Origin of the sequence: Nonomuraea harbinensis (genome assembly GCF_019396385.1) — a bacterium.
GTDB lineage: Bacteria > Actinomycetota > Actinomycetes > Streptosporangiales > Streptosporangiaceae > Nonomuraea > Nonomuraea ferruginea.
The window spans coordinates 1-55,991 of record NZ_JAHKRN010000036.1 but is presented as its reverse complement, the minus strand read 5'-3'; the positions used below and the strand labels follow the sequence as shown (position 1 = coordinate 55,991).

Sequence of the window (55,991 nt, the reverse complement as noted above, 5' to 3'; positions counted from 1 at the left end):
ATACGGCGTGCCGGGCGCCGCGGCGGCGGAGGCCGGCGCCGAGACGATGGAGGCCGTGAGAGCGAGTAGTCCGGCGACCGCGGCCACGAGTACGGGCCTTCTTCGCGCTTGATGGGTACTGTCGTGTGCCATGGAGTCGATCTTGCGGTTCCGGATCGGCGCCGGCATCGGCCGCGAGTCCATCGCCCTCGGCCGAAAGGTCGATCTCCAGAGCTCATCGCCCCCGGGTGAAGGCGAGCGGCACTCCATGGGCGTCGTCAGCGGTGACGTAGAAGCCGCCGGGGGTGGTGTGGGTGGGGATCAGGTTGCCTTCGATGAGCGTTCGGGCGGAGGTCAGGTCGCGGACCGCGACGGTATGGGCGGCCAGCAGAGGCAGGGCGGGCACGGCGTGTCCGGGAAGGAAGTCGTCGAGCGAGGACTGCGGGATGATCTCCACTCGTCCGTGCCGCATGGGGAGCACACGCTTGGGGCCGTCGATCCACACGTCGGCGTCCAGCATGCGGGCGTAGCGCTCTTCGTGGCCGTCCATCTCGTCGTCGGGCACGACGAGCAGCACGCTGTGCAGTCCGATCGCGCCGTTGGGGTGATCGAGGTAGCGCGGCTGGTGGACGTACTGCGGGGTGAGATGCCGGGTGGCCTGAAGCGCCCCTTCGGGGGTGTGGGCGGCATCGATGCGGACGCTGTCGGCGCGGACGGTCCGCGGGCCGTCGGGGGTGGAGACCTCCCGTTCCAGTGCGCGGATTCCGGTGGAGACCAGGCCCGCGGCGCGCAGCCGTTCTTCGGTGGCGGCCACGTCCCGCGAGCCGAGGGTCATCAGCAGACCGCGGTACGTCCGGCGTAGCTGATGGACGCCCCAGGGGTCGGGAGCGGCGGGATCGACGATGCCGAGCAGTTCGATGAACGACTGCCCGAAGTAGGCGCACCGGTTGGCTGTACAGGTGGGCAGGAGCGGACCCCCGGGCCGTTCGGCGAGTCGGTGGGGCGAGACGGGGCTGAGGGTGAAGCCGAGGGCCTCATAGCGGGCGCAGGTCGCGGCGAGGTCGGTGGTGATGAGCACCGTGTGGTCGATGTAGTCGATGTCGGCGGTGTGTTCGGTCGGCATGCGTTGTCCTTGCTCGGTTCCTGATGATGTCGCGAGGGGTGTCACGCGGCCGCTGCGACGGCGGCGGCGATGAAGAGCACTTGAAGGGCTGTGCGGGCCGGCAGCGGGGTCACGGGTTTCCCGGCCAGGGTGAGGCCGCGGCGGGCCGCCGAGACGTTGGCGGGAAACATGGCGATCATCAGCAGCGCCAGCCCGATCGCCGCGTACGGCGCGACCGGCGCGAACAGCAACCCCACGGCGCCGGCCAGCTCCAGCACACCGGTGAGAGTGACCAGCAGGGCCGGGCGCGGGAACGACGGCGGGATCATCGCGACGAAGTCGCGGCGCCATGAGGGCAGGAAGTGGGGCACGCCGGTGAAGACGAACATCAGGGCCAGAGCGCCTCGCAGGGCCGGTTGCCAGGTGTCCAGCGCGTCGATGCCGGCCAGGCCGATGAGCCGCAGGACGACGAAGCCGCCGGTGAGGGCGATGAACGGAACCATCCCGTCCTCCAATCTTGTCACCGGATAGATTGGAGGAGGTTCGCCATCTTGTCAATGTCAAGCTAGGGTGTGGCCGTCACGTCGATCACCGGAACGCGGAGGTGGGGAACATCAGCCAGCCGTCCTACCACCACGGCAACCTGCGGCGCGTCATCATCGACGCCGCGCTCCAGGCCATCGGCGAATCCGGCCCGGCCGGATGGAGTCTGCGCGAGCTGGCCCGCCGCGCCGGCGTCTCTCACGCCGCTCCCGCCTACCACTTCGGTGACAAGCAAGGCCTGCTGACGGCCGTGGCCGCCGAGGGCTTCGCCATGTTCGCCGACGCTCTCGAGAGCGCGGCCGCCGACGTGTGGGAGGTCGGCGTCGCCTACCTCCGCTTCGCCCTCGACCACCGGCCCTACTTCGAGGTGATGTTCCGGCCCGAGCTCTACCGCGTCGACGATCCCAGCGTCCAGTCCGCGCACCAGCGCGCCGCGGACGTGCTCATCACCAGCGCCCACTCGCTGTCGCCGGGCCCGGAACACGACCGGACCACCACGGTCGCCGCCTGGTCGCTGGCCCACGGCTTCACCACCCTGTGGCTGAGCGGCGCCTTGCCGGAAAGCACGGACGGAGACCCGGAGGCCCTGGCCCGCTCGATGATCCGCCTCGTCTTCGGCGCCCTGGCGGGAGGATCGGCGCCCGGAGAGGACCGGACCGGATCGCGGCGCTAGGACCTGTGCCCGGCGGGCCGTCCGGATCGGCGTGAACCGTCGCCGCGCGAAGCCAGGGCAGGTTCGGATCCCGCAGCGCGCGGGTGTGGGGCCCTATTCAGCAGGACGACCTACCGTGGTCACTCCCCGTGCTCGGCGTCGAACGCCTCGCGGGCGCGCTCGACCTCCGGCATGGTGACCGTCGCCCAGCCCAGCAGCGCGTCGACGAGGTCCTGGAGGGTCTTTCCCAACGCGGAGATGCGATATTCGACGGCGACCGGGCGGGTGGCGATCACCACGCGGTCCACCATGCCGTTGCGCTCCAGCCTGCGCAGCGCGGCTGTCAGGGACTTCTGCGAGACCGTGGGGATCACCCGCCGCAGCTCGTTGAAGCGCCGGGGGCTTTCACAGAGCCTGTCGAGCACCAGCAGCGACCATTTGTCGAGCACCTGATCCAGCAGCTCCCGATGTTCGCGGGCGATCGGTGGGTGTCCGGCCTGGGCCGCGGTGGTTTCGTTCATGACACCTGGTCTCGTTGAGGTGGCCTTTCTGTACTAGGTATACATGAGATACCTGATTTCGCACAGAGAAGGACATCTCATGACCGTTGAGCTTTTCACCCCAGAAGGCATGTTCCAGCCGGTTCCCTACCACCATGTCTCGGTCTCCACAGGCACGCGACACGTCCACGTCGCCGGCCAGGTCGCGCGAGACGAGCAGGGGAACAAGGTCGCCACGGGCGACTTGGCGGGGCAGATCGCGCACGCTCTGCGCAGTACGGCCCGTGGTCTGGCGGGCGCGGGAGCGAGCTTCTCCGACGTCGTACGCCTCCGGTTCTTCGTCACCGGCTGGCAGCCGGAGAAGTACACCGAGTTCATGGCGGGCATCGAGAGCGTGGTGGACGAACTGGGGATCCCCCAGCCGTTGCCGCCGCTCTCGGCGATCGGCGTGGACTACCTCTTCGAGCCCGACGTGCTGGTGGAGGTGGAGGCGGAAGCAGTCCTCGACTGAAGGGGCCCCCGAGGAAGCCGCGGGGGCGGAGCCTTCGGTCCGCGCAGGGCGACGTAGACGAACAGCGCGCCCATGACGGCGACGCCCGCCCACATGGCCTGCTGCCAGCCGTCGACGAAGGACTGCCGGGCGGCGTGGACCAGGTCCTGCGCGTGCGGGCCCGCGCTGCCGGCCGCCTCGACGGCGTTGGCGACACCTGCGCGCGGTGTCCGCGAGACCCTGGGGAATGCCCCGCAGGCGGTCGTCCACGGCGCCGCGGTAGCCGGCGGACAGCAGCGCTCCCAGCAGGGCGACGCCGAGGGCGGTGCCGAACTCGCGGGTGACGTCGTTGAGCGCGGACGCGACACCCTGCTTCTCGCGCGGCAGGGAACTGGTGATGGCCTCGGTGGAGGGGGCCATCGACAGGCCCATGCCGATGCCCATGGCGAGCATGCCGGGCAGGATGGTCAGGTAGCCGCCGTCGGCGGAGACGAACAGGGCCATGAGGGCCAGCGCGATGCCCGCAGCCATGGTCGAGCGGGAGCTGCTGGGGCACCGGCGCTTCCGTCTTGAGACCAACCAGGCCGCCGAGTTCCCCACCATGCTGCCGCACGCCATCGGCGCCGAAGGCGGACCGTGTGAGATTCTGGGCATCTTCGACCGCGACGCCCGCCGCGGACACCAGCGCGACAACGGCGGCGGCTGCGACACGCCCGGCACCCGCGCATGACGTCGACGACATGCCCGCCTCGTACGGCCGGCCGCGCCGGCGCTTCTCATCCCTCGGCGCGGACCTCGGCGATCACGTCCCGCAGCACGTCGTCCAGAGAGTGCGTCGACCGCCATCCCGTCAGGGTCCGCAGGCGCCCGGTGTCCGGCACCCGTTGCAGCGGCTCCTCCGAGTGCGGTCCGTACACCTCCTCGTGCGGGACGAAGACGATTTCCGAGTCCGAGCCCGCGAGCTCGATGACGCGTCTGCCGAGATCCAGGATGCTCGTCTCCTCCGACGACCCGAGGTTGAACGTGCCGCCGATCGACCGCTCGTTCTCCAGCAGCAGGAGCATCGCGGTCACCGCGTCGTTGACATGCAGGAAGCACCGGGTCTGGCTGCCGTCGCCGTAGATGGTGACCGGCTCGTTCGCCACGGCCTGGCGGACCAGCCGGGGCACCACCATGCCGTAGGCCGGGCTCTGCCGGGGGCCCACGGTGTTGAAGAAGCGCACGATGATCGTGTCCAGCCCGCGCTCCCGGTGATAGGCGTTGACCAGGCACTCGTCCACGGCCTTCGCCAGGCTGTAGGACCAGCGGGCGACCTCGGGCCGGCCCAGCACGTGGTTCGCGTCCTCCCGCAACGGCATCTCCCGGCTCTGGCCGTAGACCTCGCTCGTGCTGGCCAGCAGGACCTTCTTGCGAAAGGCGTCGGCCGCCTGCATGACCACCTGCGTGCCGCGCACGTTGGTGATCAGCGAACCGAGCGTCCGGCTCACGATCAGCCGGACGCCGACCGCCGCCGCCAGGTGCACGACCACGTCGCAGCCCTCGACCAGCTCCGCCACCAGCCCTTCGTCCAGCACCGAGCCCTTGACGAAGGTGAAGCACCCGCCGGCCGTGTGCGCGGCGAGGTTGTGGCCCGTGGACAGGTCGTCCAGGACGACCACGGAATGGCCTTGTGCGAGGACCGCTTCACCGAGATGGGATCCGATGAAGCCGGCCCCTCCAGTGATCAGGTATCTCACGGTTGTTCCTGGCAGAAATGGATGGGCAGCCGTGACGCATACGATTCATAGAGCATAATCGAAATGCTCTGCCGTGGCCTGTGCGCGCCGACCGGAAACTCCCCGGACATTCGGCGGATTACTCAGCGGCCGAAAAGCAGGAGGCGGATTGAGGAGACTGCTGGTGGTCGTCGCGCACGGCGATGACGAGACCCTGGGCGCCGGCGCCACACTCGCGCGGCTGAGCGAGGCGGGCGTGCGCATCCGGCTGTGCGTCCTGACCCGCGACGACGGCTCCCGCGACCCCACCGGGGGCGGCGCGACCGACCGCGCCGGGGCGATCGAGAAGGCCGCCGGCATCCTCGGCATCGAGGAGGTCAGCGTCCACGGCTATGGCGACAACCGGCTCGACCAGGTGGGTCAGCTCGAACTCAACCGTACGATCGAGGCGGAGATCCGGCTCTTCGGCCCGGACACCGTGTTCACCACCAGCCTCAGCGATCTCAACCAGGACCACCGCCTGGTGAGCTCCGCGGTGCGGGTGGCGGCCCGTCCGGGGCGCACCGGCGTCACCGAGATCCGGTGCGTCGAGGTGCGGTCGGCGACCGACTGGGGCGAGGCGTCCGGCCTGCGGCCGGCGTTCTCCCCCAACTGCTGGCAGGTCGTCTCCGAGAAGCATCTCGAACGCAAACTGGCGGCGCTGCGCGCGTACGGCGGGGAGGTGGAGGAATGGCCGCTCCCGCGAAGTGAGAATGGCGTGCGGGTATTGGCCGCATATCGCGGCAGTCAGGTGGCCGCCCCCTTGGCCGAGGCCTTCGAGATAGCACGCGTCATCCACGATTAGCCGGACCGGCCGTTATTCGATCTTGATCGGTTCCCTCGGCGGGGTAATCTTCTGTCGTGAGCTCCATGCCTTCGGAAGCGATGGCAGCGATTCGTGCTCGACAGCAGGAGCAGTTCCGGCATCTCGCCAAGAGTGGCTGCGAGAAATCCGTCCTGGACGATTTCGAAGCGTTCTTGGCCGCACCGGGAACGCTGTCCCGCCCGTCATTGATCGTGCGCTGCCGGATCAGCGCTCAGGAGCTCGATGTGCGCGTGGTCGTGGACAAACCCATATCGCGGCACAGGCTGACGGATTCCCTCCTGCCCGCCCTGCGGCGCACGCTTCCCCGGATACGTCACCGCGCGGACTTCTTCGTGCTGCTGAGCGACAGCGTGTACGTGTCCCCTGCCGGCCGGGCCGAGTTCGTCCAGTTCCTCAGGAGGGCGCCGCTGCTGAGATGTGACCGGCGTGACGGCGACGACATCAGCGCGCACTCCATCCTCATCCCCGACTTCGCCATTCTCGGGCCCCGGTACGCCGGCGAGCTCGCCGCCATCGCGAAGGCGTCCGCGGCGATCCCGTTCGAGCGGCGCCTCGGCCTGATCAAATGGCGGGGCACGCTGTCGGGTCCCGGATACCCGAACTTCGGCAACCGGCGCGACTTCGCCCGCTACGCGCTGCTGATGGCCTCGCGCAAGCACCCCGAGGTGCTGGACGCGCGCCTCATCACGTACGACAACCTGACCGACAGCGAGTCCGCGCTCGCGCTGCGACGCCACCTGCGGGAGCTGTTCGGCGACCCCGCGGAAGAAGTGCCCGCCGAGGGCTTCGTACGCTACAAGTACCTGATCTCGCTGGACGGCGCGGTGGCGGCGTGGAAACGCGTGCCCACGATCCTGGCTTCGAGATCTGTCCTGCTGCTGCAAGCTCAGTGGAGCCAGTTCTTCTACGCGGGGCTGAAACCGTGGGTCCACTACGCACCCGTCCGGCATGACCTGTCGGATCTGCTGAAAGTCCATGAACGGCTGGCCGAGCATCCGGAGGAGGCGGAGGCGATCGCCGACAACGGGCAGCGCTTCGCTGGGGAGATACTGCACCCGGCCGCGCTGGACACCTTCTTCGTCCACGTCGTCAACAGGTGCGGCGAGCTGTGCGGCTGACACGCCTCACACGCGGACGACGGCCGACCCGTTCTTCCTGATCTCGCCGATGCTGCGGCAGCCGGCGATCCGCATCGCGATGCGCAGCTCCTCGACCAGGAGGCCGACCGCGTCGACGACCCCTCGCTCCCCACCGGCCGCCAGCGCCCACATCACCGGCCTGCCGAGCAGGACGCCGTCGGCTCCCAGGGCGATCGCCTTGAGGACGTCGGTGCCCCGCCGGAATCCGCTGTCGATCAGCAGACCGGTGCGTTTCCCGACGGCCGCGGCGATCTCGGGAAGCATCCTGATCGTCGACTCCGTCGTGTCCAGTTGCCTGCCCCCGTGATTGGACAGGATGAGCGCGGCCACCTCCAGGTCCAGGGCCGGCGGGACGTCGAGCGGGTTCATGATGCCCTTGAGCACCACGGGCAGCGCGGTCTGTCCGCGCAACCACTCGACGTCGCTCCACGTCAGCGCGGGATCGAGGTCCGCGCCGACCGAGTGGATGGGGTTGTCGTGCACGACCACGTTCCGCCGCGCGAAATTGGCGGCGACCACGTCCGCCGGGAGGGCGAACCGGTTGCGGACGTTCCTGTAGCGCCTTCCGGTGACCGGACATCCGACGGTCAGGACGATCGCCTTGTATCCCGAGCCTTCGGCCCGCTGAATCAGCTCCTTCGTGAGCGCCCTGTCCTTGAAGATGTACGTCTGGAACCAGAGGTGCTCGTTGCCGGAATCCCTCGCGACGTCCTCCATCGCGACACTGGACATCGAGCTCACGATCATCGGGATGTCCAGGGCCTTCGCAACTCTCGCGGCCGAGACCTCTCCGCTCTCGTGGACGAGCCGGTGAAAGGCCGTCGGGCTGAACCCGACGGGAAAGCCGAACGAATGCCCCAGCAGGCTGGTCCGCAGGTCGAGGTCGGCGACGTCACGCAGGCACAGGGGCAGCAGCCGGATCCCGTCCAGGTCGCGGCGGTTGGCCCGGCTGGTGATCTCGTCGCAGGCGCCGCCGTCGATGTAGTCGAAGACGCCGGCCGGCAACCGCTCCCTTGCCAGGGTCCTGAAATCGTCGAGGCTGGGCGGTGTCATGGCGGGGGCGGGCCCTCGTCGACGGGGGCCCAGTCGCCGTGCCGGTGCACGATCTTCCACGTGCCGTCCTCACGCCGGTAGACGTGGGTGACCCGGATCGTCATCGGCTCGGCGGGCCGCCCGTCCACGGACGCGGTGAAGCGTTCGCACCCCACGGTGTAGGCGAGGTCGCCGACGATGTCGACGACCTCCACGTCGAAGCTGAGGTCACCGCACCGGGAGAACCTCGACCCCACCCAGTGGTAGACCCGGTTGAGCTCGGCGGATCCCGTGGTGCACGACCCCCAGGCGCCGAACAGGCTCAGCGGGTCCCGCGTCGACCACATGCTCATGAACGGCGCCTGGTCTCCCGAGAACAGCGCTCTCATCGCCTCGGTCTGGCGGGCGAGGGTGTCCGCGCGAAAGTCGTCGAGCTCACCCATGGGGCCTCCCGAGGCGGGACTTTCCTACAGCCGGAAAGTTATACCGGCGGGTGACCCGTGTAAACGGGTCACCGGCCGGGGAAGTCCCGACGCTTATCATGTCCTCGGTATAACCGAGCTTCCGCAACAGCCTGTCCCTTACTCCGGGCCATTCACACCGGATAATGCTGTACAGCACGGAATCCCTGACCCGGCCGTCGTCGTAGATCATGTGCTGACGGATCACGCCTTCCTGCACGGCGCCCAGAATCTTCATGGCGGCCCTCGAACTCAGGTTGTACGGGTCGGTGATCAGCTCCACCCGGTTGACCGACAACCGTTCGAAGGCGTACGTCAACGTCAGCAGCCTGACCTCCGAATTGACGAGGGTCCCCCGGGCGTTGCTCGTGTACCACGTCGAACCGAGGGCGAGGCGGCGGTGCTCGGGAGCCATGTCGTAGTACCGCGTCGATCCCACGATCCTGTCGTCCGCCCGGCGCCGCACCGCGAACGGGTAGAGCTCCCCCTTCGCGTCCCGTTCCACGGAGTAGTCGAACCAGTCGTCGAAGTCCGACCCTCGTACGGTGGTGAAGTACGTCCAGATGCTCTGGTCGTCGCCGGCGGCGGCCCGCAACGGCTCCCGATGCCGCACCGTCAACGGCTCCAGCACGACGCGGGGCCCGGAGAACGTGCCGGGCCGGGCGAATCTCATCCGCCTCCCCTCCCTCGCTGACTGGTCCTGACCTCGACGTAGTGCGGGAACGGACGGACGACGCCCGGGTCGTGGTCCAGCAGCACCACGTCGCCCGACGCGGCCACGTCCCGGAATCCGTGGAACCTGTAGGTCAGGTACATCATGCGGTTGCGTTCGTTGGCGACGAAGTCCGCCCGCAGCCGGACGCCGTGGCGCCGGGCCGACCGCACGATGTGGCTCAGCATGATCCCGCCCACTCCGCGGGTGATGACGCGGCAGGACATGACGAGCAACTTCACCAGCCAGGCGTCCGGACCCCGCTCGACCAGCGCCAGGCCGATGGTCCCGCTGGACCCGTACCGATCTTCCAGCTCGGCGACCAGCAGGAGGTGATCGGGCGAGTCCTTGAGATCGTTCAGCTCCTCGTACGCGTAGTGGCGGCCGGTCGTGTTGAGCTGGCTGGTCCTCAGCGTGAGTTCCTCCGCCCGCCGCAGATCGAGCTCCCCGGCCGGGCGGATCGTCATGCGCATGCCGAGCGTCTCCAGGAACTTCTCGCGGCTGCCCGGGGACGCGTTCTCGGCCCGGTTCCGCTGGATGTCGGCCTGGCACATCTGCCGCCTCCGCCTCGACTCGTCGGTGACGAACCGGGGTCGCATCCGGGGCAGGTCCAGCAGCCCGCCGAGGTCGGCGGCGTCGATCACGCTCACCTGAGGCAGGGCGTACCGCACCTCGTCCCGTTCGAACGCCTGATCGTCGACGAGGGCGAGGGTGTCCAGGCCGATGCCGAGCTCGCGGGCGATGATCCTGATCGACGCCGACTTGTCGGCCCAGCCGATCTGCGGATGCAGGAAGAACTCGGCGAGACCGAACTCGGTGACCTTCGCCCACGCCAGGTCGTGGTCGTTCTTGCTGGCGACGGACTGCAGGATGCCTCGGTCGTCGAGCTCGCCGACGACGGATCTGACGCCGGGCGCGAGGACCACGTCGTCGCCTTCGAGCAGGGTGCCCTGCCACAACGTGTCGTCGAGGTCCCAGACGACGCACTTGATGCCCGGCCCCTGCTGCTCAGCCCGCATGCTCACACTCCGTCGCCGTCATCGCAGGTACGGCCGCTGGAAGGCGTAGTCCGCCAGGGTCACCTGGTGGATCTCGTGGGTCCCCTCGACGATCCCCATGACGGTGGCGTCACGCAGATACCGGGCGACCGGGTAGTCCGTGGTGCAGCCGTTCGCCCCGTGGAGGTGGACCGCGTCGTTGGCGACCCGGATCGCCGCCTCGGCCGCGTGGTACTTCGCCAGCGCTGTCTCCATAACGGCGCGCGGGTCGCCCGTCTCCCGCAGGCATGCGCTCCGGTAGCAGACCGCCTGGGCGGCGGTGTGCGCGACCAGCATGTCGGTGAGGTGCCGGCGGACGAGCTGGTGGTCTTTCAGCGTGCGGTCCCCCTGGGTGCGCCGCCCGGTGTACGAGACGCAGGCGTCCAGGCATCCCTGGATGATTCCGGTGCTCCCCCAGGCGACCGAGAACCGCCCGTGGTCGAGCGCCAGGTTGGCGACGAAGCCGAGTCCCGCGCCCGTGGGCCCCACCTGGTGCGATCTCGGGACCCGGACGTCGTCCAGCCGGACCTCGGCCGGCATCGACCCCCGGGTGCCGAAGATGTCCGTGACCGGTGTCACGGTGAGGCCGTCACTGTGCCGGTCCACCACGAGCGCGACCGGCTCGCGTTCGCAGTGCGCGAAGACCAGGAACAGGTCGGCGATCTGCCCGAAGGTGATCCACTTCTTCGTGCCGCTGACGAGGTAGCCGTCGCCCACCTCCACCGCCCGCGTCCCGATCGCCCGGGTCGCGCTGCCGGCGCCGGGCTCGCTCAGCGCGAAGGCGATGATCTTGCGCCCGGTGCAGAGCTCCGGCAGCCATCGCTGCCGCTGATGCCGGTCGCCCAGCGCGGTGAGCGCCTGCGCCGCCATGTTGTGCACCGTCATCAGGCTGCGCACGGACGAGCACGCCTTGCCGATCTCCTCGGTGACCAGGCCGTAGCTGACCGGGTCGAGCTCGCCGCCGCCCCACCGCGCGGGCAGGGCGGCCCCCAGGTAGCCCTCCTCGCGCATCGCGGCCAGGACGGAAGCGGGAGTGGCCTGCTGCCGGTCGATCTGGTCCGCCAGCGGGGCGATCCGCTCGGCGGCGAACCGCCGCGCCCTGTCGCGCCACCCGGCCTGGACGTCAGTCAGCCGCATGGCCGGGCCCGGGTGGCGGCTGCGTCTTCCTCAGGACGAACGCCGTCAGAGCATCGATCGAGGAGAAGTTGACGATGTCCAGATCTTCCCGCTCCGCCTTGATCGAGAACTCGTTCTCGACGAACTGGACGAGCTGCAGAGCGAACAGGGAGTTGACGAGCCCCAGCTCGAACAGGTCGTCCCCGTCTCCGACCTCCTCCATGACCGCCTGTCTGAGGTAGCTTCTGACCCTGGCTTTCACGTCCATCGGAGCCCCTGCTGTCCGGAGTAGTCGAAGAAGCCCTTGCCTGACTTCCGTCCGCGCAGGCCCGCGTCGACCATCTGCCTCAGCAGCGGGCACGCGCGGAACCTGCCGTCCCCGTAGCTCTCGTTCAGTACGTCGAGCGTACGGAGGACCGTGTCCAGGCCGATCAGGTCGGCGGTCGCCAGCGGTCCCATCTCGTGGGCCAGGCACTTGACGAAGATCTCGTCGACGTCGGCCGGGGTGGCGACCCTGTCGTGCACGACGCTGATCGCTTCGTTGATGGCCAGCATGAGAACGCGGTTGGACACGAAGCCTGGCATGTCGTTGGTGACGACCCCCCGCTTGCCCAGCCCGCCGAGGAAGCCCTGGACCGCCTCCACGGTCGCGTCGCTGGTGTGCCAGCCCTTGACGACCTCCACGACGGGCTTCCGGAAGACGGGGTTCATGAAGTGCACCCCGATGACGCGGTCGGGTCGCCGCGTCGCGCCGGCCAGGCGGGTGATCGAGATCGCGGAGGTGTTGGCCGCCAGGATGCGGTCCGGCGGGCAGATCCGGTCGAGCCGGGTGAAGACCTCCTCCTTGATCGGCCGGCTCTCCGTGCTGTTGTCCACGACGAGGTCGATGTCGGCCAGGAGGCCGTAGTCGGTCGTGCAGTCGATCCGCGACAGGATGCCGGCATGGCTGGCCTCGCGCACCCCGGCATCGAACAGGGACGCGTACCTCAGGTTCTCGCCGATGGCCGACCGTGCCCGGTCCAGGATCCCGGTCTCGACGTCCACCAGCACCACCCGGTGCCCGGCCTGGGCGAGGCACTGCGCGACCTCGGTCCCGATGGTCCCCGCACCGATGACGCCGACGTTCGGAAACTCCATGGCGACTCCCCTGCCTGTACGTCGAGCCCGCTCAGGCGGTCAGCCCGAGGTCCCGGTGGACGATCCGCTCGATGGCGGCGGCGCCGTCGAAGTCCAGCTCCGCACGCCGGTCGGGTACGCCACAGCCGATCGAGCCGATGGCCCGGGCGAACATCCCCGGCAGTTCGGAGAGGTCGAGCGACACCTCGAGGTCCACGAACTGCCGCAGCCGGGCCGCATGACGGTATTGCTCATCGCGCCGATCCCTCCAGAACGGGAAGCAGAGAATGCGGGCGTTCCCCTGCAGCGCCTCCAGGAGCGAGTTGTAGCCGCCCGAGGAGATCACCAGGTCCGCGCCGGCATGGAGAAAGGGCATCTCGTGGGTCTCCTTGTGGAGGCGCAGGTTGCCTGTTTCGACGAGGTCGCGGTGCCGCCGCGGCCAGGCGATGTTCGACCGGGGCCCCCGGACGATGTCGAAGGTGACGTCCGGGTACGCGCGGACGAGCTCCAGGCAGCCCTCGATCAGCGGCTCGCCGAGCTGGCCGCCGCCGGCCGAGGCGACCACCCAGAGGTCGCCGTCCTTCAGGCCGCGGTCCTCGCGGACGGTCTTGACCGTGTCGTGCGGCACGCCGTCCGCGACATAACCGGTGTGGACCGTCTTCCCGCGGATCGCGGGCCCGAGGTTGTACTGCGCCGCGAAGTCGAAGACCTTGCGATCGGTGGCGACCAGGATCCGGTGATAGTACGCGTCCAGATACCGGCCGGCCTTTCCGCCGAAGACCAGCCGGCGCAGGTTCGCGGTCTCGTTCAGCACGCCTCTCGTCACCAGGTACTTGAGGCATCGCGTGTCCTCGATGACCTCCGCGAGCTCCTCCCCCGCGCCCAGCGGAAGATGGTCGACGAAGATGACGTCGGGCTCGAACGCCTCCACGACCGCCGTCAGGATCGCCTTCCGCAGCCGGACGGCGCCGGCTTCGTCCAGGACGACGAACGGCCGCCGGTCCCAGTAACGCGCCTTGTCCTCCAGGAGGCTGTCCCAGCTCGGCAGGTGGACGTACTCGCACTCCTCCGGCACGAACCAGTGCGCCGCTGACCGGTGACCGGTGACGATGAGGCACGAAAGACGCCCTTGGAGCCTTCTGGCCAGGCAACCGAGTCTTCTCAGGTGCCCGATGCCGGTGCCCCTGTCGTAGACGAAGAAGATCGCCCTCTTGCCCGGGCGGTTCGACACGCTAGTTCGTCCTCCTGCGTACGAGTGACCTCCGGACGACGGCGAGGAAGTCGTCCATGTCGGCGAACGTGACGTCCGGGTAGATGTAGAAGAGAGGCTGGCCGGCCAGGGCCAGCGCGTCGTCCACGCCGCGCACGCGCACCGGGATGGCGCCGGCCCCCTCCAGGGCGAGGACCGGAAGGGTGCAGAGCTTGACGTCCTTCCTCCTGGTGAGCTTGAACACCGCTGCCCCCGCCCACGCCTGGACCCTGATCCCGGCGGCGATCGGCGTCGACAACGCCAGCTGGCCCGCCTTCGCGTGGATGGTCCAGCGCAGATGGCCTGGCAGACAGGTCAAGATGGGGTCTTCAGCGAGCTCCCGGTCGCTCTTGATCTCGGCCATGTAGTCGATCGCACAGGCCCACGACTCCCTCAGCATCATCTGCCTCAGGCGCTCCTTAACCCGATCCGTGGGCGCGAGCCCCGCGCGGGCGTCGATGCGGACGCCGGCGAGTTCGTCGGGCGGGATCGCCACATACGGTTCGAAGATGTGCGCTGTGAGGTCGCGGTAGAGAGCGTGGCGAGCATCGGCCGGCAGGGGGTCGAACATGGTGAGCGAGTCGTACTTGATCGTGTAGATCAGGGATTTCAGCAGGGAGACGAACCGGCCCTCGGCATTGGCGTATTCCGGATCGGGCTCGACCCGGGCGGCCATGGTCATGGCGGACACCATGTCGTTCGGATCGAATATCGACCACAGCACCCGCCCGTACTCCGTGCGCGCTCCGGCGGCGATCGCGCTTTTCCGCCGCCGGTCACCGGCCGGCATCGAGTCCCGGAGCAGCGACCGGTAGTCGAGGATGGTGATGTGCTCGTCGAGCCGTAACCGTTCGACCCAGACGCCCAGACGATTCCAGTAGCGCTCGACGACGCTGTCCGGCTCGTGCACCAGCTTGTTGTAGCGGCTCCCGTCGGAAACGACCGTGAATCGCGCCAGAGGCCCTTGGAGATCAGGTCTCGCCGCCCGATAGATCTGCTCGACCGTCGATACGATCTCGTTGAGACCGAGGAGGAAATTGAGCTCGGCCAGGTCGGGCAGCCGGCCGCGGGTCTTGAGCGGTGAGGAGAATTTGAACGGCAGCGCCGGAATGACCATCTCGATGGGAGAACCGGCCTCGACCCGCTCCGCCACGGTGCCGCACAGCAGCTCCCTGGAACAGCTTCGCAACGGCTCGGCGCGATACTGCCGGTCGAACATGACTTCCGTGATGACCTGAGCTGTTCCGACCTGGCGTGGATCGGCCAGCCCGTAATCCTGGTGATTATCGCGCGCCCTCGACCGTGCGGCGGCGGCCCGATGCCCGGAGAAGACGTCGCAGGCTTCACGCAGGGCGGGAATCAGGCGGTCGTGGACGGCCTCGGCATCGATATGCAGCGCCTTCGCGACGAACCGGTCCTCGTCGTAGAGTTCGAGCCGCGGATCGCCGGCGAGTTCGTGCATGAAATGCGAACTGATCACGGCCTCTTGGATCTTGTCGAGGCCGACCTGGTAGGACACCTGTTCCGGATAAGGAGCCCGGGGAAACTTCATGGCGTCAGATCGCTGCATATCCGGTCCATGTGCCGACGCCCCCTCAGCTAATACCGGCCACCTCGACGGGGCCTCGGTGCTGAAATGTCTTTCGGGACCATCCGCCGCGGGCGGAACATGGCTGAACCACTACTATCACAGCCCTATCCGGCCAACAAGCAGTCATTTCCGTGGCCGCGCCGCTCCTAGATCATCCGAACGACCTGGCCATTGACGACGGCCCCGCGAGATCGGTTCACGTCGCTTGACGTGCGCGAAGACGTGTGTCGATACTGCGATATGCGGAGCTTTGACCAGGTGGCCGTCTACGAACACAGGGCCTGGAAGGGGTTCCTGCTTCCGGCCGTTCTTCCGGGCGCGCACCGCATCACCGCCGGCCTCGGAGAGGGATTCCAGGATGTGCTTTCACGAATACCGGCCGGCTGCCGGTTATTCGTGTTCCATATCAACCTGACGCTTTCCGCCCGGGTGCCGTTCGACCGGGAAAAACTCGTCGGAGAACTGCGGGCCCGCGGCGTCACGGTTCGAAACGCCGGGATCACCGACATCTCGAAGCGCGCCGTGCAACGAGCCTGCGCCCGGGCCGGGGTCGCCACGGCCACGGCGCCCCGCCAGGGCGATCCCGGCGAACCGCTGCTGGTCAAAACGAACTGCAACTACCACGGCGTACGAGAATGCGAACTGACGCTTCCGCAGCGGCGAATGCTCGGATACGAGGCACCGCACGACATGCCGTCCTCCAGAGCGGAGGGCGAATATCGGGTGATGAGGCGCGACGAAGTTCCCCCAGCCATCTGGGCTTCGCCGCACTGGGTCGTCGAGCGGTACATCACCAATGCGGCCCATCGTTTCCATCGTGTCTATCTCGCGGGTGAGGCCATGGTCGTGTCGCGGGTGCACGACTCGGCGGTCTTCAAGAAGATGCCGGTGGGCATCACGCGCGAGAGCTACTACCTGGAGACGTCCGACGCCGGCCGCCCGGCGGCGCTCCCGGCGGACGTCGCCGGCGCCGCGGCGATGTCCGCCCGCGTCTCGGACGCCGCGCGGGTGGAGTACGGAGCTTTCGACCTGGTCAGCGACGATCACGGCGATCTCTACCTGATCGACGTCAACACGACGCCGTCCTGGGGCGACGGAGGACATCCCGACCTGCTCGCCTATCTCGGGGCGGGTCTCGTACGGAATCCCGATGGGGGATAGGCGGGAGACGGCGCTGATCCGGCTGCCCTGCCTGGAGGAGCGGCTGCGCCTGCCCCACGTCTATGCCAAGTGCGAGATGGGGAACCCGACGGGGACGCACAAGGACAGGATCGCGGGCGGGCTGGTGCTCGCCGCGATCCGCGACGGAGCGGCCGGCGTCACGGCCGGCAGCTGCGGCAACCTCGGGGTGGCCCTGAGCCGGGCGAGCCGAGCGCGCGGACTGCCGTGCACCGTCTTCGTGCCGATCCGGTACCACCGCACCCGCTCGGAAGAGATGACCGGCCTCGGAGCCGTGGTGATCGCCCAGGGGGACAACTACGAGGCGGCGGTCAGGGCCAGCCGGAGCTTCGCCAGGAAGCGCCGGCTGTTCGACGCCAACCCCGTCGGCCGTGGAGGGAGGATCGCGATCCTGGCGTACGGGGCGATCGTCGACGAGCTGATGGCGCAGTGCCCGGTGCCGCTGGGGTCGATCTGGCTGCCCGTCGGCAACGGCACGTGCGCGGCCGGGGTGCACGCCCGGCTCCGGCACCACGGCGTCGAGGTGCGCATCGGCGTGGTGGGAAGCGCCGGGAACACCGCCCTGACGGCGAGCCTCGCCAGCGGCCGCCTGGTCGAGCTCGACGCGGCGCGGCTGCTGGAGACGGAGGTGAACGAGCCGCTCGTCAACTGGTCCTCCTTCCACGCCCGCGAGGCGATGGACGCGGTCCTGGGCACGGGGGGCCACTTCTGCGACGCGACGGACGAACAACTGGTCCTGGCCAGTGACGGCATGCTCAGGCACGCCGGTCTCCGCGTGTCCCCGGCGGGCGCGGCCGGTCTGGTGGGCCTGCGGGCCTTCGCCTCACAGCTCGACCGGGCGTCGGCGCACGTGGTGGTTCTCACCGGTTGAGCTCACAGGAACCGCCGGAGCTTGCCGCCCGGCAGATTGATGGCCGGGACGTTGACGAGCTCGAACCTGGCGCCGGGGAAGCGCCCGCGCAAGACCGCGGCCAGGGCGGTGTCACCGCCGGGCCGGCCCACCCAGGAGATCACGATCCGATGGTCCTCTCCCGGCGCGACCTGGAACTGCTTCACCGGAGGATCGGCCGCCGCGACCGCCGCGCCGATCTCCTCGGCGGTGATCGAGCCGGTGCCGTCCCCGTAGGCGGCCCGCTCGCGTCCGGGCATGGCGACGATGGTCTGGCCGTCGTGGCCGCAGCCGCACTCGCCCGAGGTCACCGTCGCCCTGTCGCCGATGCGGTAGCGGATGAAGGCGTGGCGCCAGTTGAGCGCGTTGGTGATCAGCAACTGCCCCGTCCCCGTCGGGCCGAGGCTTCCGTCGCCCGCCTCCACCTCGACCGTCAGATGATCCGTCACCACGTGCATGCCGGTGCGATGCCGGCACTCGTAGGCGATCAGGCCCGCCTCGCTGGCGGCGTACGCGTCGAGCACAGAGCATCCGAGCCCGGCCTCGATGCGCGCGCGGTCGTCGGGGTAGAGGTTCTCGCCGCTGCACACGACGTAGGCCGGGGCGATGCGCCCGCCTCCGTCGTGCGCGCCGTCCAGCTCGATGAGATCCAGCAGCACCGAGGGCTTGGCGTGCAGCAGGGCGATCCGTGCGCGGCGGAGATGCTCGACGAGCGCGACGTCGGTCATCTCGTCGCGGCCCAGGATCAGCCTCCGCAGGATCGCGCCGTCCAGGGCGGGCATCACGACCGAGGTACGGAGATCGCGCGGTGAGTCGGAGATCACGAAGACGGAGGGTTCGCCCCGGACCAGGGACGAGAAGAAGGCGGGCAGCACCGTCGAGAAGCGGAGGTAGCTCGCGTGGTTGAGATCGAAGAAGCTCGGCAGGTCCCAGGCGACGCGAAGGGTGCGGCCGAAGGTGCCGTTCGTGGAGATCCGGAGGATCTCGCTGCGAGGGTCCTCGAAACCGGTGCTGATGAAGTCGAGGCGCCTGTCGTCGTGGTCGGCCCGATCGATGACCGGGAACCGGTCCAGATCGCGCACCGCGCCCTGGAAGAGGCTCCGATAATGGGGGACCGCGGCCGAGCACTCCGCCAGGAACGCCCGCTTCAGGTCTCGGCAGGTCAGCCGTTCCACCCACAAGGGGTACGCCTCGAGTGCCAGTCCGAGATTGACGCGGGCGTTCTCGCGCGAAGTCTCGTCCGCGGTGAGATCGTCTCGCTGGGTCGCCGGCATGTGGCTCAGCACATGAGCAGGATCTGGATCCCCCGCGCGCATGCGAGCCGCTCGTCGGCGATGTCGTCGATGTGCCGGCGCAGTGCGGCGCGGACGTCGTCGACCGTGCCGAGATGCTCCTCGGCGACCTCGATCACGACCCTCTGCTTCGCGCCCGCTGTCGCGTAACTGTCGTTCATGTCCCCTCCCCCATCATGGAGGTGACGCTGGCCGCGCCCCTCTATGGCTTTCTGTGCGGCGAGCGTAACACGGGGTGACATGGCCGATCCGCCAACCTTTCGTGTGGCGCCACGCGGGGGTCCGGCACGTAGGGTGAGCGCGTGTGGTACTTAGTGATCTTGTCGGCGGTGATCGCCGGCGGTCTCGCCGTCGCCCGGCGCCGGTTGGTGATCGTCCAGGTGACGGGGCCGAGCATGCTCCCGGTGTACCGCTCCGGAGATCGTGTGCTCATCCGCCGCGTGGCCGGTTCGGGACTCAGGCGGGGTCAGGTGGTGGTCTTCGAATCGGCGCTGGAAGGCCGATGGCGCACCGGCCCGCTGTCCGCCCCGAAGGACTCGAAGTGGCTCATCAAGCGGGTGGCCGCGCTGCCCGGCGATCCGGTGCCGCCGAAGGTCACGCACGCGGTGAACGCCCCCGAGGGGGCGCTGGTCCCCGAGGGGCGGCTGGTCGTCATCGGCGACGGCCCGGCGAGCGCGGACTCGCGGAACTGGGGCTATCTCCCGGCGGACCGGGTGCTGGGCGTGGTCGTGCGCAGGCTCTCCCCCGCTGAGGGGTCCGGCGTGAGCTCGTAGCCGCTGGCCTGCAGGCCGAACAGCCGCGCGTACGTCCCTTCCATCGCCATGAGCTCGCCGTGGGAACCGCGTTCGGCGATCCTCCCGTCGCTCAGCACGACGATGAGGTCCGCGTCCCGCAGGGCTCCCAGCCGGTGTGAGATCAGGACGCTGGTACGGCCCGCCCGATGCCGGCGCAGTCCCAGGTGGACAGCGTGCTCGGCCTCCGCGTCCAGGCCGGAGCTCGGCTCGTCGAGGATGAGCAGATCCCGCCGGTGGCGCATCAGGGCGCGGGCCAGCGCCAGCCGCTGCCACTGCCCGCCCGACAGGGTCACCCCGGCCTGGCGCTCGTCGTCGTCGCCGAAGAAGATCCGGCTGAGCAGCGTGTCGTAGCCCCTGGGCAGCGTGTCGAGCGTGTCGTGGATCCCGGCGCGCCGGGCGGCGGCCCGGACGGGCTCCGGATCGCCGCCCGCGGCCAGGTCGCCCAGCATGATGTTCTCGCCGGCGGTGAGGTCGTACGCCATGTAGTCCTGGAACACCGCGCCGACCCGGGCGCGCAGGTCGTCCGGGTGCACCTCACGCAGGTCCACGCCGTCCCAGTGGATGGAGCCGCGGACCGGGTCGTACAGCCGGCACAGCAGTTTGACCAGGGTGCTCTTGCCCGCGCCGTTCAGGCCGACGAGGGCGACGGCCTGGCCGTGCGGGATGAAGAGGTCCACGCCGCGCAGCACCCAGGGGTGCTCGTCGTCGTAGCGGAACCACACGTCACGCAGTTCGATGCCCGTTCGCAGCGGGGGCAGCGTGGCGGGCTCCGGGGCCACCGGGAGACCGGGCCCGGCCCGGACGACGCCGATGTAGTGCCCGAACATCAGCAGGGCGTTGTGCGCGCCCGCCCACTGGCTGACGATCGCGGTCAGGGCCGTCTGCACCCCGGCGACGGCGGCGACGAACACCGAGACGTCCCCCACGCTCAGACCTCCCGCGGCGGCGGCGAGCACGGCCCAGATCAGGCCGCCGGCCGCGACGGCGGCGCCCAGCAGGGACAGCAGCCCCTGGCTGTGCAGCGTCCGCCGGTCCAGATCCCGCTCGGCCTCGTTGACCGTCCCGAGCTCCGTGAGCATCCGGCCGCGCAGGAAGTCGCCCAGCCCGAACAGCCGCACCTCCTTGGCCGCGTCGGGGCTGGTGAGAAGGGAGCCGTAGAAGAGCTGGCGGCGCGTGTTGGAGCTGATGCCCCACATCATGCGGGCCCTGCGGCGGCTCAGCGCGAGCTGGACGCGGGCCGACGGCAGGGCGGCGGCGATGACGACGACGACCATGACCGGGCTGAGCACGGTCAGCGTGACGACGAACCCGAACAGCGTCAGGATGCCCTGGCAGATCGCCAGGGACGAGCCGACGATCTGCTGCGGAGCGTTCTGGCCGGCCTCATGGGCCAGCCGCAGCTCGTCGTGGAAGGCGGGGTTCTCGAAGCGGCTGAGCCCAGGGTCGGCGTTGACGGCCTGGAACAGCCGGTCGTAGATCAGCGTCTGCAGCCCTCGGTGCAACTGTCCCTTGAGGTAGTCGGAGACGTGCGGCAGGACCACCAGGGCCAGGCCCGCCACTCCGAGTGCGGCCGCGAGCGGGAGGAGGACGCCCTGGCCCCCGCCGTCTGCCAGCCTGTCGAGAACCAGCTTGGTCAGCCAGGCGGTCACCACCGGCGCCGCCCCCATGAGCAGCACCGTCGCCAGCGAACCCGTCAAGGCGGCCGGCTGCGCCCGCCAGGCCAGCTCGGCCGCCACCCATCCGCGGCGGAACAGGGAGACCCCGGCGGGACCTTCGGGGTCCCTCACGTGATCACCGCTCGGCCGGCGACTGCGTGGCGGGTGACGACCATCGGCGCCGGCCGGCGCGAAGCCGACCGGCGCACGTACCGCATGACGATCACTCGGCGAGGACCTTGATCAGCGCCAGGGGGTGCAGGCCGTGTAACCGGCGGCGATGCAGCACGTCCTGCGGATGGTGTAGCCGACGAACTTCGTCTCGTCCCAGCAGGTGTCCGCGGCGGCGGAGGTCTTGGGCAGCAGCTTGTCGAGCAGCCGGTCACCCAGCTTGCCCAGGGAACGGATCATGAAATCTCCTCTGTCGAGCCCCGTAAGAGGTCATGCCGGAGCGGTGATCATTACTTGCCGGCGCCTGCAACCTATGCGGACCAAGATCAGAAAATAATGATCAAGATCGTCATATCAGACGATCCCGCTTTGATGACTTTTGCTGTTGACAGATTTTTCCGGGTCCGTCAGCATCACTGACCTGCTCGATCCGCCGGCTCTGGACGCGGGTGCCCGGCCCGCCACGCATTCCGTGAGCGTACGAGCAGGTTTGTGACAGCATGGGGGCGCACCTCGATCTTCCCGCCCTCGTCTGCCACATGGCACGGTGCGGACCTCTGAACGGCTGCGGTCAGTCACGAAGCTGGGAGAGCTCGATGGAATTTCGGCTGCTCGGGCCCGTTGAAGTGTGGAACGACAGGCGCCAGGTGTCTCTCGGGGGGACCAAGCCCCGGACGCTGCTCGTGGCGCTCCTCCTCGAACCGGGCAGGGTGGTCACCAGCGAGCGGCTGGTCGAGGCGATCTGGGCGGAGGACCCGCCGGCCACCGCGAAGGGGATCCTGCACACCTATGTGGCCTCGCTGCGCCGGGCGTTCGCGGCCGCGGGGCTGCCGCCCGTCATCATGTCCCACCGCGTCGGCTACCTCGCCCAGATCCCGCCGCGCACTCTGGACAAGGACGTGTTCGAGCAGCATCTCGCCGAAGGGCGCGGCGCCGCGCGGAAGGGCCACCACCGGGAGGCGTCGGCCTCCTTCCGGGCCGCGCTGTCACTCTGGCGCGGGACGGCGCTCGGCGGCATCGGCGACTCCTTCCTCCGCGCGGAGGCGGACCGGCTGGAGGAGCTCAGGCTGGCGGTCATCGAGGAACGGGTCGCCGCCGACCTGGGAGCGGGCCAGGACCAGCAGCTCATCGAGGAGCTGACAGAGCTGGTCGCCCTGTATCCGGGACGCGAGCGCCTGCGCCGCGACCTCATGGTGGCGCTCTACCGCTCGGGCAGGCAGGCCGACGCCCTGGCGATGTACCAGCACGGCAGGCAGGTCCTGATCGAGGAGCTGGGCATCGAGCCGGGACCCGAGTTACGCGAGACCCAGGCGGCCATCCTGCGTTCCGACACCACGCTGCTGCACAGGGCGAAGGCCGCCGCCCAGCCCCGCCAGCTGCCCTCGCCTGTGCCCGACTTCACCGGCCGCGCCGAGGAGATGGCCCGGCTGAGCGGATATCTGACCGGCCCGGACGCCGTGCCGCTCTGCGTCATCTCCGGGCAGGGCGGCGTCGGGAAGTCGGCTCTTGCGCTGCAGACGGCGTACGAGGTCGCCCCCCACTATCCCGACGGGCAGCTCTACGTCGAGCTGCGCGGCACGACGGAGGCGCCCGTCACCCCGGAGGAGGCGCTGGGGCGGCTGCTGCGCGAGCTCGATCAGCCCGGCACGCCGATACCCGCCGCTCTGGAGGAGCGCGCCGCCCGCTACCGCACGCTGCTGGCCAGCCGGCAGAAGCTGATCGTGCTGGACGACGCGGTGTCCGAGAGCCAGGTGAGACCGCTCCTGCCGGGCGGCAGGGGATGCGCGGTGATCATCACCTCGCGCAACCGGCTCGCCGGGCTGGCCGGCGCGGCGTTCGTCGATCTGGGCCTGCTGCCGCGGGAGTCCGCGTTCGAACTGCTGTCACGGATCAACGGTCCCGAACGGATCGCCGGCGAGTCGGACGCGGCCTGGCGCCTGGTGAACCAGTGCGGTGGCCTGCCTCTCGCCCTGCGCGTCGCGGGGGCGCGACTCGCATCGCGCCGCCAGTGGTCGGTGGCCCGGCTGGCCGACCGGCTGGACGACGAGCACCGCAGGCTGGACGAGCTCGCCGTCGGGGACCAGGCGGTACGCGCCAGCATCGGCCTGAGTTACCAGCTGCTGCCGCCGCTGGCCAAGACCGCGCTGCGCCGGCTCGGCCTGCTCGGGATGCCGCACTTCACCGTCTGGGTGGCCGCCTCCGCCATGGAGGCGAGCCTCGACGTCGCCGAACAGGCGCTGGAGCAGCTGGTCGACGCCTCCCTCGTCGACCTCGTGGACGCGGATGCGACGGGCCAGGTCCGCTACCGGCTGCATGACCTCACCCGGCTGTTCGCCAAGGAGCGCGCGACGGCCGAGGAGACGGAGGAGGCGTGCGCGGCCGTGGTCACCCGGGTGCTGGGCGGGTGGCTGTGGCTGGTCGAGCAGCTGAGCGAGGCCCTGCCCACGGGCATGATCCCGATGCGGGCCACGACCGGGCTGACCCACCCGGTCGACGCCGAGGTGGTGCGCGCGGTGCTCGCCGACCCGCACGCCTGGTTCCGCAGAGAGGAGGAGTCGCTGATCGTCGCCGTCGAGCTCGCGGCGGCGATGGACCTCGACGAGATCGCCGTCGAACTGGCCTCCGCGTTGTCCGCCGTGGCCTTCGAGGGCAGCCAGTATCTCTTCGACAACCCGTTCGCGGCCTGGCACCGGACGCACCAGGCCGCCCTCGCCGTGGCGCGGCGGATGGACAACACGATCGGCGAGGCGAAGCTGCTCGCCGGTCTCGGCCAGCTCTCCTACGAACGCGACTCCTTCGCCGAGTCGCGCGAGTATCTCAGCCAGGCCCTGCCGTTGTTCCGCGCCGCCAAGGACACCAGGGGCGAGGGCACCACCCTCGCGGCACTCGGCGCCGCCTGCCGCGAGCAGGGATATCTTCCTGAGGCCCTGCATTTCCTCGGCAAGGCGGAGGAGCTGTGGGACGACCTCGCCGACTCGGCGGCCGTCGCGCACATCAAGCGGCTGATGGGCACGGTCCACCTCGAACGGGGGGACTACGCCGCGTCGTGGGCCTGTCTCACCGCCGCGCTAACGCTCTACCAGCAAGGCGAGAACCGCCGCGGTGAGGGGCTGACGCTGCGCAGCATGTCGCTGTACCACCGCGCGCGAGGCGAGCTCGACAGCTCGGAGGCTCTGTGCGAACGGGCGCTGGCGATCTTCGAGGACCTCGGGGACCGTCTCATGGTGGCCTACTGCCATCGTTCCCTGGCCAAGACCCGCGTGCGGCTGGAGAGATACGACGAGGCCCGCGAACCGCTGGAGGAGGCGCTGGTCACCACCCGCACTCTCAGCGACCGCTGGGGCGAGGCCTGCACCCTGCGCACCCTGGGCGAGCTCTATCTGGCCGAAGGGCGGCTCTACCAGGCCAAGAGCCACCTGGAGGAGTCGCTGCGGCTGTGGGAAACGCTGAACATCGCCCTGTTCCGCGCCCGTACCCTGCGTGACCTCGCCCTGGTCCATCAGGCTCTCGGCGACGACGCGACCGCCGAGACCATCCGGTCGGAGGCCGTGGAGGTCTTCCAGTTGTACGGCGCCCGCGAGTACGGCGAATCCCTTCCGCTGTAATGATCTGTAACGCCGCTACAGCGCTTTTGGAGCACCTGGCCGCACCATGGTGACCTGGCGTCTCACGCGGAGCGCCGACGGTCCATCACGAAGGCTTGCATGACTGAGATAGTGCTTCTATCGGACAAGCGAATCGCCGAGACATCGGTGAGGGAGTGCGGAGAACCCCTGCTGGATCTCCGCACCGTGGAGGCGCTCCAGCTTGACCTGAGGCTGGCCGATCCGGCCGGCGCCTTCGCGCACGTACGGGTGAGCGTGGCCGACCGGCTGGTCGCGGCGCAGACCCGGTTGCCCCGCGGGCTACGCCTGCTGATCGTCGAGGGCTATCGCCCGCCCGCCCTGCAGTGGCGGTATTTCGCCGACGCCCTCGCCCGCCACCGGGCCGCGCACCCGGAATGGGACGAAGGCCGCGCCCGGATCGAGACCAGCCGGTACGTCGCACCACCCGAAGTGGCCCCGCACACCACGGGCGGCGCCGTCGACCTGACCCTGTGCACCGCCGACGGCGTCGAGCTCCCGATGGGCACATCGGTCAACGCCACTCCGCCGGAGAGCGACGAGGCCTGTTACACCACCTCGGCGGACATCTCCCCGGAGGCGAGAGAGAACCGCCGGCTCCTGTCCGCGGCCATGACCTCCGCCGGGTTCGTCAACTACCCGACCGAGTGGTGGCACTGGTCCTACGGCGACCGCTACTGGGCGTTCAGCGCCGGGGCACACCACGCCACGTACGCCACGACCGACGCGCTGTGAGTTCGCGGCCTCTCGATCGGCACGGTCGTACCGCCTCACGGTAGGCGCCGTTCCTCGTTCACGGGCTGTGGCGTCGTCTGGAGGGAAGTTACAGCGGATTTGCAGGGCCCGCCGGGAGTCTGTCGACATCCGATCGATGCTTCCCCGGAGGATCCCGTGTCCCAGTCCGCTGTCTTACGCGTCGCCATCACCGGCACGCTCATCGCCTTAGGCATGGTCACCACGGCGAGCCCCGCCCTGGCGGCCCCCAACCTGCAATTGCCCTTCCCGTGCGGCCAGCAGTGGCGGCTGGACACGTGGGCGCACGCCCCCGCGCTCGACATGGTCAAGGAACCCGACCAGCACGGCACCGACGGCGCCACGTTGATCGCCCCCGCCGGCGGGACGGTGAACCAGTCCTTCTACCACAGCAACGCCGGCAACGTCATCCAGATCAACCACGGCGGCGGCTACTTCACCACCTACCTCCACCTGGAGTCCCGCGCCGTCTCGGTCGGCGCCAGGGTGAGCATGGGCACGACGATCGGCCGGGTCGGCAAAACGGGCCCCACCTCCAACGGGCATCCGCACCTGCACTTCGAGCTCGGCTACGACGCCGACGGAAGCGGTTCGGCCAGCTGGGGAACCGCGGGCTCCGAACGGGTCAGGCCCACCTTCAACGGTGTGACCTACGGCGGGTCGAACGGCCAGACCTGGCGCAACGTCACCAGCCGCAACTGTTCGTCCCCCGGGCTCGACGCTCCGGCGATGATGCGGGACGACGGCGACGGGTCCATGACGATCTACCGGTGGACCTCCAGCGGGTCCGCCTTCGGCCGCGCCTCCGACTACACCTCCGGCGGCTGGACGATGGCCAACACCGGGGATCGGGTGGCTTCCGGGGATGTCGACGGGGACGGCAAGGACGACGTGGTCGCCGCTTACCAGAACTCGGACGGGACCTTCAGCTTCCATGTCTGGAAGAACGGGGTGTCCTACGCCGGCAAGTGGTACACCTCCGGCCCTTACGCACTCGGCCCCGTCGATGGACGCCTCGTCGTCGCCGACTTCAACGGTGATGGCAAGGCAGAACCGGCCATGATGCGTGACGACGGCGACGGGTCCATGACCATCTACCGATGGACCTCCACCGGATCGGCCTTCAGCCGCGCCTCCGACTACACCTCCGGCGGCTGGACCATGTCCAACGTCGGCAACCGGGTGGCCTCCGGGGATGTCGATGGCGATGGCAAGGACGATGTCGTCGCCGCTTACCAGAACTCCGATGGCACCTTCAGCTACCACGTGTGGAAGAACGGGGTGTCCTACGCCGGCAAGTGGTACACCTCCGGCCCCTACGCCCTCGGCCCCGTCGATGGACGCCTCGTCGTCGCCGACCTCACCGGTGACGGCAAGGCAGAACCCGCCATGATGCGCGACGACGGCGACGGATCGATGACCATCTACCGGTGGACCTCCACCGGATCAGCCTTCAGCCGCGCCTCCGACTACACCTCCGGCGGCTGGACCATGTCCAACGTCGGCAACCGGGTGGCCTCCGGTGATGTCGATGGGGACGGCAAGGACGATGTCGTCGCCGCGTACCAGAACTCCGACGGCACCTTCAGCTACCACGTCTGGAAGAACGGCGTCTCCTACGCCGGCACATGGTACACCTCCGGCCCCTACGCCCTCGGCCCCGTCGACGGACGCCTCGTCCTCGGCAACTGGTAGCCCCAGAACCGACCGCATCTGCATTCATCACAGGAGGAATCGACAATGCGACGCTTAACCAGACTGGCCGCCATGGCCATGCTCTTACCTTTGGGCATCGTCGGCCCGTTCGCGGCGACGCCGGCATCGGCCGTCTCGCCGGTCCAGCAGGAGCCCCCGCCCGGCGACCCGCCGCTGCCCGAGTACCCGGGTCTGCCGTCGGACGGCGCGATACGGTCGTACGCGGTGTCGACCACCCCGGTCCCCTGCGACAACAACGGCGCCGACAAAGTCCTGACCCGCAACCAGGTGATCACTCGGGCGCGCAGTTGGCTGGCCGTGGGCGGCGTCCCCTACAGCCAGGTGAGGTGCTATCGCAACTCGTACGGCGACTACCGCACCGACTGCTCCGGATTCGTCTCGATGGCGTGGGGGCTCGGCGGCTCCGGGAGCGCCTTCTGGACCGGCAACCTAATGGACCGGGCGTTCCAGATCTCCCGCAGCTCCCTGCAGCCGGGCGACGCGCTCCTTCGGCACACCGGCAACACTTCCGAGAATCATGTGGCGTTGTTCGTCCGATGGGCGGACGGCGCCCACACGCAGCCGGTCGTCATCGAGCAGACCGGCAGCTCGGGCACCATCGAGCGCACCTGGTCCGCCAGCTACGCCGGCCTCTACACGCCCATCCGCTACGACAACATCGGCGGAGGAGGCGGGACCGAGGAGCCGGCGATGATGCGTGACGACGGTGACGGGTCGATGACGATCTACCGGTGGACCTCCAGCGGATCGGCTTTCGGCCGCTCCTCTGACTACACCTCTGGCGGCTGGACGATGGCCAATGTCGGCGACCGGGTGGCCTCCGGGGATGTCGACGGGGACGGCAAGGACGATGTCGTCGCCGCGTATCAGAACTCCGATGGCACCTTCAGCTTCCACGTGTGGAAGAACGGCGTCTCCTACGCCGGCAAGTGGTACACCTCCGGCCCCTACGCCCTCGGCCCGGTCGATGGACGCCTCGTCGTCGCCGACCTCACCGGTGACGGCAAGGCAGAACCGGCGATGATGCGTGACGACGGCGACGGATCGATGACCATCTACCGGTGGACCTCCACCGGATCGGCCTTCGGCCGCTCCTCTGACTACACCTCCGGCGGCTGGACCATGTCCAACGTCGGCAACCGGGTGGCCTCCGGGGATGTCGATGGCGATGGCAAGGACGATGTCGTCGCCGCGTACCAGAACTCCGACGGCACCTTCAGCTACCACGTGTGGAAGAACGGCGTCTCCTACGCCGGCAAGTGGTACACCTCCGGCCCCTACGCACTCGGCCCGGTCGATGGACGCCTCGTCGTCGCCGACCTCACCGGTGACGGCAAGGCAGAACCCGCCATGATGCGTGACGACGGCGACGGATCGATGACCATCTACCGGTGGACCTCCACCGGATCAGCTTTCAGCCGCGCCTCCGACTACACCTCCGGCGGCTGGACCATGTCCAACGTCGGCAACCGGGTGGCCTCCGGTGATGTCGACGGGGACGGCAAGGACGATGTCGTCGCCGCGTACCAGAACTCCGACGGCACCTTCAGCTACCACGTGTGGAAGAACGGCGTCTCCTACGCCGGCAAGTGGTACACCTCCGGCCCTTACGCCCTCGGCCCCGTGGACGGACGCCTCGTCCTCGGCAACTGGAACTGACACCACGTCTGGATAGCAGGTCCGGGCCGGAGATGCCCGGACCTGCCCCATGCGGATGACGTCCGCCCCCGGTGCCTCCACCGACGGCACCGGCGCCTCCCCCTGCGAAGGACTCCCCATGTTCAGATCTCTCATGTTCCGTGCCGGCATCACGGGCACGGCAGTCATCACCGGTTTAGCCATCTCGACGAATCCCGCTCTGGCCGATCCGACGCCCCCCATCACGGCGGCCGCGTACCAGCTCGCCCCTTGCGACCCCCGCGGCACCACCGCGCGCGACGCCAGCTTGGCCACCCAGCTCAACAGCACCCTCAACGCCAAGATGCGCGGCTACATGTCCGCCTACCGCGTCTCCTGCGCGCGAATGATCATCAAAGCCGTCCGCGACCGAGGGCTCGACCTCCGAGCCGCGGCGATCGCGATGACCACCGTCATCGTCGAGAGCAGCATCCAGAACATCAGCGAGAAGGTCGACCACACCAGCCTGGGACTGTTCCAGCAACTGGACAGCTGGGGAAGCGCCGAACAGCGTCTCGACCCCACGTGGGCCACCAACGCGTTCCTGAACAAGATGCTCCGGCTCTACCCCAACAACAGCTGGAGAACAGCACCGATCGGCGAAGTGTGCCAAGCCGTCCAGGTGTCGGCATATCCCGAAAGATATGGGCAGCAGGCCGGCGACGGCCAGATCATCGCCAACACGATCTGGCCCTACGCCGGCGGAGGTGGGACCGAGGGGCCGGCGATGATGCGTGACGACGGCGACGGCTCCATGACCATCTACCGGTGGACCTCCACCGGATCGGCCTTCGGCCGCGCCTCCGACTACACCTCCGGCGGCTGGACCATGTCCAACACCGGGGATCGGGTGGCCTCCGGGGATGTCGACGGGGACGGCAAGGACGACGTGGTCGCCGCTTACCAGAACTCGGACGGCACCTTCAGCTTCCATGTCTGGAAGAACGGGGTGTCCTACGCCGGCAAGTGGTACACCTCCGGGCCTTACGCCCTGGGTCCGGTCGGTGGACGGCTCATCCTGGCTGACCTCACGGGCGACGGCAAGGCAGAACCCGCCATGATGCGCGACGACGGCGACGGCTCCATGACCATCTACCGGTGGACCTCCACCGGATCGGCCTTCAGTCGCTCCTCTGACTACACCTCCGGCGGCTGGACCATGTCCAACGTCGGCGACCGGGTGGCCTCCGGGGATGTCGATGGAGACGGCAAGGACGACATCGTCGCCGCTTACCAGAACTCCGACGGCACCTTCAGCTACCACGTCTGGAAGAACGGCCTCTCCTACGCCGGCAAGTGGTACACCTCCGGCCCCTACGCCCTCGGCCCCGTCGATGGACGCCTCGTCGTCGCCGACCTCACCGGTGACGGCAAGGCAGAACCCGCCATGATGCGCGACGACGGCGACGGATCGATGACCATCTACCGATGGACCTCCACCGGATCGGCCTTCAGCCGCGCCTCCGACTACACCTCCGGCGGCTGGACCATGTCCAACGTCGGCAACCGGGTGGCCTCCGGTGACGTGGACGGGGACGGCAAGGACGATGTCGTCGCCGCGTACCAGAACTCCGACGGCACCTTCAGCTACCACGTCTGGAAGAACGGCGTCTCCTACGCCGGCAAGTGGTACACCTCCGGCCCCTACGCCCTCGGCCCCGTCGACGGACGCCTCGTCCTCGGCAACTGGTAGCCGCTTCGCCGAGTCACCGGGCGGCGAAGTTCTGTGTCCAGTAGATCTGCCCCTGCGCGTTCTTGGCCGCACCCACCCCGATGAGGGTGTACGAGCAGTTCATGATGTTCTGCCGGTGGCCCTCGCTGTTCATCCAGCCCCGGACCGCCTCGGCCGCCGACCGTTGTCCCATGGCGATGTTCTCGGCCAAGGCGGAGCCGGTGAAGCCGGTGGCACGGATGCGGTCGGCCATGTCGCGGCCGTCCTGGGAGTCGTGGTCGAAGTAGTCGTTCTCCGCCATGTCGGCCGAGTGCCCGGACGCGGCCTTACGCAGCCGCGCGTCGTGCTTGAGCGGGTCGCAGCCGCCCTTGGCCCGCTCGGCGTTGGTCAGCCGGACGACCTCGTTCTCCAGTGCCGTGCCGACGGACTGGACGGCCTCCTTCTTCTTCTCGGGAGCCGGCGTCTCCCTGGTGGGAGTGGGAGTGGGAGTGGGAGTGGGCGTAGGGGTCGGGGTGGGGGTGGCGCAGGTCACCCGGGTGGCCTTGGACTTGGCGGTGCCGCCCCGGTAGTCGGTGGCGACCGTGTAGTACGTGCCCGGCTCGCAGGGCAGCTTCAGGGTGATGCGACCCTTCCTGGTGGCGCCGCTCTTGATGACCGGATCGTCACCGGGGACGGCGCGCATGACCCGGACGCGCAGCAGCGCCGGGTGCTGACATCCACGGCGCACGGCCGAGGCCCGGATACCGAGGGCGGAGACGCCCGGCTTGACCACGCTCACGCGGCACTCGTCCGATTCGGGGGCCGGCTCGGGAGTCGCCTCCTCGGTCTTCGCCGGTGCGACGCCGCCCACCGGCTCGGCCGCCTCGGGCGCCGCTCCGCTGGTGGACGGGGCGCAGGCGGTGAGGCCGGCGACCACGGCGAGTGCCCCTAGGGTTCGGCGCATGAGGGTTCCTCCAGGGGAGGGGAGACGCTGGTGGTCCCGCATTCTGCCGGTTCCGATACTGACTTGTCACGACAATACGGACATTTCACCCCGTACGCAGCGTCAACCAAGGGTCGGGCGGTCTGTGTGACCCATGCCATACGCGGTTCCTGTCAGCAATCGGAGCGCCGCACCGCTCAAGTCACCGGAAGCAAGCGCACCGACAGGAGCACCACATGAAGCACCGCATCGTCGTCCTCGGCGCCGGCTACGCCGGGGCCTACGCGGCCGGGATCCTGGCCCGGCGGCTGTCCCCGGCGGACACCGAGATCACCGTGGTCAACGCCGAGCCGCACTTCGTCGAGCGGATGCGGCTGCACCAGCTCGCGGCCGGGCACGAGCTGGAGACCCGGAGACTCGAAGATGTCTTCGCGGGCACGGGGATACGGCTGCGCCTGGCCCGTGTCACCGCCGTCGACCCCGAGCGCCGGGTCGTCACCGTGGCCGACGCCGGCGGCGAGCTCGGCTACGACACGCTGCTCTACGCGCTCGGCAGCCACGTCGCCGGCGGCGTCCCCGGCGTGGCCGAGCACGCCTTCGACGTCACCGGCCGGGCCTCGGCGCTGCGCCTGCGCGAACGCCTGGACAGCCTGGAAGGACGGGGCGAGGGCGGGAACGTGCTGGTCGTCGGCGACGGGCTGACCGGCATCGAGACCGCCACCGAGCTCGCCGAATCCCGGCCCGGCCTGTCGGTCACGCTGGTCGCCCGCGAACAGCTGGGCGCCCGGCTCTCCGCCGGAGCCCGCGGCCACCTGCGGCAGGCCTGCGACCGGCTGGGCATCACCGTCCTGGAGCACACCGGCGTCGAAGCCGTCGAAGCGGCGCGGGTGCTGTGCGCCGGCGGCACCGCCCTGACCTCCGACGCGACCGTGTGGACGGCCGGGTTCGCGGTCGGCCCCATCGCCGCCGCCGCCGGGCTGGAGGTCACCGAGGCCGGTCGGATCGTCGTCGACCGCACCATGCGGTCGGTCTCGCACCCCGACGTCTACGCCGCCGGCGACAGCGTCCACGCCGTCGGCGAGAACGGCCTGCCGCTGCCGATGTCGTGCGCCTCGGCCGGTTTCACGGGCATCCAGGCGGTCGAGGCGATCGTCGGGCGGCTGACCGGCCGCGAGGTCCCGTCGACCACGCTGAAGTACTACGGCAACCACATCAGTCTCGGGCGGCGCGACGCGATCTTCCAGCTGGTCGACGGTGACGCCCGGCCCAAGGTCTGGTCCCTGCGGGGCCGCACGGCCGCGCTGCTGAAGAAGGGCATCATCAGGAGCTCCGCCTGGAGCATGAGCCACCCGACCTTCGGCATGCCGGCCAGGAAGCGCCGCCTGGCCGCCCGGCCCGATCGCTCGGCCGAGGCCGCCGTTGCCTAGAGTCGGCCGCGTGGACGCCTTCGCCACCGAGCAGTTCGAGGCCAGCCGGTCCCGGCTGGCCTCGCTCGCGTACCGTCTGCTCGGCTCCGCCGCCGACGCCGAGGACGCCGCGCAGGACGCGTTCCTGCGCTGGCAGGCGGCCGACCGCGACCGGATCGAGGTGCCGGAGGCGTGGCTGACCAAGATCGTCACCAATCTGTGCCTCGACCGGCTCCGCTCCGCGCGGGCCAGGCGCGAGCGCGCGGTCGGCGTGTGGCTGCCCGAACCGCTGCTCAAGGGCGACCCGATGCTCGGCCCGGCCGACACCTACGAACAGCGCGAGTCGGTGTCCCTGGCCGTGCTGACCCTCATGGAGCGCCTGTCCCCCGTCCAGCGGGCCGTCTACGTGCTGCGCGAGGCGTTCTCGTACAGCCATGCCGAGATCGCCGAGATCCTCGACATCACCGAGTCCGCGAGTCAGCAGCACCTCCATCGGGCCCGGCAGCGCATCGCCGCCGCGCGCCGGGGCGGCGGCGAGATCGACCCCGAGTCCGCCCGCGGGATCGTCGAGGAGTTCCTCGCCGCCGCCGCCTCGGGCCGCACCGAACGGCTGGTCGCGCTGCTCACCGACGACGCGACCGCGGTCTCCGACAGCGCCGGCCTGACCGAGACGCTGCTGCGGGTCGACACTGCGCGGCGCGTCGCCGCCGTCGTACGGGCCGGTCTCAGATCCACTCCCGCGAAACGGCGGCTCGCCGGCGGCACGTCCGCCATCCACTACGCGGTGGTCAACGGCGCCCCCGCGGCCCTCTTCGTGGTCGGCGACCGGGTCGTGGGCACCATGTCGTTCGACATCGCCGACGGCAAGATCGCGACCGTGCGCGGCATCGCCGCCCCCGCCCGCCTCGCCCGCCTCGCCGCGGCCTGGCGGCAGCACGACCGGGACACGCCGCTCGTCACCGAGTGGTGACCCGGCCCGAACTCCCGGGACCCGTAGGGATGATTCCGTACGGGCCCAGGTCCCGAGTCAGGGCTCTCCCTGATGGCAGGCGCCGCGCCGCGTGCCACCATGATCCGGATGCACGCACCACCGTTCCTCTTCTCAGCACTCGTACCAGCGGCCCCGGAAGCGCATGGGAGGGCGCCGGGTGGACTGGATCGCTGAGGGCGTTCAGGCGGTCAGCGATCTCCCCTTCCCTCTGCTCGGGCTGGTGGCCGGAGCGATGGCGTTCGCCGAGTCGGGGCTGGGGGTCGGTTCGGTCCTGCCCGGCGAGACGGGCGTGCTGCTGCTGGGGGTCGCCGCCACCACCCCCGGGCGGTTCGCCGCCCTGCTGCTGATCGTCGCGCTGGGGGTCACGGCCGGCGACCACGTCGGCTACTGGCTCGGACAGCGGTACGCCGGTCGCATGCGGGATACGCGGGCGGTGCGACGGCTCGGGGTGCGGCACTGGGATCGCGCGACCGACGCGCTGCACCGTCACGGCGCGGCGGCGGTGTTCCTCACCCGGCTGGTCCCGGTCGTCCGCACACTCACGCCGGCGGCGGCGGGGGCGGCGCATCTGCCCTACAACCGGTTCCTCCCGGCGTCACTGGCAGGGTCGTTGCTGTGGTCGGCGGTGTACGTCGGCCTGGGCGCGTTCGCCGGGGCGTCGGCCGCTCACCTGGAAGGGCTCCTGGGGCGCTTCTCGTGGCTGCTTCTCGCGGCCGTGGCGCTGGTGGCGGCGGCGGTGGCGGTGCTGCGGCGCCGGAGCCGGGCGGCGACGGATCACGGGGACGACGAGCGCGCGTGAGCCGTCGGTGATACGCGTCGGCCCCGGCCGGGTGGTCCGGCCGGGGCCGACGGCGCGCGGGTCAGTCGACGCAGATGGCGAAGACGCTGATGCCTACGTCGTTGTAGCCGTCCTGGCGGCCGATGCCGATCCAGCCGCGTCCGTCATCGGTGGGGAACGAGCCGACCAGGATCGCCCTGTTGCCGCGGGCCTCGGCGCCGCCGCCGAGGACCTTCTTGCCGCCGGGGCAGTAGAGCGTGCGGCGCTGGAAGTTGGGGACGTTGGCGTTGGGCAGCGTCACGAGCTGGTAGCCGGAGGGCAGCGCCGCCTGGCGGGCCGCCGCGGCGGGGACGTTCGTCGTGCTGGCCGCGGCGGCGGTGGTCACGCACGCGCCCGCCGCGAGCAGGGCGAGCGGAAGGGTCAGGAGCTTCTTGAACTGCATAACTCTCCTTCTTGCGTGCCCCTGGTGACGCACTCCGGGCAGCACGAAACACGCCGGCGAATGCGGTGCTGGAGAGCGGTGACGGGGGCGAAAGGGCCTGACACGAAGAGTATCCATGCAATCACTCTCCGCGTCCAGCGCCCGATCACGTCAAGAAGTGAACGGGGCGCCCCTCGCGGGAGCGGGCGCGCCTCGCGTCGGCACCCGGGTCAGCGGCCCGGGGAAAGGGCGGACAGCGACATCTCGATGAAGTCCTCGCCGATGTCCACCAGGCTGCGCGGGCCCTGCGGGTCGTACCACCGGTAGGTCCAGTTGAACATGCCCACGATGCCCATCACGGCCACGGTCGGGTCGATGTCGTCGCGGAACTCCCCGGCCTTCGCCCCTTCCGTGATCACCTGGGCGAGCAGCCGGCCCCACCGGTCGGCGTTCTCCTTGATGTCGGTCGCCTCGCCCCCGTTCACCACCTGGTCGAGGTTCTCCCGCATGAAGATGAACAGCTCCGGGCGGCGTGACATGGCCAGCACGTACGCGCGCAGCCCGCTGACCAGCTTCTCCGGCGCGGTCGCCTCCTCGGCGACGATCCGCTCCAGTTCGGCGCGCATCTGCTCGATGGGCTGGTGCAGCAGCGCGACGAGCAGCTCTTCCTTCGTGCCGACGTAGTAGTAGAGAGTCGCCCGGTTGATGCCGACCTCGGCCGCCACGTTCTCCAGGGTGGCCTGGGCGTAGCCCAACTGCTCGAAGACGCGCCCCGCGCCCTCCAGGACCTCCTTCCACCGCGCGTCGGACTTGCGGCCGCTGGCCAGGCGTCGCTCCATCCGGCGGCGGGCGATGTCGCTCGGCGGCGGTGGGCGCCGTTCTCGAGGAGCCATCGGTGTCCCCCTCCCTCAGCTCGACTCGCATAAACAGCAACGTTGATGATAGCGCAGGCTGCGGGGGCCGGCGCCCCCGCCGCGGTGGCCGTCACCGTTCCCGCAGGACTCGCTTCAGCACCTTGCCGCTGGCGTTGCGCGGGAGGTCCGGCTCTATCTGGAAGGTCTCCGGCACCTTGTAACCGGCGAGCCGGGCGCGGCAGAAGTCCCTGGCCTGGTCCTCTTCGAAGGAGGCTCCGGGGGCGACCACCACGTGCGCCCGGACGGTCTCGCCCCAGCGCTCGTCCGGGACGCCGACCACCGAGACCTCCAGCACCGCCGGATGCTCGCTCAGCACCTGCTCGATCTCGACGGGGTAGACGTTCTCCCCGCCGCGGATGATCATATCCTTCTTGCGCCCGGAGAGGTACAGGTATCCCTCCTCGTCCCGCCGGGCCAGGTCGCCGCCCCGGAACCAGCCGTCGACCAGCACCTCGTTCGTCGCCTCCGGCATGTTGAGATAGCCGGCCATCACCGCGTCGGACCTGGTGACGATCTCGCCGACCTCGCCGTCCGGGACGTCGTTCAGCTCCTCGTCGCACAGCCGCAGGTCCACGCCCATGCCGGGCTTGCCGATCGAGCCGAGCAGGTGCTCGTGGCCTTTCAGCGCCCGGTGGTGGTCCTCGGGAGTGAGCACGGTCTGGAGGCCCGCCTCCGTCCCGGCGCCGAACAGGTTCATGAAGTCGCATCGGAAGGTCTTCATGGCCCTGCGGAGCAGGCTCGGCGACATCGGGGCCGCGCCGTAGGCGATCGACAGCAGGTTGTGGTAGCCGCCCTTCTCGACGCCGGGCTCCTGCAGGAGCATCTCGATCATGGTCGGGACCAGGAAGACGCCGTGGAGCACGTCACGGCGCAGCCACTTGAGCACCGTGGCGGGGTCGAATCCGTCCAGGATCAGCGACGGGTTGCCGCGGGCCACGCCCGACAGCACGTAACACATGCCGGCGGCGTGGAACAGCGGCGCCGGGGAGTAGTGGAACGCCGCCGCCGGCAGCCGCCGCTCCAGGATGCACTGGAACGTCATGTGCTTGACCATGCGCTGGTGGTGCATGACGCCCTTGGGCAGCGCGGTGGTGCCGCTGGTGAAGGCGAGGCACATCAGCTCGTCGTCGTTGATCACCGTGTCGATCTCGTGATCCTCGCCGGTGGCGAGCAGCTGTCCGTAGTCGCGGTCGGCGACGGGGGACTTCTCGAAGCAGATCGCGGCGGTCAGCGTCGGCACGTCGACGGACTCCACCATCGAGGCGTACCGCTCGCTGAAGAACAGCACCTTGGCCTCGGCGGTGCGCAGCAGGGTCTGCAGTTCGGGCCGGGCGAGGCGGTAGTTCAGCGGGACGTACACCGCGCCCAGCTTCATGCAGGCGAGCAGCACCTCCATGTAGCTCGTGGAGTCGGTGGCGAACAGGGCCACCCGGTCGCCCTTCACCACGCCCATGCGGCGCAACTCGTGGGCCACCCGGTTGACGCGGCTGTTGACCTCCGCGAAGGAGTACGAATCGGTATCGGTCACAAAGCATGGCTTGTTCGGCGTGTTCCGGGCGTGGATCCGGATCCAGTCACCGGTGCGGCTCGTGCGCTGCATGGACATCGGCACCCCATCTGGAGTCAAGGGTCAGGAGAACTCCGGCAGCACGTGCGTACCGAGAAGCTCGATCGACTTCATGACCTTTTCATGCGGAATGTCATAGGGCTGCACGAGGCAGAGCAGCAGGTCGGTGCCCACCGCCTCGTACCGCTTGGCCATCTCGACGCACTGGTCGGGGTTGCCGACGATCACCGCGTCGTTCTTGAGCAGGTAGTCGAAGTCCAGCGTGTTCAGGTCGACACCGCCGAGGAGCCGCTTGGCGTACTCGTAGCTGCCGAGCTGGGTGCCGTCCTTCCAGTCGCCGAGTTCGGCGATCTTCTTCAACGACTCCTGGACGTACCACCCGAAGCGGGGACCGGCTTCTGCGTAGGCGTCCTCGGTGGTCTCCGCGCAGTGCACCTGGGTGAAGGTGGCGATCTGCTCGTTGACGTACTTGCCGACCGGCTTGGCGCGGCGGATGCCGTCGCGGTACCGGCCGAACCGCTTGACCAGGGTCTCCGGCCCCGACGCGACGGAGAACGACAGCAGGCCGATGCCCTTCTCGCCCATCAGCTCGTGGCTGTCGGAGCTGGAGGACGCGCCCCACAGCGGCGGGTGCGGCGCCTGCAGCGGCTTGGGCACCACGCCCCGCGGCGGGATCTTGAAGTACTCCCCCTCCCAGGAGAAGGTCTCCTCGGTCCAGCATCCCATGATCACGTCAAGGGCCTCCTCCCACATCGGGCGGGTGTCGGAGGGGTTGATGCCGAAGCCCTCCAGCTCGATGCGGGTGCCGGACCGGCCGGTGCCGAACTCCAGCCGGCCGTTGGAGATGATGTCGATGGTGGCGGCGGCCTCGGCGGCGCGCACCGGATGGTTGTACGGGAAGGGCAGCAGCCGGACCCCGTGGCCGATGCGGATGTTCCTGGTCCGTGCCGCGATGGCGCCGTACAACGCCTCGGGCGCGGAGGAATGGGAGTAGTCGCCGAGGAAGTGGTGCTCCACCGTCCAGACGCTGTGGAACCCCAGCCGGTCGGCGAGCTCGATCTGACGCAGCGTGTTCTCGAAGGCGTCGTACGCGCTGCGGTCGTTCCACGGGCGGGGCACGGGGATCTCGTACATCAGGCCGAACTTCATGTGATAACTCCCTCGTGCAGTGGCAGCGCGGTCACCTGCAGGTCGTAGGCGACCAGCTCGCCGGTCATGGAGAAGGTGACATAGAGCTGACCGTCACCGATGCAGCAGTTCGTCGGCTGTGCTCCCGTGGGGACCTCGATGGTCCGCTTGAGGGCGCCGACGGCGTCATAGACGAAGATGACGTGCCCGACGCTGCCGCAGACGTAGAGGTCGCCGTCGGCGTCGAAGCACATGCCGTCGGGCGAGCCGGCCGGAAGCTTGGCGAAGACCCGCGGGTCGCCGAGGCCCGTCCCGGCCGACCAGTCGAAGACCAGGATCTTGCGGGTCATCGACTGGGCCACGTAGAGCCGGCCGTCCGGCCCGAAGGCGATGCCGTTGGGCATCGCCGGGACCTCGGCGACCTGCGTGATCGTACGGTCCGGGGAGATCGCGCAGATCCGGCCGGGCTTCAGGCCGCGCAGGTCCTCCCAGTTGTGGGAGTCGGTGACGTAGAGCCGGCCGTCGGGGCCGAAGCACAGGTCGTTGGGACGGTGCGGCGGCGGCCCCGGCAGGCCGGTGGCGACCACCGTGACCTGCCCGTCGAGCACCTTCTGCACACGGCCGTCGACCGGCTCGGGCGCGTGCCAGTAACCGCCGGACCGGGTCGCCGACAGGCCCCCGTTGTCGGCGACGTAGATCGCGCCGTCGGCGCCGAGGGCGCTGCCGTTGGGCCCGCCGCCGAGCCGGGCGAGCACCGTCTTGCCGCCGTCGGCCGCGACCCGGGTGACCACCTGTCCCTGCATCTCGACCACGGCCACGGCCCCGTCGCCCAGATGGCTCGGCCCCTCGGGGAAGCCGAGGCCGCCGGTGACGACCCGGAACCCCGGGCTGGTCATGGCCGGACCGGTCCGAGGGCCTTGACCCGCGGCATGACCTCGGCGGCGAACAGGCGCAGGTTCTTCTCGGCGGTCTCCGGGGTCATGCCGGCGAAGTTGAACACGCCGTTGAACCCGTCGTTGCCGACCTTCTCCTGGATGGCGACGATGCGCTCCAGGCACTGGTCGGGGGTGCCCCAGATCTGCAGCTCGATGAAGTTGTCCACGACGCGGTCGGCGCCGTGCTTCTGGATCGAGCGGGCGAGCCGCTGGTAGTACTCGTAGCCGAGCGTGGTGTCGAAGTGCCGCCCGCCCAGCTCGTAGTGGTTCAGGACGTACTCGTAATAGCCGCCGATGTACTCCTGGGCCATGTCCCTGGCCTTGATCGGGTCCTCGTCGCAGCAGACCCAGCCGGTGACCAGCGGGGGCGGCGCGTCGACCCCCTTGATCTCCTTGAAGGTGGCCCGGTAGCCCGCGAGGTCCTCGGCGACCTCCATCCAGTCCTTCTGCGGGTTGATCAGGATGCCCGCGCCGATGTCGGCCATGATCCGCACCGACTCGGGCGACACGGCGGCGGCGTAGAGGCGGTCGTCGAACCTGCGCGCCGGCTTGGGGCGCAGCTCGCGGCGCGGGATCTGGTAGTACTTGCCGTCGTACTCCAGGATGCCGGTGTCCAGGGCCGACATGATGAGGTCGGCGGCCTCCACGAAGCGCTCACGGGACTCGCCCATCGGGATCCCGAAGCCCTCGAACTCGATGCGGCCGAGGCCCCGGCCGAGACCGAAGACGAACCGGCCGTTGGACACGATGTCCAGGACGGCGACCTGCTCGGCGACCCGGATCGGGTCGTGCCAGGGCAGGATGACCGCGCCGGAGCCGAGCTGGATGCGCTCGGTGCGTCCTGCCATGTAGGTCAGGAACTGCAGGACGTCGGGGATCATGGTGTACGACGTGAAGTGGTGCTCCACGCCCCACAGGGCGTCGAAGCCCAGCGGTTCCGCGAGGTCGGCCAGGCGGAGCTCCGTCTGGTAGATCTCGTCGTCGGTCGCGTTCTCGTGACCTTCGAAGATGCAGGTCATACCTACACGCATGGGGATTTAACCTCCAAAGGATACGGCGCTGCCGGCCGTGGAGCCCGTGGCCAGTTGCTGATAGCGGCCATGACAGAAGATCAGGGGTCGGCCCTGCGCGCGGACGCCGAGGTCGAGCACGCGGCCCAGGACGAACAGGTGGTCACCGGCCGGGTAGCTGTGCTCGAAGGCGCAGTCGAACCAGGCCAGCGCCCCGGAGATGACGGGCGAGCCGGTGGCCTCGGACAAGGTCCAGTCGACCCCGTCGAACTTGCGGCCACCCGACCGCGCGAAGCCGCGGCACAGGCTCTCGTCGTCCTCGCCGAGGACGTTCACGCAGAAGGTGCCGAGCGGCACGATCAGCGGCCAGGTCGTGGACGTCCGGGCCGGCAGGAAGCCGACCAGCGGCGGGTCCAGTGACGCCGAGACGAAGGACCCGACGGTGAGCCCGACCGGGCCCTGTCGCGTCATCGCCGTCACCACGGCCACCCCCGTCGGGACGTGGCCCATCACTTGCCGGAACCGATCGGAGTCGAACATGTCGACCGCTGGCCGACGGGTCGGGGTTCGGACCACCATCTGCCTCGTCTCCCAGGTCGTTGGATCGAGTCTGCTGGTACGCGCCGGGTTTCCGCGTGCACGTCACCATTGATGTTGACGTCACGCTAGCATCGCGCCTAGTTTGCGTCAACGTGGATGCTGACAGAAATCCCCCGACCGGTCCGGCCTTCGGCGTCATGCTCATTCCGAAGGTGTCCTGGCAGACGCTGCGAGATCACTGCCTGCTGGCCGAACGGCTCGGGTTCGACCACGCGTGGATCGACGACCACCTGACCAGCCCGGCGGATCCCGCGCAGGACTGGCTGGAGGCCTGGAGCACGCTGGCGGCCCTCGCGACCGCGACCACGACGATCCGCCTGGGCAGCCTGGTGTCCAGCCCGGTGGTCCGTCATCCGGCGCTGCTGGCCCGCCAGGCCCTGACCGTGGAGCGGATCAGCCAGGGGCGGCTGGAGGTAGGCCTCGGCTCCGGGTACGCCGCGTCTGACCACGCCCTGGCCGGTTCGCGGCCGTGGCCGGGGCGGGAGCGCGCGGAACGGTTCCGGGAGGCCGTCGCGCTCGTCGACCGGGTCCTGCGCGGCGAGCCGGTCGAGCCCGGGCGGTACTACGGCTCCCGCATCCCGCCGCTCGGCCCGCGGCCGGTGCGATCCCCGCGTCCGCCGCTCACCGTCGCCGCCCACGGGCCGCACGCCATGGCCACCGCCGCGCGGTACGGGGACGCCTGGAGCACTTTCGGCGGCTTCGGCCTGTCCGCGGCCGAGCACCTCGACCGCACCGCCCGCCAGGTGCGCCGGATGGAACGCGCGTGTGAGGAGGCCGGCCGGGACCCGGCCACACTGGGCCGCACGCTGCTGACCGGCCGCCCGCTGGTCAGCTCGGAGAACATGTGGGCCGGCCCGGACGCTTTCGCGAGCTTCGTCTCCCGCTACCGTGCGGCCGGCATCGACCGGTTCGTCTTCTACTGGCCACCGCAGGACTACTGGCCGCACGGCCAGACCGACGAGGACACCGTCCGCCGCATCGTCACAGATGTCATCCCGGCACTGCGGAACAGCTGAGCGCCGTCAGCTCGCAGCGGCCCGCCGCGAAGGTCGTCCGGCGCTGCAGGGCGGCTGAGCGCCGTCACGGAGGTCGCCCGGCGCTGCGGGCGTCAGCCCGTGGCTGCTCGCTGTGTCTCGTGCGCCGCGGCGAGTCGCCGGCGGAAGTCGGGAGCGGCCATCGCCTGTTCCTCCAGGGCCAGCGACAGCGGCAGCACCTGGGCGACCGCCGCGCGTACGGCCGCGTTGATCGTGGCCTTGGTGCCGCGTACGGCCGCGCGGGGCAGCTCGGCCCAGCGTCCGGCCAGCGCCAGGGCGGCGTCCAGGGCGGAACCCTCGGTGACCAGCTCGTGCAGCAGCCCCCAGGCGACGGCCTGGTCGGTGCTGATCATCTCACCGCCGAGCAGCAGCCGCTTGGCCCGCTGCGGCCCGGCGAGCAGCGGCCACAGCGCGGCGGGGCCGTTGCCGGCGGGCAGCCCGACCTGCACGTGCGCGTCACCGAAGCGGGCCGAAGGCACGGCGAAGGACACGTCGGCGGCGGAGGCCAGCATCGCCCCCAGCCCCGTGGCGTCGCCGTTGACCGCGGCGATCAGCGGCTGGTCGAGCTCCAGGATGCCGTAGACGATCTCGGCGGCCTCCTGGATCGGCGTCAGGCCGGTGAGCGAGGCATAGGGACGGCCGGGGTCGGTGTCCCCGCCGGCGCAGAAGGTCTCCCCCGCGCCGGTGAGCACGTAGACCTCGGCGTCGGTGCTCCGCCGCGCCTCGCGGAACAGCGTCGACAGCTCCGAGTGCATGACGTCGTCGACGGCGTTGCGCCGCTCGGGGCGGTTCAGCGTGAGCACGGTGACGGCCCCACGCCGCTCGATGGCGATCCTGCGATAGTTCTCCTGGCGCAGCACGTGCGGCCTCCTCGATCATGTCGGGACGGGTTCCCCGGGCGGTGTGCCGAGCCCGGCCCAGAGCGTGTCCAGCTCGGCCCAGAGCGCCTCGGGCAGATCGGTGGTGAACCGCGCGGCGTTGGCGACGACCTCGCCGGCGTCGCGCATGCCGACGACCACCTGGGTCACGGCCGGATGCCGGAGCGGGAACTGGATCGCCGCCTGGGGCAGCTCGGCGCCGTGGCGCCGGCAGCGGTCGGCCATCCGGCCGGCGGCCTCCAGCAGCCACGGCGACGGCGCGCGGTAGAGGTAGGGCAGGCCGGGCCCGGGCCGGGCGACGGCGAGCAGCCCGGAGGCGTACGGCGCGGCGGCCAGCACGGGAACCCCGGCCTCCTGGCAGCGGGCCAGCAGCGTGGCGGCCGAGCGCCGCATCAGGTTCCACTCCCCCGCGATCATCACGGTGTCGACGGCCCCGGCGGCGACCAGCGCCTCGGCGGCCCGCGGCCGGGTCGTGCCCACCCCGATCGCGCCGACGGCGCCCGCCCGGCGCAGCTCGTGGAGGGCGGGAACGGCCTCGTCGAGCGCGGGACCGAGCAGGTCGTCGGGGTCGTGCAGGAAGACCGTGTCGAGCCGGCCGAGTCCGAGCCGCTCCAGCGAGGTCTCCACGGTGCGCCGGACCCCGGCGGCGGTGAAGTCGAAGCGGGGTTCCCGCCGGGCGGCGGCTCCGTCCAGCCGGTACGGGTCGGCGATCGCCATCGTCCGGCGCCCGACCTTGCCGCTGACCGTGAACCGGTCACGCGGCAGGCCGCGCAGCGCGGTGCCGAGCAGGCGTTCGGCGGCGCCGTCCCCGTAGCTGGGAGCGGTGTCGAAACTGCGCAGGCCGCACTCCCAGGCGGCCTCGACGGCCGCGACGGCGATCTCCTCGGCGCGCTCCGGCCCGGTGTCGCCGCCCGCCGCGGCGAGGCCGCCGATCGGGCCGCTGCCGAAGCAGAGCCGGTCCAGCCTGGTGTCCTGCATTCTTGACCGCCTTTCGGGTGCGACCCTAAGCTTCGTCAGCGTCTACGTCAATGCTGACAGAAGGAGTTCGACATGCTCGTCGGACGTGCCGTGCTGGTGACCGGGGCCGGCCGCGGGCTGGGCCGTGCCTACGCCGTGGACGCCGCACGGCACGGCGCCGCCGTCGTGGTCAACGACGTCGACGCCGGGGCCGCCGGCGAGACCGCCGCCGAGATCGAAAGGGCGGGCGGGCGCGCCGTGGCCGTCCCGAGCGACATAGCCGACCCCGGCCAGGCGGCGGCCCTGGTCGGGGAGTGCGTCGCCGCGTTCGGCCGCCTGGACGGCCTGGTCAACAACGCCGGGCTCTACCACGAGGCGCTGCCGTGGAACGAGGACCCGCGCCGGCTGCGGGAAGCCGTCGGCGTCAACGTGCTCGGCACCGCGTACTGCCTCGACGCGGCGGCCCGAGCGATGCGGGGCGCGGGCGGCGGGTCCATCGTCAACGCCTCGTCCCTGGCCATGTTCGGCTACCCGAACATGGCGGCCTATGCCATGACCAAGGGCGCCGTCACCGCGCTGACCTGGGCTGCCGCCCTCGACCTCGAAGCCGACGGAATCCGGGCCAACGCCCTGTCGCCCAAGGCCCTGACCCGGATGACCCGTGACGCGATCAGCCGCGCCCCCACGCCGGACGGCGCGAGCGCCCCTCTCGACGGCATCGACGAGATGTCGCCCGCCGCCGTGGCGCCCTTGGTGACCTACCTGCTCAGCGACGCCTCGGAGGGCGTCACCGGGCAGTTCTTCAGCTTCGACGGCCGGCGTCTCGGCATCGTGCCGCACGTGGAGCTCGCCGACGCTCCGCACGCCGTACGGGAGCGGTGGAGCGCGGCGGACGTCGCCGCGGCGTTCGACGGCGATCTCGGCGCCGGGCTCCAGCCCTACGGCGGGCAGGGACGGCTCCCGCCACGGCGGCGCGGCTGACGTGGCGGGCGCCGTCAGCGCAGCGGCATCGGGAAGCCGGCGAGATCCGGGAAGCACTGCCGGATCAGGTCGATCTCGTCCATGGCGCAGGTCGGCACCCGCACCGCCGTCTCGCCGGCCACCACCGAGGGCAGTGCCGCGGCGGCCTCCTCCACGGTCAGGTCCGGTGAGAAGTAGCCGTCGGTCGTCGCGATCAGGATCCGCGCGAGCCTGCCGCCGCCGGCGGAGACGACCTCGCCGGTGACCGGGCAGTCGCGGTGCGCCAGGGCGAGCACCACCGCCGCGACGCGCGCCGGGTCCAGCTTGGGATCGAGCTTGCCGTACACGTCGGCGGCCATCCGCGAGCTCGCCACCGGGGCGATCGCGTTGACCCGGATGCCGAGCGGGGCGCCCTCCGCGGCCAGCACCCGGGTCAGGCCGACGACGCCCATCTTCGCCGAGGCGTAGACGGCCGAGCGCTTCTGGCCGAACAGGCCGACCGACGAGGAGGTGTTCACGATCGAGCCGCCGCCCTGGGCGGCCATGTGCCGCCAGGCGGGGACGATCAGGTGGTAGGCGCCGAGCAGGTGCACGGACAGCGACAGGTGCACGTCGTCCATGCCCACGTCGCCGAAGTCCTTGGGCCGTCCGACGCCCGCGTTGTTGATCAGGACGTCCACCCGGCCGAAGGCGTCCGCGGCCGCAGCGATGATCGCCTCACCGCCGGCCGGGTCGGCGACGCTGCTCGTCTCGGCGACCGCCACGCCGCCGGCGTCCGCGATGTCCCGCGCGGCCGATCGGGCGGCCTCGGGGTCGAGGTCGTTGACCAGCACCCGCGCGCCGCGCCGGCCCAGCTCGCCCGCGTACGCCCGGCCCAGGCCGTGCCCGGCGCCGGTCACCACCGCCACCGCGCCGTCGAAGTCGAGTTCGGGCATGTGTCGCTCCTTCGTCGATGACCGGGGTGCGCGCCGCCGCGCACCCCGGCCGCCGGTCACTGCAGGTTGAGCTTGGCGAAGTTGCCCGTGCTGCCCTCACGGTTGATCAGCTCGCCGATCGGCTTCCACTCGCCGATCTTGCTGGTGGTGGCTCCCTCGTACCGGAACATCTGGCCGCCCTCGAACAGGTAGGCGTCCTCCACGCCGTTCATCTTCGAGGTCAGCCCCTCGACCAGCAGCGGGTACGGCTGGCTGATGGTGCGCGCGGCCACGGCGATGTTGGCCCGGTTCAGCCCGCCCTGCATCGCGTCGGCGTTGCGCAGCACCGCCACGAGGTACCAGCCCCAGAACCAGCCGTTGGTGTACTGCGCGACCTCCGGGTCCAGCCCGTCCTTCTTCATCTGCTCGGCGTAGAGCTCGGCGTACTCCGGCGCCTTGTTCGCCGGGTCGCTCGGGTTGTAGTAGTACTGGATGACCATGGTGCCGTCACCGGTCAGGCCCTCCTTCTGCAGCGGCGCCAGCGACGTCTCGATCTGCGCGCACGAGTTGCCCGTGATCACGTCCGGGTCCCACGAACTGCGCTCGACGCCGCCGATGGCCTGCACGCAGAACGTGCCGGCGACGGCGAAGATGGCGACCTGGGCCTTGCTGGCCGCCGCCGAGGTCAGCTGGTCGGTCATGTTCGGCGCCGACGGGTCGATCAGCTCCTTGGCGACGATCTTGATGTTGCTGCCTTCGGCGGCGTCGGTGAAGGCGGCCTCGTACGCCTTGCCGAAGTCGTTGTTCATGGCGACCACGGCGACGGTCGCGCCGTCGGGGTACTTGTCGGAGATCCAGCGCTTCCAGAGCCCGGCCTCGTTGCCGTAGTTCAGGCCCATGCCCGTGGTCCACGGGTAGTTCTCGACGTCTCCCCAGCGGTCCTCGGAGGAGGCCACCAGCAGGTGCGGCATGCACTCGTCGTTCATGACGTCGCGGATGGCGCCGTTGTTGGACGAGCCGAGGATCGCCACGCTGGCCGCGTACTTGTTGTCCTGGATCGCCTTGTCGACGTTCTTGCGGGTCAGGTCCGGCTGGTAGTGGTCGTCCAGGATGTCGAGCTGGATGGTGCGCCCGCCGACGCCGCCGTTGGCGTTGACGTACGAGAGGTAGTTCTTCAGTCCGTCGCCGATGTAGCCGTACGCGGCGAGCGGGCCGCTGTGCGGCATGCTGGTGAACAGCCGGATCTCCTTGTCGGTGATGCCGGTGTTGATGTCGTAGTCGGTGGGACACTTCGACACGTCCAGCTGGAAGCCGCCGGAGCCGCGGAAGACGCACCCGTCGCCGACCTGGCCGAGCGAGGCGTCGACCTCGGCCTTGGGGATGTTCGGGTTGTCGGCGGCGGCGGTCACGTTCTGCTCGGCCTCGGAGACGCACATCTCCGCGGTGGCCGCCTGCTTGTCATGGGAGCACGCGGTCAGGCTCACCGCGGCCAGGAGGACCACGGCCACAGCCGCGGGTCGTACCGTTGAGAACACGAGCTCAGCCTTTCGTCGGTGCACCGGAGTTCTCCGGTTGCGGGGATGACGCTGTCTGGGATCCCCCTGCGTCCGCAGACGGCGTCGGTTGGGAGGATGCGGAAAGCTGGAACCTGCGCCAGCCCGCGGGGACGGGGTCGGTGAACTGGACGAGCCGCCGGCCGGCCTTCTGCAGGCCGCCGGCCACTCCTGTCGGCATCAGGAAGACGATCGCCAGCAGCAGCAGGCAGGAGATGATGCCGACGATCTGGCCGCCGTCGCTGCCCTGGAACCCCGGCAGCGCGGCGGCCCAGTCGGAGACGAACGTGCGGAGGGTGACGAAGATGATCGCGCCGGGGATCGCGCCCAGCATGGTGCCGCTGCCCCCGGCGACCAGCGCCACCAGGAGGAAGATCGACAGGTCGAGTGTGTAGCGGGTGTCGGACGCCTGTGGCAGCTGGATCGCCAGCAGCGATCCGGCCACTCCTCCGAAGGCCCCGCTGATCGCGAAGGCGAAGATCTTGACCCGGGCGACCTGGACGCCGCTGGCCGCCGCGCTCAGCGGGGCCTCGCGCAGCGCCACCATCGACCGGCCGATCCGGCTGCGCAGGATGCTGCGCGCCACCAGGAAGACCAGCACGGCCACGGCGGCGATGACGTAGAAGCGCACGATCGAGGGGCCGACGCGGGTGTAGGGGTTGACGAAGAACCACTCCGGCGCCTGCATGGCCTCGCGGGCGAACTTGCCGCTGGTGCCGCCGGTGAGCTCCTCGAACCGGATGACCAGCGCCGGGAACAGCGCCGCCACCGCCAGCGTCACCGCGGCCAGGTACAGGCCGCGGATGCGCAGTGCCGGGATGCCGATCAGCGCGCCGACGGCCAGGCAGATCACGATGGAGACCGGGATGGTCGCCAGGTAGGGCCAGTCGTGGTCGGCGACCAGGATCACCGTGGTGTAGCCGCCCAGCCCGATGAACGCGCTGTGCGCCAGCGAGATCTGCCCGCAGTAGCCCATCAGGATGATCAGTCCGAGGATGGCCACCGAGTAGGCGGCTATCTGCGAGAGCGTGTCCACCTGGGACACGGTGCCGAGCAGGTGCGGCAGGCCGAGCAGCAGCACCGCCGCTCCGCCGGCCAGGGCCAGTCGCAGCAGCCGGTGCCGGCGGCTGCCCCGTTCGATCCGCAGCGGCATCACACACGCTCCATCGCTCGGTTGCCGAAGAGTCCGGCCGGCTTGAACTGCAGCACCGCGATGATCATCGCGAAGCCCACCACCAGGCCGAGTTCGCTGCCCACGCCGGGCAGGTATCCGGTCACCAACGAGACGCTCAGGCCGGTCAGCAGGCCGCCGGCCAGGGCTCCCCGGATGCTGTCGAGGCCGCCCAGGGTGGCCGCCGCGAAGGCGTACACCAGGATCTTGTTCATGAACCCGGGGTCGACGTACGTCGACGGGGCGATCAGGCAGGCGCCCAGCGTGCCGACCGCGGCGGCCAGCGCCCAGCTGAACTGCACGGTGCGGCCGATGTCGATGCCGAGCAACCGGGAGTTCGCCACGTCGTTGGCCACGCAGCGGAAGGAGAGGCCGAGACGGGTGCGGTTCAGCACCAGTTCCAGCACCACGACCGCGCCCACCACCAGGAGCGCCGTGCCGATCGCCTGGTAGGACAGACGGGCCCCGGCGATCTCGATCGCGTCCGCGGTGCCCTGCGGGAACGGGCTGGGGAAGCTCAGCGGCCGGAAGCCCCAGACCAGCGCGGCCAGCGCGTTGAAGCCGAGGAACAGCGCCAGGGTGACGATGATGATCGCCATGTGGTTGTCCGGGTCGAACGGGCGGATCAGCACGCGTTCGAGCACGGCTCCGCCGAGGCCGGAGACGACCATCGCGATGACGATCGCCAGCAGCACCGGCATCGGCCACATCTCCAGCACGGTCAGCGCCAGATAGCAGCCCAGCATGGCCATCGGCCCCTGGGCGAAGTTGATGATTCCGGTGGCCTTGAAGACGATCACCAGGGACAGCGCGGCCAGGCCGTAGAGCAGTCCGTTGGTGATGCCGTCGAAGAACCGTTGCAGGTACAGCTGCGCGCCGCCGTCGATGACGGCCCAGACGGAGAAGGCGGCGAGCAGCACGATGACGACGAGGACGGCACGCAGCCGCGCCCGCCGGCGGCGGGCGGCGACGACGTCGAGGTCGGCTTGACCGCCGGATACCGCCTGGGACAACACGGTGCCCATGCAAGCTCCTGGTTCAGTTTCCGAGGTAGGCGAGCCGGACGGCGTCGTCCTGCCGCAGTTGGTCAGCGGACGCTGACAGGACGAGGTTCCCGGCCTCCAGTACGTAGCCGCGCTGGGCGATGTCCAGCGCGAGCACGGCGTTCTGCTCGACGAGGACGATCGCCACACCGCGCTCGCGGTTGATGCGGGCGAGCACGTCGAACAGGTCACGCACGATCACCGGGGCCAGGCCCAGCGACGGTTCGTCCATCAGCAGCAGCCGGGGACGGAGCATCAGCGCCCGCGCGATGGCCAGCATCTGCTGCTCGCCGCCGCTGAGGCTGCCCGCGGTCTGATGGCGCCGCTGCGCCAGCCGGGGGAAGGTCTCGTACCAGGACGCGATGTCGCCGGCCACGCCCTTGTCACGCCGGGTTACGGCGCCGGCGAGCAGGTTGTCCTCGACGCTGAGGTCACCCAGCGTGCCGCGGCCCTGCGGCACCATGGCGATGCCCCGGCGGACGATCGAGCTGGTGGAGGCCCCGGAGATGAGGTCGCCGTCGAAACGGATCTCACCTGTGGTGGTGGTGAGCTGGCAGATCGAGCGCAACGTGGTGGTCTTGCCCGCGCCGTTCGCGCCGAGGACGACGACGACCTCCCCCGTGTCGACGGTGATGTCGATGCCGTGCAGGGCCTCGACGCCGTCGTAATAGGCGCGCACGCCGCTCATGCGGAGCAGGGGTTCGGTCATCGCGGGCTCCCCAGGTACGCCTCGACGAGGCGGGGGTCGTCGCGGATCTCGTCGGGACGTCCCGAGAGCAGGTTGCGCCCGGAGTCCAGGACCACGACGTAGTCGGCGATGTCCATCACGAGCTGCATGTGGTGCTCGACCAGCAGCAGGCTGAGCCCGAGCTCGTCGCGCAGGGCGCGCAGCAACGTGCCGAGGTCTCGCACGTCGCCCTGGGTCAGGCCGGCGGCGGGTTCGTCGAGCATCAGCAGCCGGGGCCGGGTGACCAGCGCGCGGGCCAGCTCCACCCGCCGCAGGGTGCCGAAGGGCAGTCCCTGGCAGGGTTGGAACGCGACATCCTGGATGGCGAGCACGGCCAGCGCGGCGTACGCCCGCTCGGTCAGCTCGCGGTGCTCCGAGCGCACCCCCCAGCCGAAGGGCGCGCCGAGGAATCCGGTCCGCCCGAGGCTGTGCGCGCCCACCATGACGTTCTCGATCACGGTGAGCCCCGGCCACAGGGCGAGATTCTGGAAGGTACGGGCGATGCCCAGGGCGGCGAGGTCGCCGGCCCGGGCGCGCAGCAGGTCGGCGCCGTCGAACGCGATGGCGCCGGCCACGGGCTGGACGAGGCGGCTGACGCTGTTGAACGCTGTGGTCTTGCCGGCGCCGTTGGGGCCGATCAGCGCGCAGATCTCGCCGCTTCGCACCTGTAGAGAGACGTCCTCCAGAGCGGTGACCCCACCGAACCGCACGGTCAGACCGCGGACGGTCAGCAGCGTCTCGCCCGATGGGCTGCCGGCGGTGCCGGGGGCGGGGTCGGTGTCTGGCGGACGAGTCTTGAGGGTGAAAGAACGTTTGATGCCGCTCATCCCCGTTCCTCCTTGTGAATGTTCCAGGGGCGGGATCGCACGCGGGCCGCTAGGACGTGACTGCGTCTACGTCGTCGTTGGTGTTGACGCAGCTTTGCATTCGGGTTCGGGTTAGCACAAGAGGTCACGGCCGTTTATCTGTCGGGACCGCGAGTAACGTCACCACTGACGTTGACGGAAACCCGGGGGATGGGATTCACTACGTCAACACAGACGCTGACGGCCTGAAGCTGCGCCGCCAGGCTGTCCCTCCTAGGTCACCCATTGTGATACACCCGCTGATTCAGCTGGTGGGCGGGGGGGCGCCGAGGCACGAACAGCGGAAGGGGACTGTATGAACCTGGAGCGCGATCTCGCGCTGGAGATGTTGCGACGGATGCTGCGTATCCGTCTGTTCGAAGAGGCCACGATCGAGCTCTTCCACGCCGGCGAGCTGCCGGCGATGGTGCACCTGAGCATCGGTCAGGAGGCCGCCATCGCGGGCGCCTGCCTGGCGACGACCGCGGACGACTACATGACCGGCAACCACCGCTCGCACGGCCACCCCATCGCGAAGGGTGCCCGCCTCGACCGGCTCATGGCGGAACTGCTCGGCAAGGCCGGCGGCGTCTGCAAGGGCAAGGGGGGCAGCATGCACCTGGCCGACTTCTCCGTCGGCAGCCTCGGCGAGTCCGGCATCGTCGGGTCCGCCATACCCGTCGCCGTCGGCGCCGGACTCGCCGCCGACGTGCTGGGCAACGGCCTCGTCGCGCTGTGCTTCTTCGGCGACGGGGCCGCCAACGAGGGCGTCCTGCACGAGTCGATGAACCTCGCGGCCGTGTGGAAGCTGCCGGTCGTCTTCTTCTGCGAGAACAACGGATGGGCCGTCAGCGTGCGCGCCGGGGAGCTCACCTCCGTCGAGGACATCTCGGTGCGCGCCACCGGCTACGGCATGCCCGGCGTCACCGTCGACGGGCAGGACCCGGTCGCGACCTACGAGGCGGTCTCCGCGGCCGTCGCCCGCGCCCGGCGCGGCGAGGGCCCCAGCCTGGTCGAGGCCAAGACCTACCGCTTCCACGAACACGCCTACGGCCTGCGGGTCAAGAACAGCTACCGGGACCAGTCCGAGGTGGACGTGTGGCGGCAGGAGCGCGACCCGATCGACCTGTTCCGCCGGCGTCTCCTCGACGAAGGGCTGGCCGACGAGGCCGCCGTCGAGGCGCTCGACGCCGAGGTGCGGGCCGAAGTCGCCGCGGCCGTCGAGTTCGCGCGTGACAGCCCGTATCCCGAGCCTGAGGAGGCGTACCGGGATCTCTACTACGTCGAAGGGGCGTCCACATGAGCACCGCGCCCGCGGCCGCCAGGCGTGCTGCGCAACTGGGCTTCCTCCAGGCCATCCAGCAGGCGCAGCACGAGGAGATGACCCGCGACGAGCGCGTCATCCTGATGGGGCAGGATCTGCGCGCCAACGTCTTCGGCGCCGCGCAGGGCTTCCTGGAGGACTTCGGCCCCAGCCGCATCCGCGACCTGCCGCTGTCGGAGGCCGCCAGCGTCGGGATGGCCGCCGGCGCCGCCATGGCCGGGCTGCGTCCCATCGTCGACCTGACGGTGGCCAGCTTCATGTTCTGCGCCATGGACCAGTTCGTGAGCCAGGTCGCCAAGAACCGGTACATGTTCGGCGGCCAGGCGAGGATGCCCGTGGTGTTCCGCCAGGCGCTCTACTACCACGGCGGCACCGCCGCGCACCACGCCGACCGCCCGTACCCGATGTTCATGAACGTCCCCGGGCTGAAGATCATGGTGCCGAGCAACGGCCCCGACCTCAAGGGCCTGCTCAAGACGGCGATCCGCGACGACAACCCGGTGCTCTGCTTCGAGGACGCGACCCTGTGGGGGCGCCGCGGCCGTGGCGCGGCACCGGAGGACGACGACCACCTGATCCCGTTCGGCGTGGCGTCGGTGCCGCGCGAAGGCACCGACGTCACCGTCATCGGCATCGGCGGGGGTGTCAGGCACGCCCTGGACGCGGCCGCGGACCTGGCCGGCGAGGGCGTCTCCGTCGAGGTGGTCGATCCGCGCACGCTGGTGCCGATGGACTGGCCCGCCATCCTCGCCTCGGTCGCCAAGACCGGCCGCTGCGTGATCGTCGACCCCGCCAACCGCACCTGCAGCGCCGCCAGCGAGATCGCCGCGCACCTCGTCGAGGAGGGCTTCGGCAGCCTGCGCGCACCCGTGCTGCGGGTCACCAGCGACGACATGCACGTGCCGTTCAGCCCGGTGCTGGAGAAGCAGATCTACCCGTCCAAGGAGAAGGTCGTCGCGGCCGTGCGCCGCGTGCTCGGAGTGGAGAAGTGAGCGTGGAAACCGAGGTACGCCTCCCGCAGTTGAGCATGGGCATGTCCGAAGCGGAGATCCTGGAGTGGTACTTCGAGGACGGCGCGCGGGTCGAAGAGGGCCAGGACCTGGTCGAGATCGAGGCCGAGAAGGCACGCGAGGTCCTGCCCGCCCCGACCGGCGGCACCCTGCGGATCAAGGTCGAGCCGGGGGACGTCGTCGACGTGCGCAGTATCCTGGCCGTCATCGTCGGCGACGCGCCGTGAGCGCTGTCACGACCGACCCGCGCGGCCCCAGCACGGTACGGCGCGCCAGCGGCATCCGCCGCCGCACCGCCGAGCACATGGTGCGCTCGCTGGCCACCAGCCCGCACGCGGCGATGGCCGTCGAGGTCCGCTTCGACGCGGTGGAGGCCGCGCGGCGGGCGTCGGCGGCCCGGCCCGCCGTGCCCGCCTACACGGCCTGGGCCGTCACCCGCGCCCTGGCCGACTTCCCCCTGGTCAACTCCAGCTGGGAAGACGGCTCGATCCGGGTCTTCGAGCACGTCAACCTCGGCGTCGCCGTCGACATGAGCCACGAGGGCCTGGTCGTGCCGGTGATCCGCGGAGCCCACGAGCTCGACGTCGAAGGGCTGCACGAGCGCATCACCGAACTCACCGGCAGGGCTCGCTCGCGCGCGCTCGGCGTGGCCGACATGGCGGGCGGCACGTTCACCCTGTCGAGCCTCGGCCGCTCCGGCACGCTGTTCACCATCCCGGTGATCAACCAGCCGCAGGCGGCGATCCTGTCCATGGACACCATCGCGCGACGGCCGGTCGTGGCCGACGGCACTCGGGTCGAGGTGGGCCTGGTCGCCGTGCTGACGATGTCGTTCGACCACCGGGTCTTCGACGGGGCGTACGCCGCCGCCTTCCTGGGCCGGGTGCGCGAACGCCTGGAGAACGCCGACGGGAAGGTGGCCGCTGGTGGCTGACGACGAGCGGCGCGGCGGGCCGTTGGCAGGGCTGCGGGTCGTCGAGACCGGTTCACTCATCGCCGGTCCCTTCTGCGGGCAGCTGCTCGGCGACTTCGGCGCGGAAGTGATCAAGGTCGAGGATCCGCGCGGCGGCGACCCGATGCGGCAGTGGGGCAGTCATCGGCCGCAGGGGCTCTCCCTCACCTGGCCGATCATCGCCCGCAACAAGAAGTCGATCACCTGCGACCTCCGGCAGGCCGAGGGTCAGGAGCTCCTGCGTCAGTTGCTGGCCGGCGCGGACGTGTTCATCGAGAACTTCCGGCCCGGCACGCTCGAACGGTGGGGACTCGGGCCGGCCGCCCTGGCCGAGCTGAGCCCCGGCCTGGTGGTGACGAGGGTGACCGGCTACGGCCAGGACGGCCCCTACGCCGGGCGGGCGGGCTTCGGGTCGATCGGTGAGGCGATGGGCGGCCTCCGGTACCTCACCGGAGAGCCGGACCGGCAGCCGAGCCGCGCCGGCATCTCGATCGGCGACTCGCTGGCCGGCACCTTCGCCGCGCTCGGCACGGTCATGGCGCTGCTGGCCAGGGAGCGCACCGGGCGGGGCCAGGTGGTCGACTCCGCCATCTACGAGGCCGTGCTGGCGCTCATGGAGTCGATCCTGCCCGAATGGGAGCTGGCCGGGGCGCGGCGCGAGCGGACGGGATCGATCCTCCCCGGCGTCGCACCCAGCAACGTCTACCCCACGCGGGACGGCTCGGCCGTGTTGATCGCCGCCAACCGCGACACGGTCTTCAACCGGCTGGCCGAGGTGATGGGCTGCCCGGAGTGGCAGGGCGACGAACGGTTCGGCACCCACACCGCGCGCGGGAAGAACCAGGCGGAGCTGGACGAACTGGTGTCCGCCTGGACGCGGGAACAGGATCGCGACGCGTTGCTGGAACGCCTCCACGAAGCGGGGGTGCCGGCCGGTCTGATCTACACCGCACCGGACATGCTGGCCGACCCGCACTTCGAGGCCAGGAACGCCGTCGTCCGGCTCATCCACGACCGGCTCGGCTCCTTCCCGATGCAGAACGTCGCCCCCCGGCTGTCGGAGACGCCGGGGCGCGTCCACACCCTGGGCCCGGAGCTGGGACAGCACAACGACGAGGTCTACGGCGGGATCCTCGGCCTGGACGCCGGCACGATGACACGGCTGCGCGCGGACCAGGTCATCTGACGAGGACGGCGCGGCGCCTGCCGGGCAGGAGATCGGAAGAGCACA

56 protein-coding genes and 1 pseudogene (1 of these 57 running past the window's edge) are annotated in these 55,991 nt (G+C 70.1%); 23 read left to right on the top strand and 34 right to left on the bottom strand.

The genetic code is table 11. The features are described from left to right. From KME79_RS30525 to KME79_RS30515, 3 genes are all read right to left on the bottom strand, one after another. A protein-coding gene (locus KME79_RS30525; RefSeq protein ID WP_219547979.1) for an alpha/beta hydrolase family protein crosses the window boundary here: on the bottom strand, positions 1 to 132 show its 5' portion. It extends 1,044 nt beyond the left edge of the window; the window shows 132 of its 1,176 coding nt (coding positions 1–132); it begins with the start codon at positions 130 to 132; its stop codon lies off the left edge, out of view. A gap of 82 nt (positions 133 to 214) precedes the next feature. Beyond that, positions 215 to 1,102 carry a VOC family protein gene (locus KME79_RS30520; protein ID WP_219547977.1) on the bottom strand — a complete coding sequence of 296 codons (888 nt, stop codon included), beginning with the start codon at positions 1,100 to 1,102 and terminating at the stop codon, positions 215 to 217. 41 nt (positions 1,103 to 1,143) lie between these two features. Beyond that, a complete protein-coding gene (locus KME79_RS30515) occupies positions 1,144 to 1,605 on the bottom strand; it encodes a DoxX family protein (protein WP_308249107.1) in 462 nt (153 codons plus the stop codon). 80 nt (positions 1,606 to 1,685) lie between these two features. Here KME79_RS30515 and KME79_RS30510 point away from each other — a divergent pair, with 80 nt between their 5' ends. Beyond that, on the top strand, positions 1,686 to 2,297 hold the full coding sequence (locus KME79_RS30510) for a TetR/AcrR family transcriptional regulator (protein WP_271279896.1): 612 nt from the start codon (positions 1,686 to 1,688) through the stop codon (positions 2,295 to 2,297). Positions 2,298 to 2,416: 119 nt separating this feature from the next. On the opposite strand, the gene KME79_RS30505 is transcribed toward KME79_RS30510, so the two are convergent. Further along, positions 2,417 to 2,797, bottom strand: a complete 381-nt coding sequence (locus KME79_RS30505) for a winged helix-turn-helix transcriptional regulator (RefSeq protein WP_219547975.1) — start codon at positions 2,795 to 2,797, stop codon at positions 2,417 to 2,419. Positions 2,798 to 2,876: 79 nt separating this feature from the next. On the opposite strand from KME79_RS30505, the gene KME79_RS30500 reads away from it, so the two are divergent. Continuing rightward, on the top strand, positions 2,877 to 3,287 hold the full coding sequence (locus KME79_RS30500) for a RidA family protein (RefSeq protein ID WP_148029823.1): 411 nt from the start codon (positions 2,877 to 2,879) through the stop codon (positions 3,285 to 3,287). A 523-nt stretch (positions 3,288 to 3,810) separates the two neighbouring features. Continuing rightward, a pseudogene (locus KME79_RS30495) lies at positions 3,811 to 3,996 on the top strand (XRE family transcriptional regulator); the annotation flags it as partial. A gap of 46 nt (positions 3,997 to 4,042) precedes the next feature. On the opposite strand, the gene KME79_RS30490 reads toward KME79_RS30495, so the two are convergent. Further along, positions 4,043 to 5,002, bottom strand: coding sequence for an NAD-dependent epimerase/dehydratase family protein (locus tag KME79_RS30490; RefSeq protein WP_219547973.1), 960 nt, complete (start codon positions 5,000 to 5,002; stop codon positions 4,043 to 4,045). A 148-nt stretch (positions 5,003 to 5,150) separates the two neighbouring features. On the opposite strand from KME79_RS30490, the gene KME79_RS30485 reads away from it, so the two are divergent. Then, entirely contained in the window at positions 5,151 to 5,825 is a 675-nt protein-coding gene (locus tag KME79_RS30485; protein WP_219547971.1) for a PIG-L deacetylase family protein, read from the top strand. Positions 5,826 to 6,070: 245 nt separating this feature from the next. Beyond that, positions 6,071 to 6,964 (top strand): glycosyl transferase family 90, encoded by an 894-nt coding sequence (locus KME79_RS46570; protein WP_219547969.1) that lies wholly within the window; start codon positions 6,071 to 6,073, stop codon positions 6,962 to 6,964. Between the two features lie 6 nt (positions 6,965 to 6,970). On the opposite strand, the gene KME79_RS30475 is transcribed toward KME79_RS46570, so the two are convergent. From KME79_RS30475 to KME79_RS30435, 9 genes are read right to left on the bottom strand one after another with little or no spacing between them, the layout of a single operon-like run. Further along, entirely contained in the window at positions 6,971 to 8,038 is a 1,068-nt protein-coding gene (locus tag KME79_RS30475) for an alpha-hydroxy acid oxidase (protein ID WP_219547967.1), read from the bottom strand. Next, positions 8,035 to 8,460, bottom strand: a complete 426-nt coding sequence (locus KME79_RS30470) for a YybH family protein (protein WP_219547965.1) — start codon at positions 8,458 to 8,460, stop codon at positions 8,035 to 8,037. Before KME79_RS30470 ends, KME79_RS30475 begins: the two co-directional genes overlap by 4 nt. Continuing rightward, entirely contained in the window at positions 8,453 to 9,109 is a 657-nt protein-coding gene (locus KME79_RS30465) for a GNAT family N-acetyltransferase (protein ID WP_219547963.1), read from the bottom strand. The genes KME79_RS30470 and KME79_RS30465 overlap by 8 nt, the downstream gene beginning before the upstream one ends. Before the next feature lie 38 nt (positions 9,110 to 9,147). Next, positions 9,148 to 10,209 (bottom strand): HAD-IIIC family phosphatase, encoded by a 1,062-nt coding sequence (locus KME79_RS30460; RefSeq protein ID WP_219547961.1) that lies wholly within the window; start codon positions 10,207 to 10,209, stop codon positions 9,148 to 9,150. Between the two features lie 18 nt (positions 10,210 to 10,227). Then, positions 10,228 to 11,364, bottom strand: coding sequence for an acyl-CoA dehydrogenase family protein (locus tag KME79_RS30455; RefSeq protein WP_219547959.1), 1,137 nt, complete (start codon positions 11,362 to 11,364; stop codon positions 10,228 to 10,230). Then, positions 11,351 to 11,566, bottom strand: a complete 216-nt coding sequence (locus KME79_RS30450) for a phosphopantetheine-binding protein (protein ID WP_219547957.1) — start codon at positions 11,564 to 11,566, stop codon at positions 11,351 to 11,353. Before KME79_RS30450 ends, KME79_RS30455 begins: the two co-directional genes overlap by 14 nt. Before the next feature lie 35 nt (positions 11,567 to 11,601). Then, positions 11,602 to 12,480 carry a 3-hydroxyacyl-CoA dehydrogenase family protein gene (locus tag KME79_RS30445; RefSeq protein ID WP_219547955.1) on the bottom strand — a complete coding sequence of 293 codons (879 nt, stop codon included), beginning with the start codon at positions 12,478 to 12,480 and terminating at the stop codon, positions 11,602 to 11,604. Between the two features lie 31 nt (positions 12,481 to 12,511). After that, positions 12,512 to 13,690 carry a glycosyltransferase gene (locus KME79_RS30440; protein WP_219547953.1) on the bottom strand — a complete coding sequence of 393 codons (1,179 nt, stop codon included), beginning with the start codon at positions 13,688 to 13,690 and terminating at the stop codon, positions 12,512 to 12,514. A 1-nt stretch (position 13,691) separates the two neighbouring features. Continuing rightward, positions 13,692 to 15,278: an L-tyrosine/L-tryptophan isonitrile synthase family protein gene (locus KME79_RS30435; protein WP_219547951.1), complete on the bottom strand. Its 1,587-nt coding sequence runs from the start codon at positions 15,276 to 15,278 to the stop codon at positions 13,692 to 13,694. 279 nt (positions 15,279 to 15,557) lie between these two features. Here KME79_RS30435 and KME79_RS30430 point away from each other — a divergent pair, with 279 nt between their 5' ends. Then, the gene (locus tag KME79_RS30430; protein ID WP_219547949.1) at positions 15,558 to 16,460 is read left to right on the top strand and encodes a hypothetical protein; all 903 of its coding nucleotides are present in this window, start codon (positions 15,558 to 15,560) and stop codon (positions 16,458 to 16,460) included. Then, complete coding sequence (locus KME79_RS30425; protein WP_219547948.1) at positions 16,450 to 17,349, top strand: pyridoxal-phosphate dependent enzyme; 900 nt, start codon at positions 16,450 to 16,452, stop codon at positions 17,347 to 17,349. The genes KME79_RS30430 and KME79_RS30425 overlap by 11 nt, the downstream gene beginning before the upstream one ends. Before the next feature lie 2 nt (positions 17,350 to 17,351). Here KME79_RS30425 and KME79_RS30420 read toward each other — a convergent pair whose 3' ends face one another. After that, entirely contained in the window at positions 17,352 to 18,641 is a 1,290-nt protein-coding gene (locus KME79_RS30420) for a phenylacetate--CoA ligase family protein (protein ID WP_219547946.1), read from the bottom strand. Between the two features lie 5 nt (positions 18,642 to 18,646). Then, positions 18,647 to 18,820 carry a hypothetical protein gene (locus tag KME79_RS30415; RefSeq protein ID WP_187280999.1) on the bottom strand — a complete coding sequence of 58 codons (174 nt, stop codon included), beginning with the start codon at positions 18,818 to 18,820 and terminating at the stop codon, positions 18,647 to 18,649. A gap of 141 nt (positions 18,821 to 18,961) precedes the next feature. On the opposite strand from KME79_RS30415, the gene KME79_RS30410 reads away from it, so the two are divergent. After that, a complete protein-coding gene (locus tag KME79_RS30410; RefSeq protein ID WP_219547944.1) occupies positions 18,962 to 19,432 on the top strand; it encodes a S26 family signal peptidase in 471 nt (156 codons plus the stop codon). Here the strand turns inward: KME79_RS30410 and KME79_RS30405 are convergent. Next, entirely contained in the window at positions 19,354 to 21,240 is a 1,887-nt protein-coding gene (locus KME79_RS30405) for an ABC transporter ATP-binding protein (RefSeq protein WP_219547942.1), read from the bottom strand. The genes KME79_RS30410 and KME79_RS30405 overlap by 79 nt on opposite strands. A gap of 111 nt (positions 21,241 to 21,351) precedes the next feature. After that, positions 21,352 to 21,519, bottom strand: a complete 168-nt coding sequence (locus KME79_RS30400) for a hypothetical protein (RefSeq protein ID WP_187280998.1) — start codon at positions 21,517 to 21,519, stop codon at positions 21,352 to 21,354. Positions 21,520 to 21,875: 356 nt separating this feature from the next. Between KME79_RS30400 and KME79_RS30395 the strand changes: the two genes are divergently transcribed. The 5 genes from KME79_RS30395 (at position 21,876) to KME79_RS30375 (ending at position 30,741) form a co-directional block, all read left to right on the top strand. After that, positions 21,876 to 24,884, top strand: a complete 3,009-nt coding sequence (locus tag KME79_RS30395) for an AfsR/SARP family transcriptional regulator (RefSeq protein ID WP_219547940.1) — start codon at positions 21,876 to 21,878, stop codon at positions 24,882 to 24,884. A 147-nt stretch (positions 24,885 to 25,031) separates the two neighbouring features. Then, positions 25,032 to 25,637, top strand: coding sequence for a M15 family metallopeptidase (locus tag KME79_RS30390; protein WP_308249106.1), 606 nt, complete (start codon positions 25,032 to 25,034; stop codon positions 25,635 to 25,637). 156 nt (positions 25,638 to 25,793) lie between these two features. After that, positions 25,794 to 27,350, top strand: coding sequence for a M23 family metallopeptidase (locus KME79_RS30385; RefSeq protein WP_219547936.1), 1,557 nt, complete (start codon positions 25,794 to 25,796; stop codon positions 27,348 to 27,350). 45 nt (positions 27,351 to 27,395) lie between these two features. Continuing rightward, complete coding sequence (locus KME79_RS30380) at positions 27,396 to 29,030, top strand: FG-GAP-like repeat-containing protein (RefSeq protein WP_219547934.1); 1,635 nt, start codon at positions 27,396 to 27,398, stop codon at positions 29,028 to 29,030. Between the two features lie 118 nt (positions 29,031 to 29,148). Further along, positions 29,149 to 30,741 (top strand): FG-GAP-like repeat-containing protein, encoded by a 1,593-nt coding sequence (locus KME79_RS30375; RefSeq protein WP_219547932.1) that lies wholly within the window; start codon positions 29,149 to 29,151, stop codon positions 30,739 to 30,741. A 13-nt stretch (positions 30,742 to 30,754) separates the two neighbouring features. Here the strand turns inward: KME79_RS30375 and KME79_RS30370 are convergent, their stop codons facing one another. Beyond that, positions 30,755 to 31,663 carry a CAP domain-containing protein gene (locus tag KME79_RS30370; RefSeq protein ID WP_219547930.1) on the bottom strand — a complete coding sequence of 303 codons (909 nt, stop codon included), beginning with the start codon at positions 31,661 to 31,663 and terminating at the stop codon, positions 30,755 to 30,757. 215 nt (positions 31,664 to 31,878) lie between these two features. Here KME79_RS30370 and KME79_RS30365 point away from each other — a divergent pair, with 215 nt between their 5' ends. From KME79_RS30365 to KME79_RS30355, 3 genes are all read left to right on the top strand, one after another. Continuing rightward, complete coding sequence (locus KME79_RS30365) at positions 31,879 to 33,069, top strand: NAD(P)/FAD-dependent oxidoreductase (RefSeq protein ID WP_219547928.1); 1,191 nt, start codon at positions 31,879 to 31,881, stop codon at positions 33,067 to 33,069. Between the two features lie 10 nt (positions 33,070 to 33,079). Beyond that, a complete protein-coding gene (locus tag KME79_RS30360; RefSeq protein WP_219547926.1) occupies positions 33,080 to 34,018 on the top strand; it encodes a sigma-70 family RNA polymerase sigma factor in 939 nt (312 codons plus the stop codon). 178 nt (positions 34,019 to 34,196) lie between these two features. Then, positions 34,197 to 34,838, top strand: a complete 642-nt coding sequence (locus tag KME79_RS30355) for a DedA family protein (RefSeq protein ID WP_308249105.1) — start codon at positions 34,197 to 34,199, stop codon at positions 34,836 to 34,838. A gap of 61 nt (positions 34,839 to 34,899) precedes the next feature. On the opposite strand, the gene KME79_RS30350 is transcribed toward KME79_RS30355, so the two are convergent. The 7 genes from KME79_RS30350 to KME79_RS30320 form a co-directional block, all read right to left on the bottom strand. Beyond that, positions 34,900 to 35,259, bottom strand: a complete 360-nt coding sequence (locus KME79_RS30350) for a hypothetical protein (RefSeq protein WP_219547922.1) — start codon at positions 35,257 to 35,259, stop codon at positions 34,900 to 34,902. Positions 35,260 to 35,468: 209 nt separating this feature from the next. Then, a complete protein-coding gene (locus KME79_RS30345) occupies positions 35,469 to 36,131 on the bottom strand; it encodes a TetR/AcrR family transcriptional regulator (RefSeq protein WP_148029794.1) in 663 nt (220 codons plus the stop codon). 91 nt (positions 36,132 to 36,222) lie between these two features. Further along, complete coding sequence (locus KME79_RS30340; protein ID WP_246640695.1) at positions 36,223 to 37,752, bottom strand: class I adenylate-forming enzyme family protein; 1,530 nt, start codon at positions 37,750 to 37,752, stop codon at positions 36,223 to 36,225. A 30-nt stretch (positions 37,753 to 37,782) separates the two neighbouring features. Continuing rightward, a complete protein-coding gene (locus KME79_RS30335; protein ID WP_219547919.1) occupies positions 37,783 to 38,868 on the bottom strand; it encodes an LLM class flavin-dependent oxidoreductase in 1,086 nt (361 codons plus the stop codon). Next, positions 38,865 to 39,743 (bottom strand): SMP-30/gluconolactonase/LRE family protein, encoded by an 879-nt coding sequence (locus tag KME79_RS30330; RefSeq protein WP_219547917.1) that lies wholly within the window; start codon positions 39,741 to 39,743, stop codon positions 38,865 to 38,867. Before KME79_RS30330 ends, KME79_RS30335 begins: the two co-directional genes overlap by 4 nt. Further along, the gene (locus KME79_RS30325; RefSeq protein ID WP_219547915.1) at positions 39,740 to 40,813 is read right to left on the bottom strand and encodes an LLM class flavin-dependent oxidoreductase; all 1,074 of its coding nucleotides are present in this window, start codon (positions 40,811 to 40,813) and stop codon (positions 39,740 to 39,742) included. The genes KME79_RS30330 and KME79_RS30325 overlap by 4 nt, the downstream gene beginning before the upstream one ends. Before the next feature lie 6 nt (positions 40,814 to 40,819). After that, on the bottom strand, positions 40,820 to 41,332 hold the full coding sequence (locus tag KME79_RS30320; protein ID WP_187280996.1) for a flavin reductase family protein: 513 nt from the start codon (positions 41,330 to 41,332) through the stop codon (positions 40,820 to 40,822). A 197-nt stretch (positions 41,333 to 41,529) separates the two neighbouring features. Here KME79_RS30320 and KME79_RS30315 point away from each other — a divergent pair, with 197 nt between their 5' ends. Beyond that, positions 41,530 to 42,408: an LLM class flavin-dependent oxidoreductase gene (locus KME79_RS30315; RefSeq protein ID WP_219547913.1), complete on the top strand. Its 879-nt coding sequence runs from the start codon at positions 41,530 to 41,532 to the stop codon at positions 42,406 to 42,408. Between the two features lie 92 nt (positions 42,409 to 42,500). On the opposite strand, the gene KME79_RS30310 is transcribed toward KME79_RS30315, so the two are convergent. Together KME79_RS30310 and KME79_RS30305 are read right to left on the bottom strand one after the other, a co-directional pair. Further along, positions 42,501 to 43,286 carry an enoyl-CoA hydratase/isomerase family protein gene (locus KME79_RS30310; protein ID WP_219547911.1) on the bottom strand — a complete coding sequence of 262 codons (786 nt, stop codon included), beginning with the start codon at positions 43,284 to 43,286 and terminating at the stop codon, positions 42,501 to 42,503. A gap of 15 nt (positions 43,287 to 43,301) precedes the next feature. Then, a complete protein-coding gene (locus KME79_RS30305; RefSeq protein WP_219547909.1) occupies positions 43,302 to 44,282 on the bottom strand; it encodes an aldo/keto reductase in 981 nt (326 codons plus the stop codon). 72 nt (positions 44,283 to 44,354) lie between these two features. Between KME79_RS30305 and KME79_RS30300 the strand changes: the two genes are divergently transcribed. Then, on the top strand, positions 44,355 to 45,242 hold the full coding sequence (locus KME79_RS30300; protein WP_219547907.1) for an SDR family NAD(P)-dependent oxidoreductase: 888 nt from the start codon (positions 44,355 to 44,357) through the stop codon (positions 45,240 to 45,242). A gap of 14 nt (positions 45,243 to 45,256) precedes the next feature. Here the strand turns inward: KME79_RS30300 and KME79_RS30295 are convergent, their stop codons facing one another. Genes KME79_RS30295 through KME79_RS30270 form a run of 6 tightly spaced genes read right to left on the bottom strand, consistent with a single transcriptional unit; the run spans position 45,257 to position 51,456 of the window. Next, entirely contained in the window at positions 45,257 to 46,156 is a 900-nt protein-coding gene (locus KME79_RS30295; protein ID WP_219547905.1) for an SDR family NAD(P)-dependent oxidoreductase, read from the bottom strand. A gap of 56 nt (positions 46,157 to 46,212) precedes the next feature. Then, the gene (locus tag KME79_RS30290) at positions 46,213 to 47,643 is read right to left on the bottom strand and encodes an ABC transporter substrate-binding protein (protein WP_219547903.1); all 1,431 of its coding nucleotides are present in this window, start codon (positions 47,641 to 47,643) and stop codon (positions 46,213 to 46,215) included. Positions 47,644 to 47,674: 31 nt separating this feature from the next. Next, on the bottom strand, positions 47,675 to 48,841 hold the full coding sequence (locus KME79_RS30285; protein ID WP_219547901.1) for a branched-chain amino acid ABC transporter permease: 1,167 nt from the start codon (positions 48,839 to 48,841) through the stop codon (positions 47,675 to 47,677). Next, on the bottom strand, positions 48,841 to 49,884 hold the full coding sequence (locus KME79_RS30280) for a branched-chain amino acid ABC transporter permease (protein ID WP_219547899.1): 1,044 nt from the start codon (positions 49,882 to 49,884) through the stop codon (positions 48,841 to 48,843). The genes KME79_RS30285 and KME79_RS30280 overlap by 1 nt, the downstream gene beginning before the upstream one ends. Before the next feature lie 13 nt (positions 49,885 to 49,897). Beyond that, a complete protein-coding gene (locus tag KME79_RS30275) occupies positions 49,898 to 50,611 on the bottom strand; it encodes an ABC transporter ATP-binding protein (protein WP_219547897.1) in 714 nt (237 codons plus the stop codon). Continuing rightward, a complete protein-coding gene (locus KME79_RS30270; RefSeq protein WP_148029779.1) occupies positions 50,608 to 51,456 on the bottom strand; it encodes an ABC transporter ATP-binding protein in 849 nt (282 codons plus the stop codon). Before KME79_RS30270 ends, KME79_RS30275 begins: the two co-directional genes overlap by 4 nt. A gap of 334 nt (positions 51,457 to 51,790) precedes the next feature. Between KME79_RS30270 and KME79_RS30265 the strand changes: the two genes are divergently transcribed. Genes KME79_RS30265 through KME79_RS30245 form a run of 5 tightly spaced genes read left to right on the top strand, consistent with a single transcriptional unit; the run spans position 51,791 to position 55,946 of the window. Continuing rightward, complete coding sequence (locus tag KME79_RS30265; RefSeq protein ID WP_219547895.1) at positions 51,791 to 52,777, top strand: thiamine pyrophosphate-dependent dehydrogenase E1 component subunit alpha; 987 nt, start codon at positions 51,791 to 51,793, stop codon at positions 52,775 to 52,777. Continuing rightward, positions 52,774 to 53,790, top strand: coding sequence for an alpha-ketoacid dehydrogenase subunit beta (locus KME79_RS30260; protein WP_148029777.1), 1,017 nt, complete (start codon positions 52,774 to 52,776; stop codon positions 53,788 to 53,790). The genes KME79_RS30265 and KME79_RS30260 overlap by 4 nt, the downstream gene beginning before the upstream one ends. A 2-nt stretch (positions 53,791 to 53,792) precedes the next feature. After that, positions 53,793 to 54,035, top strand: coding sequence for a biotin/lipoyl-containing protein (locus KME79_RS30255; protein ID WP_219547893.1), 243 nt, complete (start codon positions 53,793 to 53,795; stop codon positions 54,033 to 54,035). Beyond that, positions 54,032 to 54,742 carry a 2-oxo acid dehydrogenase subunit E2 gene (locus tag KME79_RS30250; protein WP_219547891.1) on the top strand — a complete coding sequence of 237 codons (711 nt, stop codon included), beginning with the start codon at positions 54,032 to 54,034 and terminating at the stop codon, positions 54,740 to 54,742. The genes KME79_RS30255 and KME79_RS30250 overlap by 4 nt, the downstream gene beginning before the upstream one ends. Beyond that, a complete protein-coding gene (locus tag KME79_RS30245; RefSeq protein ID WP_187280995.1) occupies positions 54,735 to 55,946 on the top strand; it encodes a CaiB/BaiF CoA transferase family protein in 1,212 nt (403 codons plus the stop codon). The genes KME79_RS30250 and KME79_RS30245 overlap by 8 nt, the downstream gene beginning before the upstream one ends. Positions 55,947 to 55,991 lie beyond the last annotated feature (45 nt).

Excerpts from the sequence above, each read along its gene's own strand:
- KME79_RS30340 (WP_246640695.1), bottom strand. The coding sequence starts at position 37,752 with ATGCAGCGCACGAGCCGCACCGGTGACTGGATCCGGATCCACGCCCGG.
- KME79_RS30315 (WP_219547913.1), top strand. The coding sequence starts at position 41,530 with ATGCTCATTCCGAAGGTGTCCTGGCAGACGCTGCGAGATCACTGCCTG.
- KME79_RS30445 (WP_219547955.1), bottom strand. The coding sequence starts at position 12,480 with ATGGAGTTTCCGAACGTCGGCGTCATCGGTGCGGGGACCATCGGGACC.
- KME79_RS30325 (WP_219547915.1), bottom strand. The coding sequence starts at position 40,813 with ATGCGTGTAGGTATGACCTGCATCTTCGAAGGTCACGAGAACGCGACC.
- KME79_RS30280 (WP_219547899.1), bottom strand. The coding sequence starts at position 49,884 with ATGGGCACCGTGTTGTCCCAGGCGGTATCCGGCGGTCAAGCCGACCTC.
- KME79_RS30275 (WP_219547897.1), bottom strand. The coding sequence starts at position 50,611 with ATGACCGAACCCCTGCTCCGCATGAGCGGCGTGCGCGCCTATTACGAC.
- KME79_RS30425 (WP_219547948.1), top strand. The coding sequence starts at position 16,450 with ATGGGGGATAGGCGGGAGACGGCGCTGATCCGGCTGCCCTGCCTGGAG.
- KME79_RS30285 (WP_219547901.1), bottom strand. The coding sequence starts at position 48,841 with ATGCCGCTGCGGATCGAACGGGGCAGCCGCCGGCACCGGCTGCTGCGA.
- KME79_RS30395 (WP_219547940.1), top strand. The coding sequence starts at position 21,876 with ATGGAATTTCGGCTGCTCGGGCCCGTTGAAGTGTGGAACGACAGGCGC.
- KME79_RS30460 (WP_219547961.1), bottom strand. The coding sequence starts at position 10,209 with ATGCGGGCTGAGCAGCAGGGGCCGGGCATCAAGTGCGTCGTCTGGGAC.
- KME79_RS30415 (WP_187280999.1), bottom strand. The coding sequence starts at position 18,820 with ATGAACGACAGTTACGCGACAGCGGGCGCGAAGCAGAGGGTCGTGATC.
- KME79_RS30505 (WP_219547975.1), bottom strand. The coding sequence starts at position 2,797 with ATGAACGAAACCACCGCGGCCCAGGCCGGACACCCACCGATCGCCCGC.
- KME79_RS30375 (WP_219547932.1), top strand. The coding sequence starts at position 29,149 with ATGTTCAGATCTCTCATGTTCCGTGCCGGCATCACGGGCACGGCAGTC.
- KME79_RS30470 (WP_219547965.1), bottom strand. The coding sequence starts at position 8,460 with ATGGGTGAGCTCGACGACTTTCGCGCGGACACCCTCGCCCGCCAGACC.
- KME79_RS30350 (WP_219547922.1), bottom strand. The coding sequence starts at position 35,259 with ATGCAGTTCAAGAAGCTCCTGACCCTTCCGCTCGCCCTGCTCGCGGCG.
- KME79_RS30295 (WP_219547905.1), bottom strand. The coding sequence starts at position 46,156 with ATGCCCGAACTCGACTTCGACGGCGCGGTGGCGGTGGTGACCGGCGCC.
- KME79_RS30330 (WP_219547917.1), bottom strand. The coding sequence starts at position 39,743 with ATGACCAGCCCGGGGTTCCGGGTCGTCACCGGCGGCCTCGGCTTCCCC.
- KME79_RS30520 (WP_219547977.1), bottom strand. The coding sequence starts at position 1,102 with ATGCCGACCGAACACACCGCCGACATCGACTACATCGACCACACGGTG.
- KME79_RS30300 (WP_219547907.1), top strand. The coding sequence starts at position 44,355 with ATGCTCGTCGGACGTGCCGTGCTGGTGACCGGGGCCGGCCGCGGGCTG.
- KME79_RS30380 (WP_219547934.1), top strand. The coding sequence starts at position 27,396 with ATGCGACGCTTAACCAGACTGGCCGCCATGGCCATGCTCTTACCTTTG.
- KME79_RS30260 (WP_148029777.1), top strand. The coding sequence starts at position 52,774 with ATGAGCACCGCGCCCGCGGCCGCCAGGCGTGCTGCGCAACTGGGCTTC.
- KME79_RS30305 (WP_219547909.1), bottom strand. The coding sequence starts at position 44,282 with ATGCAGGACACCAGGCTGGACCGGCTCTGCTTCGGCAGCGGCCCGATC.
- KME79_RS30265 (WP_219547895.1), top strand. The coding sequence starts at position 51,791 with ATGAACCTGGAGCGCGATCTCGCGCTGGAGATGTTGCGACGGATGCTG.
- KME79_RS30400 (WP_187280998.1), bottom strand. The coding sequence starts at position 21,519 with ATGATCCGTTCCCTGGGCAAGCTGGGTGACCGGCTGCTCGACAAGCTG.
- KME79_RS30370 (WP_219547930.1), bottom strand. The coding sequence starts at position 31,663 with ATGCGCCGAACCCTAGGGGCACTCGCCGTGGTCGCCGGCCTCACCGCC.
- KME79_RS30320 (WP_187280996.1), bottom strand. The coding sequence starts at position 41,332 with ATGTTCGACTCCGATCGGTTCCGGCAAGTGATGGGCCACGTCCCGACG.
- KME79_RS30335 (WP_219547919.1), bottom strand. The coding sequence starts at position 38,868 with ATGAAGTTCGGCCTGATGTACGAGATCCCCGTGCCCCGCCCGTGGAAC.
- KME79_RS30365 (WP_219547928.1), top strand. The coding sequence starts at position 31,879 with ATGAAGCACCGCATCGTCGTCCTCGGCGCCGGCTACGCCGGGGCCTAC.
- KME79_RS30500 (WP_148029823.1), top strand. The coding sequence starts at position 2,877 with ATGACCGTTGAGCTTTTCACCCCAGAAGGCATGTTCCAGCCGGTTCCC.
- KME79_RS30345 (WP_148029794.1), bottom strand. The coding sequence starts at position 36,131 with ATGGCTCCTCGAGAACGGCGCCCACCGCCGCCGAGCGACATCGCCCGC.
- KME79_RS30475 (WP_219547967.1), bottom strand. The coding sequence starts at position 8,038 with ATGACACCGCCCAGCCTCGACGATTTCAGGACCCTGGCAAGGGAGCGG.
- KME79_RS30455 (WP_219547959.1), bottom strand. The coding sequence starts at position 11,364 with ATGCGGCTGACTGACGTCCAGGCCGGGTGGCGCGACAGGGCGCGGCGG.
- KME79_RS30420 (WP_219547946.1), bottom strand. The coding sequence starts at position 18,641 with ATGCCGGCGACCCAGCGAGACGATCTCACCGCGGACGAGACTTCGCGC.
- KME79_RS30450 (WP_219547957.1), bottom strand. The coding sequence starts at position 11,566 with ATGGAGGAGGTCGGAGACGGGGACGACCTGTTCGAGCTGGGGCTCGTC.
- KME79_RS30435 (WP_219547951.1), bottom strand. The coding sequence starts at position 15,278 with ATGCAGCGATCTGACGCCATGAAGTTTCCCCGGGCTCCTTATCCGGAA.
- KME79_RS30270 (WP_148029779.1), bottom strand. The coding sequence starts at position 51,456 with ATGAGCGGCATCAAACGTTCTTTCACCCTCAAGACTCGTCCGCCAGAC.